General features: G+C 71.3%; 54 protein-coding genes (2 of these 54 running past the window's edge). 24 read left to right on the top strand and 30 right to left on the bottom strand.

The window, feature by feature from the left end:
* The 4 genes from ectB to FHX80_RS03485 form a co-directional block, all read left to right on the top strand.
* A protein-coding gene (ectB, locus tag FHX80_RS03470) for a diaminobutyrate--2-oxoglutarate transaminase (protein ID WP_145767048.1) crosses the window boundary here: on the top strand, window positions 1-59 show its final stretch. 1198 nt of this gene lie to the left of the window's left edge; 59 of the gene's 1257 nt are visible here — the last part of the coding sequence; its start codon lies beyond the left edge, outside the window; it ends in the stop codon at window positions 57-59.
* Window positions 60-124: 65 nt separating this feature from the next.
* Entirely contained in the window at window positions 125-553 is a 429-nt protein-coding gene (locus tag FHX80_RS03475; RefSeq protein WP_145762758.1) for an ectoine synthase, read from the top strand.
* Window positions 554-559: 6 nt separating this feature from the next.
* Window positions 560-1453 carry an ectoine hydroxylase gene (thpD, locus tag FHX80_RS03480; RefSeq protein WP_145762759.1) on the top strand — a complete coding sequence of 298 codons (894 nt, stop codon included), beginning with the start codon at window positions 560-562 and terminating at the stop codon, window positions 1451-1453.
* A 103-nt stretch (window positions 1454-1556) separates the two neighbouring features.
* Entirely contained in the window at window positions 1557-2594 is a 1038-nt protein-coding gene (locus FHX80_RS03485) for a VOC family protein (RefSeq protein WP_145762760.1), read from the top strand.
* Window positions 2595-2630: 36 nt separating this feature from the next.
* On the opposite strand, the gene FHX80_RS03490 is transcribed toward FHX80_RS03485, so the two are convergent.
* Window positions 2631-4676: a beta-galactosidase gene (locus FHX80_RS03490; protein ID WP_145762761.1), complete on the bottom strand. Its 2046-nt coding sequence runs from the start codon at window positions 4674-4676 to the stop codon at window positions 2631-2633.
* Between the two features lie 181 nt (window positions 4677-4857).
* Between FHX80_RS03490 and FHX80_RS03495 the strand changes: the two genes are divergently transcribed.
* Genes FHX80_RS03495 through FHX80_RS03510 form a run of 4 tightly spaced genes read left to right on the top strand, consistent with a single transcriptional unit; the run spans window position 4858 to window position 9039 of the window.
* Window positions 4858-6177: an extracellular solute-binding protein gene (locus tag FHX80_RS03495; protein ID WP_145762762.1), complete on the top strand. Its 1320-nt coding sequence runs from the start codon at window positions 4858-4860 to the stop codon at window positions 6175-6177.
* Complete coding sequence (locus FHX80_RS03500) at window positions 6174-7100, top strand: carbohydrate ABC transporter permease (protein ID WP_145762763.1); 927 nt, start codon at window positions 6174-6176, stop codon at window positions 7098-7100. Before FHX80_RS03495 ends, FHX80_RS03500 begins: the two co-directional genes overlap by 4 nt.
* Window positions 7097-7963 (top strand): carbohydrate ABC transporter permease, encoded by an 867-nt coding sequence (locus FHX80_RS03505; protein ID WP_208764572.1) that lies wholly within the window; start codon window positions 7097-7099, stop codon window positions 7961-7963. The genes FHX80_RS03500 and FHX80_RS03505 overlap by 4 nt, the downstream gene beginning before the upstream one ends.
* Before the next feature lie 41 nt (window positions 7964-8004).
* Complete coding sequence (locus FHX80_RS03510; RefSeq protein ID WP_145762764.1) at window positions 8005-9039, top strand: LacI family DNA-binding transcriptional regulator; 1035 nt, start codon at window positions 8005-8007, stop codon at window positions 9037-9039.
* 126 nt (window positions 9040-9165) lie between these two features.
* Here FHX80_RS03510 and FHX80_RS03515 read toward each other — a convergent pair whose 3' ends face one another.
* The 9 genes from FHX80_RS03515 to FHX80_RS03555 form a co-directional block, all read right to left on the bottom strand.
* Window positions 9166-10227: an aminotransferase class V-fold PLP-dependent enzyme gene (locus tag FHX80_RS03515; protein WP_145762765.1), complete on the bottom strand. Its 1062-nt coding sequence runs from the start codon at window positions 10225-10227 to the stop codon at window positions 9166-9168.
* Between the two features lie 115 nt (window positions 10228-10342).
* Entirely contained in the window at window positions 10343-11062 is a 720-nt protein-coding gene (locus FHX80_RS03520; RefSeq protein WP_145762766.1) for a DsbA family oxidoreductase, read from the bottom strand.
* A gap of 205 nt (window positions 11063-11267) precedes the next feature.
* Window positions 11268-11987, bottom strand: coding sequence for a hypothetical protein (locus FHX80_RS03525; RefSeq protein WP_145762767.1), 720 nt, complete (start codon window positions 11985-11987; stop codon window positions 11268-11270).
* 72 nt (window positions 11988-12059) lie between these two features.
* A complete protein-coding gene (locus FHX80_RS03530; protein ID WP_145762768.1) occupies window positions 12060-14609 on the bottom strand; it encodes a Tox-REase-5 domain-containing protein in 2550 nt (849 codons plus the stop codon).
* A 145-nt stretch (window positions 14610-14754) separates the two neighbouring features.
* Window positions 14755-15246, bottom strand: a complete 492-nt coding sequence (locus FHX80_RS03535) for a GNAT family N-acetyltransferase (protein WP_145762769.1) — start codon at window positions 15244-15246, stop codon at window positions 14755-14757.
* Between the two features lie 135 nt (window positions 15247-15381).
* Window positions 15382-16347, bottom strand: a complete 966-nt coding sequence (locus tag FHX80_RS03540) for a pectate lyase family protein (protein WP_145762770.1) — start codon at window positions 16345-16347, stop codon at window positions 15382-15384.
* Between the two features lie 354 nt (window positions 16348-16701).
* Entirely contained in the window at window positions 16702-16992 is a 291-nt protein-coding gene (locus tag FHX80_RS03545) for a hypothetical protein (protein ID WP_145762771.1), read from the bottom strand.
* A 305-nt stretch (window positions 16993-17297) separates the two neighbouring features.
* A complete protein-coding gene (locus FHX80_RS03550) occupies window positions 17298-17909 on the bottom strand; it encodes a DUF1349 domain-containing protein (protein ID WP_145762772.1) in 612 nt (203 codons plus the stop codon).
* Window positions 17906-19426, bottom strand: coding sequence for an aldehyde dehydrogenase (NADP(+)) (locus FHX80_RS03555; protein WP_145762773.1), 1521 nt, complete (start codon window positions 19424-19426; stop codon window positions 17906-17908). Before FHX80_RS03555 ends, FHX80_RS03550 begins: the two co-directional genes overlap by 4 nt.
* Window positions 19427-19580: 154 nt before the next feature.
* Here FHX80_RS03555 and FHX80_RS03560 point away from each other — a divergent pair, with 154 nt between their 5' ends.
* The 7 genes from FHX80_RS03560 (at window position 19581) to FHX80_RS03590 (ending at window position 26487) form a co-directional block, all read left to right on the top strand.
* The gene (locus tag FHX80_RS03560) at window positions 19581-20351 is read left to right on the top strand and encodes an IclR family transcriptional regulator (protein ID WP_145762774.1); all 771 of its coding nucleotides are present in this window, start codon (window positions 19581-19583) and stop codon (window positions 20349-20351) included.
* Between the two features lie 136 nt (window positions 20352-20487).
* Entirely contained in the window at window positions 20488-21939 is a 1452-nt protein-coding gene (locus FHX80_RS03565; RefSeq protein WP_145762775.1) for a peptidoglycan D,D-transpeptidase FtsI family protein, read from the top strand.
* Between the two features lie 241 nt (window positions 21940-22180).
* The gene (locus tag FHX80_RS03570) at window positions 22181-22759 is read left to right on the top strand and encodes a SigE family RNA polymerase sigma factor (protein WP_145762776.1); all 579 of its coding nucleotides are present in this window, start codon (window positions 22181-22183) and stop codon (window positions 22757-22759) included.
* Entirely contained in the window at window positions 22759-23499 is a 741-nt protein-coding gene (locus FHX80_RS03575; protein ID WP_167523354.1) for a hypothetical protein, read from the top strand. The genes FHX80_RS03570 and FHX80_RS03575 overlap by 1 nt, the downstream gene beginning before the upstream one ends.
* A gap of 156 nt (window positions 23500-23655) precedes the next feature.
* Window positions 23656-23865: a ferredoxin gene (locus tag FHX80_RS03580; RefSeq protein ID WP_145762778.1), complete on the top strand. Its 210-nt coding sequence runs from the start codon at window positions 23656-23658 to the stop codon at window positions 23863-23865.
* A complete protein-coding gene (locus FHX80_RS03585) occupies window positions 23855-25258 on the top strand; it encodes an NAD(P)/FAD-dependent oxidoreductase (protein ID WP_145767050.1) in 1404 nt (467 codons plus the stop codon). The genes FHX80_RS03580 and FHX80_RS03585 overlap by 11 nt, the downstream gene beginning before the upstream one ends.
* Window positions 25255-26487 (top strand): cytochrome P450, encoded by a 1233-nt coding sequence (locus tag FHX80_RS03590; protein ID WP_145762779.1) that lies wholly within the window; start codon window positions 25255-25257, stop codon window positions 26485-26487. The genes FHX80_RS03585 and FHX80_RS03590 overlap by 4 nt, the downstream gene beginning before the upstream one ends.
* Before the next feature lie 56 nt (window positions 26488-26543).
* Here FHX80_RS03590 and FHX80_RS03595 read toward each other — a convergent pair whose 3' ends face one another.
* From FHX80_RS03595 to FHX80_RS03635, 9 genes are all read right to left on the bottom strand, one after another.
* The gene (locus tag FHX80_RS03595; protein WP_145762780.1) at window positions 26544-27899 is read right to left on the bottom strand and encodes a pectate lyase family protein; all 1356 of its coding nucleotides are present in this window, start codon (window positions 27897-27899) and stop codon (window positions 26544-26546) included.
* Window positions 27900-28016: 117 nt separating this feature from the next.
* Window positions 28017-29351, bottom strand: a complete 1335-nt coding sequence (locus FHX80_RS03600) for an ABC transporter substrate-binding protein (protein WP_145762781.1) — start codon at window positions 29349-29351, stop codon at window positions 28017-28019.
* Between the two features lie 162 nt (window positions 29352-29513).
* Entirely contained in the window at window positions 29514-30341 is an 828-nt protein-coding gene (locus FHX80_RS03605) for a DUF6807 domain-containing protein (protein WP_145762782.1), read from the bottom strand.
* Window positions 30338-31510 carry a Gfo/Idh/MocA family protein gene (locus tag FHX80_RS03610; protein WP_425281672.1) on the bottom strand — a complete coding sequence of 391 codons (1173 nt, stop codon included), beginning with the start codon at window positions 31508-31510 and terminating at the stop codon, window positions 30338-30340. The genes FHX80_RS03605 and FHX80_RS03610 overlap by 4 nt, the downstream gene beginning before the upstream one ends.
* Window positions 31511-31524: 14 nt before the next feature.
* Window positions 31525-32445 (bottom strand): carbohydrate ABC transporter permease, encoded by a 921-nt coding sequence (locus FHX80_RS03615; RefSeq protein ID WP_145762784.1) that lies wholly within the window; start codon window positions 32443-32445, stop codon window positions 31525-31527.
* Window positions 32442-33371 (bottom strand): carbohydrate ABC transporter permease, encoded by a 930-nt coding sequence (locus FHX80_RS03620; RefSeq protein WP_145762785.1) that lies wholly within the window; start codon window positions 33369-33371, stop codon window positions 32442-32444. The genes FHX80_RS03615 and FHX80_RS03620 overlap by 4 nt, the downstream gene beginning before the upstream one ends.
* A 232-nt stretch (window positions 33372-33603) precedes the next feature.
* Window positions 33604-35340: an L-arabinonate dehydratase gene (gene araD / locus FHX80_RS03625; RefSeq protein ID WP_145762786.1), complete on the bottom strand. Its 1737-nt coding sequence runs from the start codon at window positions 35338-35340 to the stop codon at window positions 33604-33606.
* Complete coding sequence (locus FHX80_RS03630; protein ID WP_145762787.1) at window positions 35337-36239, bottom strand: dihydrodipicolinate synthase family protein; 903 nt, start codon at window positions 36237-36239, stop codon at window positions 35337-35339. Before FHX80_RS03630 ends, araD begins: the two co-directional genes overlap by 4 nt.
* Window positions 36240-36271: 32 nt before the next feature.
* Window positions 36272-36928, bottom strand: a complete 657-nt coding sequence (locus FHX80_RS03635) for a GntR family transcriptional regulator (RefSeq protein WP_145762788.1) — start codon at window positions 36926-36928, stop codon at window positions 36272-36274.
* 262 nt (window positions 36929-37190) lie between these two features.
* Here FHX80_RS03635 and FHX80_RS03640 point away from each other — a divergent pair, with 262 nt between their 5' ends.
* Window positions 37191-38426 (top strand): MFS transporter, encoded by a 1236-nt coding sequence (locus FHX80_RS03640; protein ID WP_145762789.1) that lies wholly within the window; start codon window positions 37191-37193, stop codon window positions 38424-38426.
* On the opposite strand, the gene FHX80_RS03645 is transcribed toward FHX80_RS03640, so the two are convergent.
* Window positions 38409-39587 (bottom strand): hypothetical protein, encoded by a 1179-nt coding sequence (locus FHX80_RS03645; protein ID WP_145762790.1) that lies wholly within the window; start codon window positions 39585-39587, stop codon window positions 38409-38411. The genes FHX80_RS03640 and FHX80_RS03645 overlap by 18 nt on opposite strands.
* The gene (locus tag FHX80_RS03650; protein WP_145762791.1) at window positions 39584-40549 is read right to left on the bottom strand and encodes a 5-dehydro-4-deoxyglucarate dehydratase; all 966 of its coding nucleotides are present in this window, start codon (window positions 40547-40549) and stop codon (window positions 39584-39586) included. The genes FHX80_RS03645 and FHX80_RS03650 overlap by 4 nt, the downstream gene beginning before the upstream one ends.
* Window positions 40550-40880: 331 nt before the next feature.
* On the opposite strand from FHX80_RS03650, the gene FHX80_RS03655 reads away from it, so the two are divergent.
* The 3 genes from FHX80_RS03655 (at window position 40881) to FHX80_RS03665 (ending at window position 43263) form a co-directional block, all read left to right on the top strand.
* Window positions 40881-41690: an NAD-dependent epimerase/dehydratase family protein gene (locus FHX80_RS03655; RefSeq protein ID WP_145762792.1), complete on the top strand. Its 810-nt coding sequence runs from the start codon at window positions 40881-40883 to the stop codon at window positions 41688-41690.
* Window positions 41691-41743: 53 nt separating this feature from the next.
* On the top strand, window positions 41744-41962 hold the full coding sequence (locus tag FHX80_RS03660) for a hypothetical protein (protein ID WP_145762793.1): 219 nt from the start codon (window positions 41744-41746) through the stop codon (window positions 41960-41962).
* Between the two features lie 101 nt (window positions 41963-42063).
* Window positions 42064-43263, top strand: a complete 1200-nt coding sequence (locus FHX80_RS03665) for a TerD family protein (RefSeq protein WP_208764573.1) — start codon at window positions 42064-42066, stop codon at window positions 43261-43263.
* Window positions 43264-43405: 142 nt separating this feature from the next.
* Here FHX80_RS03665 and FHX80_RS35420 read toward each other — a convergent pair whose 3' ends face one another.
* The 4 genes from FHX80_RS35420 to FHX80_RS03680 form a co-directional block, all read right to left on the bottom strand.
* Window positions 43406-43636 (bottom strand): hypothetical protein, encoded by a 231-nt coding sequence (locus FHX80_RS35420; RefSeq protein ID WP_037711258.1) that lies wholly within the window; start codon window positions 43634-43636, stop codon window positions 43406-43408.
* A 352-nt stretch (window positions 43637-43988) separates the two neighbouring features.
* Window positions 43989-45476, bottom strand: coding sequence for an alkaline phosphatase PhoX (locus tag FHX80_RS03670; protein ID WP_145762794.1), 1488 nt, complete (start codon window positions 45474-45476; stop codon window positions 43989-43991).
* Between the two features lie 266 nt (window positions 45477-45742).
* Complete coding sequence (locus FHX80_RS03675) at window positions 45743-47257, bottom strand: hypothetical protein (protein ID WP_145762795.1); 1515 nt, start codon at window positions 47255-47257, stop codon at window positions 45743-45745.
* 177 nt (window positions 47258-47434) lie between these two features.
* Window positions 47435-48151: an antibiotic biosynthesis monooxygenase gene (locus FHX80_RS03680; RefSeq protein ID WP_145762796.1), complete on the bottom strand. Its 717-nt coding sequence runs from the start codon at window positions 48149-48151 to the stop codon at window positions 47435-47437.
* A gap of 147 nt (window positions 48152-48298) precedes the next feature.
* Between FHX80_RS03680 and FHX80_RS03685 the strand changes: the two genes are divergently transcribed.
* Entirely contained in the window at window positions 48299-49417 is a 1119-nt protein-coding gene (locus FHX80_RS03685; protein WP_145762797.1) for a lipid II:glycine glycyltransferase FemX, read from the top strand.
* Between the two features lie 58 nt (window positions 49418-49475).
* Here the strand turns inward: FHX80_RS03685 and FHX80_RS03690 are convergent, their stop codons facing one another.
* A complete protein-coding gene (locus FHX80_RS03690) occupies window positions 49476-49985 on the bottom strand; it encodes a DUF4232 domain-containing protein (RefSeq protein WP_341874004.1) in 510 nt (169 codons plus the stop codon).
* Window positions 49986-50286: 301 nt separating this feature from the next.
* On the opposite strand from FHX80_RS03690, the gene dapA reads away from it, so the two are divergent.
* Entirely contained in the window at window positions 50287-51180 is an 894-nt protein-coding gene (gene dapA / locus FHX80_RS03695; RefSeq protein WP_145762798.1) for a 4-hydroxy-tetrahydrodipicolinate synthase, read from the top strand.
* Between the two features lie 11 nt (window positions 51181-51191).
* On the opposite strand, the gene dapD is transcribed toward dapA, so the two are convergent.
* A complete protein-coding gene (gene dapD / locus FHX80_RS03700; RefSeq protein ID WP_145762799.1) occupies window positions 51192-52181 on the bottom strand; it encodes a 2,3,4,5-tetrahydropyridine-2,6-dicarboxylate N-succinyltransferase in 990 nt (329 codons plus the stop codon).
* A gap of 252 nt (window positions 52182-52433) precedes the next feature.
* On the opposite strand from dapD, the gene FHX80_RS03705 reads away from it, so the two are divergent.
* Window positions 52434-53312, top strand: coding sequence for a winged helix-turn-helix transcriptional regulator (locus FHX80_RS03705; RefSeq protein WP_145762800.1), 879 nt, complete (start codon window positions 52434-52436; stop codon window positions 53310-53312).
* A 39-nt stretch (window positions 53313-53351) separates the two neighbouring features.
* Window positions 53352-53729, top strand: a complete 378-nt coding sequence (locus FHX80_RS03710; RefSeq protein WP_145762801.1) for a hypothetical protein — start codon at window positions 53352-53354, stop codon at window positions 53727-53729.
* 267 nt (window positions 53730-53996) lie between these two features.
* Here the strand turns inward: FHX80_RS03710 and FHX80_RS03715 are convergent, their stop codons facing one another.
* From FHX80_RS03715 to FHX80_RS03725, 3 genes are all read right to left on the bottom strand, one after another.
* The gene (locus FHX80_RS03715; RefSeq protein ID WP_145762802.1) at window positions 53997-54539 is read right to left on the bottom strand and encodes a hypothetical protein; all 543 of its coding nucleotides are present in this window, start codon (window positions 54537-54539) and stop codon (window positions 53997-53999) included.
* 349 nt (window positions 54540-54888) lie between these two features.
* Entirely contained in the window at window positions 54889-55425 is a 537-nt protein-coding gene (locus FHX80_RS03720) for a TetR/AcrR family transcriptional regulator (RefSeq protein ID WP_145762803.1), read from the bottom strand.
* Window positions 55425-55745 (bottom strand): DMT family transporter, encoded by a 321-nt coding sequence (locus FHX80_RS03725; protein ID WP_244318124.1) that lies wholly within the window; start codon window positions 55743-55745, stop codon window positions 55425-55427. Before FHX80_RS03725 ends, FHX80_RS03720 begins: the two co-directional genes overlap by 1 nt.
* Window positions 55746-55969: 224 nt before the next feature.
* Here FHX80_RS03725 and FHX80_RS03730 point away from each other — a divergent pair, with 224 nt between their 5' ends.
* A protein-coding gene (locus tag FHX80_RS03730; RefSeq protein ID WP_145762805.1) for a DUF7847 domain-containing protein crosses the window boundary here: on the top strand, window positions 55970-56307 show its 5' end (the start). 685 nt of this gene lie beyond the right edge of the window; only the first 338 of its 1023 coding nucleotides appear in the window; the start codon lies at window positions 55970-55972; the stop codon falls past the right edge of the window.

The following is a 56307-nucleotide window of genomic DNA, read 5'->3' on the forward strand; positions in this document are numbered from 1 at the left end:
CCGAGGAGCTGGACGAGGGCCTGCGCACGATGGCCCGTGCCGTCCGCGAGACCGCCTGACCCGGGGCCGCCCCGGGCGGGCCCGATGAGATACACCGCTGCAGAGAGAAAGGCACCGACCCACCGTGATTGTCCGATCGTTCAGTGACATCGAGAACACCGACCGGCATGTGAAGTCCGCCTCCGGCACCTGGGAGAGCAAGCGCATCGTGCTTGCCAAGGAGAAGGTGGGCTTCTCGCTCCACGAGACCGTTCTGTACGCGGGCACGGAGACGTCGATGTGGTACGCCAACCACATCGAGGCCGTGCTCTGCACGGAGGGCGAGGCCGAACTCACCAACGACGAGACCGGTGAGAAGCACTGGATCGCCCCCGGCACGATGTACCTGTTGAACGGGCACGAGCACCACACGCTGCGCCCCAAGACGGACTTCCGGTGCGTGTGCGTCTTCAACCCTCCTGTCACCGGACGGGAGGACCACGACGAGAACGGTGTCTACCCTCCCCCAGAGCTGGACGCCTGGGGGGACCCCCTCCTGACCGAGGAGGGCTGAACCATCATGACCGCTGATGTACGTGCCGACCTGTACCCATCGCGGGGCGCCGCCGAGATGACCACTCCCCGCCAGGACCCGGTCATCTGGTCCGCGCCCGGCGCACCGGGTCCGATCGCCGCGAAGGAGCTCCAGGGCTTCGAGCGCGACGGCTTCCTCACCGTCGACCAGCTGATCGGGCCGGACGAGGTGGCCGGGTACCACGCCGAGCTGGAGCGGCTGATCGCCGACCCGGTGGTACGCGCCGACGAGCGCTCGATCATCGAGCCGAAGTCGCAGAAGGTGCGGTCGGTGTTCGAGGTCCACCGGATCAGCGAGGTCTTCGCCCGGCTGGTCAGCGATGAGCGCGTGGTGGGCCGGGCCCGTCAGATCCTCGGTTCGGACGTGTACGTCCACCAGTCCCGGATCAACGTCAAGCCGGGCTTCGGTGCCTCGGGGTTCTACTGGCACTCGGACTTCGAGACCTGGCACGCCGAGGACGGTCTGCCGAACATGCGGGCGGTGTCCGTCTCGATCGCGCTGACCGAGAACCACGACACCAACGGCGGGCTGATGATCATGCCCGGCTCGCACAAGTCGTTCCTCGGGTGCTCGGGCGAGACGCCGAAGGACAACTACAAGAAGTCGCTTCAGATGCAGGATGCGGGCACCCCGTCCGACGAGGCGCTGACGAGGATGGCCGGCCGGCACGGCATCAAGCTGTTCACCGGCAGGGCCGGTTCGGCGACCTGGTTCGACTGCAACTGCATGCACGGCTCGGGGGACAACATCACCCCGTACCCGCGCAGCAATGTCTTCATCGTGTTCAACAGCGTGGAGAACAAGGCCGAGGAGCCCTTCGCGGCCCCGGTCCGCCGCCCGGAGTTCATCGGGGCGCGGGACTTCACGCCGGTGAGGTAGGGCCGGACCACGGTGTGGCGCGGGGGCGGGGGCCAAGTGCCGTCCCCGCCCCCGCGTCATAACCCGGTGGACCCCGCGACGGTCACCGGCGACAGTGAGGCCCATGACTTCACACGTACACCACATCACCATCGACTGCGGCGATGCCTACCAACTCGCCACGTTCTGGGCCGAGGTGCTGGGCGCCTCCCTCTCCGACGACGATTCCCCCGGTGACCCCGAGGCCCTCGTCGAGGCCCCCGGTGCCGCGCTGCTGTTCATCTCCGTGCCCGAGCCGAAGAGCACCAAGAACCGCATCCACCTGGACATCCAGCCGCAGGACCGCACCCGGGACGAGGAGGTCGAGCGACTGCTCGCCCTCGGCGCCACGCTTGTCGGAGATCACCGCCGGCCCAACGGGCGCGGCTGGGCGACCCTGGCCGACCCCGAGGGCAACGAGTTCTGCGTGGAGTGCAGTGCGCGCGAGCGGGCGACGCTGACCGGGACCAGGCTGCCGGTCACCGCGGACGACGTGACGTCGGCGGTACGGCTCGCGGTCGCCGCGCTCAAGGAGGCCCCGGCGGACCGCTGGCACACCCCGGCGGGGACGCTCACCTGGGACTGCTGGGAGACCGTGGAGCACCTGAGCGACGACCTCTTCGCCTACGCGGCCCAACTGGGTCCGCAGTCACCGCCATTGGACAGCGATGTGCCGTTCCACTGGGCCCCGCGGCGCGAGGGCGGCCCGTTCAACGCGATCTTCGCCGACCCGGCGGCCGGTGCGGCCGGCCTGTTGCGGACCCTGGAGGCGAGCGGGGCGCTGCTCGCGGCGATGGTCAGGACGACCTCGCCGGACATCCGCTCGTACCACAGCTACGGGATCTCCGACGCGGAGGGATTCGCCGCGATGGGCATCGTGGAGACCCTGGTGCACACCCATGACCTCGCCGAGGGCCTGGGCCTCGGCTGGACGCCGTCCGCGGAGCTGTGCGACCGGGTGCTGGCGCGGCTCTTCCCCGACGCCCCGGACGACGAGGACCGGTGGGCCGTACTGCTCTGGTCCACCGGTCGCGCCGAACTGCCGGGCCGTGCGCGGGTGACGTCGTGGAAGTGGCACGGGGCCCCGCTGGACGGGGCCGCGCCGAGCCCGTCCGGCAGTTGAGGACGGAGCGGCAACCGGCCGGCCGCCCCACCCACCTCACCCGTCGAGCCGCACCACCCGCACCGCCCCCGCCGGTACCGCGAGATGCCCCGCTGCGCCCTCTCCGGTGAGGAGCTCCGTACCGGTGGCGGCCAGCGGAACCTTCGCGTCGGCCCCCGTGTGGTTGATCGCGAAGAGGTACGTGCCGCCGTCACCGGTGCGCCGCACGACCTCGACGTCGTGCGGCAGTCCGGTGCGCGGCGCGACGCGGGCGTCGTCGCAGGCCCGGTCGAGCACGGCGTCCAGATCAGGGCCGGTCAGCCGGGTGGAGACGTACCAGGCCGTGCCCCCGCCCAGACGGTGGCGGGTGACGGCGGGCCGGCCGGCCGGGATGCCGTCGGCGTAGGACCAGACGGTCTCGGCGCCGCGCGGGATCACCACGTCCGACCAGACGTCACCGCTCAGCTCGGGCCCCTCGGGCGCGCCCTCGGGGGTGATCAGGCGGACCTTACCGCCCTCGGCGAGCGGGGAGAACTCCTCGATCGTCAGGCCGAGTACGTCGCGCAGGGCGCCCGGGTACGGCCCGGGGTGCACGGCGTCGTGGGTGTCGACGATGCCGGAGAAGTACGAGACGACGAGTGTGCCGCCGCCCTCCACGTAGCGGCGCAGATTGCGGCCGGACTCCTCGGTGGCGAGGTAGAGGGCCGGGACGACGACCAGCGGGTACCCGGACAGATCGGTGTCGGGGTGGGCGAAGTCGACGGTGAGGTGGCGGTCGAAGAGCGAGGCGTAGAACGCGTCGGCGCGCTCGCGTGCGTCGTGGTCCTGACTCGGACGCCACTCCAGGGACTGGGCCCACCAGGACTGCCAGTCCCAGACCATGGCGACGTCGGCGACGGTCCGGGTGGCGCGGATCTCGTTCAGCAGGCCGAGATCGGCCCCGAGCCGGGAGACCTCGCGCCAGATCCGGGAGTCCGTGCCGGCGTGCGGGAGCATCGCCGAGTGGAACTTCTCGGCGCCCCGCCGGGACTGCCGCCACTGGAAGAACATCGCGCCGTCGGAGCCGCGGGCGACATGGGCGAGGCTGTTGCGGGCCATCTCGCCGGGGTGCTTGGCGGGGTTGCGGGGCTGCCAGTTGACGCCGCCGGTGGAGTGCTCCAGCAGCAGCCAGGGCGCGCCGCCCGCCACCGAGCGGGTCAGGTCGGCGGCCATCGCGAGATTGACATGGGTGCGGCGGCCGTCGGTGATCAGGTAGTGGTCGTTGGTGACGAGGTCGACCTCCCGCCCCCAGGCCCAGTAGTCCACCGAGCCGCACTGGCTGAGTGCGGTCATGAAGTTGGTGGTGACGGGGGCGCCGGGGGCCAGCCGGTGCAGGATGTCGCGTTCGGCGCAGAAGTTCTCGCGCATGGTGGCGTCGGCGAAGCGGGCGTAGTCGAGCTGCTGGGCGGGGTTGCCGACGGTCGGGGTGGTGCGCGGCGGGTCGATCTCGTCGAGGCCGCGGTAGCGCTGGCCCCAGAAGGCGGTGCCCCAGGCCTCGTTGACGGCGTCGACGCCCCCGTGGCGGTCGGCGAGCCAGCGGCGGAAGTGGGCGGCGCAGCTGTCGCAGTAGCAGGCGCTGACGGGGACGCCGTACTCGTTGTGGACGTGCCACATGGCGAGGGCCGGGTGGTTCCCGTACCGGCGGGCGAGCTGTTCGGTGATGCCGGCCGCGGCCGAGCGGTAGTCGGGGTTGCTGTGGCAGATCGCGCCGCGTGAGCCGAAGGCGTAGCGGACGCCCTCCCGGCTGACCGGCAGGGCTTCGGGGTGGGCGCGGTAGAACCAGGCGGGCGGGGCGACGGTGGGGGTACCGAGGTCGGCGCGGATGCCGTTGACGTGCAGCAGGTCCAGGAGCCGGTCGAGCCAGCCGAAGTCGTACGTACCGGGTTCGGGCTCCAGCAGTGCCCAGGAGAAGATCCCGACGCTGACCATGGTCACGCCGGCCTCCCGCATGAGGCGTACGTCCTCGTGCCAGACCTCCTCGGGCCACTGCTCGGGGTTGTAGTCGCCGCCGAAGGCCAGCTGGTGCAGACCCTGCGGGGCAGTCGCGCGAGGGGTGTGCGGCATGGGTGTCTCCTGGGCTCTTGGTACAACTTCTGGGAACGTGCACACACACTCTCGGTGGCGCAGAGCCAACATAACCGCACAGCAACAACCATTGACAAGTGTCGGTTTCGTTTCTCTACTGTGAACGCTCACAGCGCATATGTCGGCGCTGCACCCTCGCTTCTCGTCAGGGGAGAAATCCATGAAGTACCGCATCGTCGCGGCGTCCGCGGCCGCCTCGCTCGCCGCCGCCCTGCTCACGGGCTGCGGCTCGTCGGACGACGGCAGCAGCGGGGACGGCCCGGCCGCCTCCGGCCCCGCATCGCTCACGTACTGGGCCTGGGCCCCCGGCCTCGACAAGGTCGCCGACATCTGGAACAAGGGCGAGGGCAAGAAGGCCGGCATCACGGTCACCGTGAAGAAGCAGGCCTCGGGCGACGACCTGGTCACCAAGATCATCACCGCGGCGAAGGCGCACACGGCCCCCGACCTGGTGCAGGCCGAGTACCAGGCGCTCCCCACCCTGGTCTCCAACGACGTGCTCGCCGACATCTCCAAGGAGGCGGGCGACGCCAAGGGCAAGTTCGCCGACGGGGTCTGGCAGCAGACGACGCTGGGCTCGGACGCCCTGTACGCGCTGCCACAGGACTCCGGCCCGCTGATGTTCTACTACCGCCAGGACCTGTTCAAGAAGTACGGCCTGTCCGTACCCACCACCTGGGACGAGTTCGCCGAGACCGCCCGCGCGCTGAAGAAGAAGGCCCCCGGCAAGGACCTCACCACCTTCTCGTCCAACGACTCCGGTCTCTTCGCGGGCCTCGCCCAGCAGGCGGGCGCGCAGTGGTGGACCACCGGCGGCGACAAGTGGAAGGTCGCGATCGACGACCCGGCCACGCGGAAGGTCGCGGACTTCTGGGGCGGCCTGGTCAAGGAGGGCGCCATCGACAACCAGCCGATGTACACCCCGGCCTGGAACAAGGCGCTCAACACCGGCAAGCAGATCGCCTGGGTCAGCGCGGTCTGGGCGCCCGGCGTTTTCACCACGGCGGCCCCCGACACCGCGGGCAAGTGGGCCATGGCCCCACTCCCCCAGTGGACGGCGGGCCAGAACGTCACCGGCAGCTGGGGCGGCTCCTCCACCGCCGTCACCAACGACTCCAAGCACAAGGAAGCCGCCGCGACCTTCGTGAAGTGGCTGAACACCGACGCCACGGCGCTCGCCGCGCTGGTGAAGGAGAGCGGCATCTACCCCGCCGCCACGGCCGCGCAGACCGGCGGCGCCCTCGCCCAGCCCCCGGTGTACTTCCCCAACCAGCCGGACTTCTACGCCGAGGCGGCCAAGATAGCCAAGGGCACCGCCCCCGCCGCCTGGGGTCCGAACGTGAACGTCGCGTACACCGCCTTCAAGGACAGCTTCGCCGCGGCGGCCAAGAGCAGGGCGGACTTCGGCCCGGCCCTGACCGCCATGCAGGACGCCACCGTCGCGGACCTGAAGAAGCAGGGCTTCGGAGTCTCCGAGTGACACGCGCCACGCGCAGGAAGGCGTACGGGGTCAAGAGCGCCCCGTACGTCTTCCTGGTCCCCGCCACCGCGCTCTTCCTGCTCTTCTTCGCCCTGCCCATCGGATACGCGCTCTACCTCAGCTTCCGCCGGACCGAGGTCAGCGGCCTCGGCCTGGGCAAGGGCGCCCGCACGGAGATCTGGGCCGGTCTGGCCAACTACACCGAAGCGCTCTCCGACTCCGAACTGCTCCACGGCGCACTGCGCATCCTCGGCTACGGCGCGATCGTCGTCCCGGTGATGCTCGGACTGGCCCTGCTGTTCGCCCTGCTCCTGGACACCGAACGGCTCCGGCTGCGCGGCTTCACCCGGCTGGCGATCTTCCTCCCGTACGCCATCCCGGGGGTGGTCGCCGCACTGATGTGGGGCTTCCTCTACCTGCCGGACGTCAGCCCGTTCTACTTCCTGCTGGACAAGGCAGGTCTGCCGCAGCCCGGCCTGCTCGACGGCGGACCGCTCTACCTCGCCCTGGCCAACATCGCGGTCTGGGGCGGCACCGGCTTCAACATGATCGTGATCTACACCTCGTTGCGGGCGATCCCCGCCGAGATCTTCGAGGCGGCCCGGCTGGACGGCTGCTCGCAGTGGCAGATCGCGCTCCGCATCAAGATCCCGATGGTGGCGCCCTCGCTGGTGCTGACGTTCTTCTTCTCGATCATCGCGACACTCCAGGTGTTCAACGAACCGACGACGCTGAAGCCGCTCACCAACTCCCTCTCCAGCACCTGGAGTCCGCTGATGAAGGTCTATCAGGACGCCTTCGTCAACAACGACATCTATGCGGCCGCCGCCCAGGCGGTCATCATCGCCGTCGCCACCCTGACCCTGTCCTTCGGCTTCCTCAAGGCGGCCAACTCCCGTACGAAGCAGGGGGACCATCAGTGACCACGCAGCTCGTCCGGCCGCTGCCCACGGCCCCCCGCCGGTTCGCCCTCGTGCCCACGGCGGCCCTGCTGCTCGGCGCCCTGTACTGCCTGCTGCCCGTCGCCTGGGTGCTGGTCGCCTCGACCAAGTCCGGCAGCGAACTGTTCTCCACCTTCACCTTCCTGCCCGGCACCGGGTTCGCGGACAACGTCTCCGAGCTCTCCGCGTACCGGGACGGGGTGTACTGGAAGTGGATGGTCAACTCGGCCTTCTACGCCGGAGCCGGCGCCCTGCTGTCCACGGCCGTGTCCGCGATATCGGGGTACGCCCTGGCCGTGTACCGGTTCCGCGGCAAGGAGAGCATCTTCAACATCCTGCTGGCCGGGGTGCTGATGCCGCCGGTGATCCTCGCCGTACCGCAGTACCTGCTGCTGGCGAAGGCCGACTTGACCGACTCGTATCTCTCGGTCCTGCTGCCGGTGATCCTCTCTCCGTACGGGGTGTACCTCGCCCGGATCTATGCGGCGGCCGCCGTGCCGGGCGATGTGATCGAGGCCGGGCGGATGGACGGCGGCAGCGAGTGGCGCATCTTCCGGACCATCGCACTGCCGATGATGCTGCCCGGCCTGGTGACCGTCTTCCTCTTCCAGTTCGTCGCGATCTGGAACAACTTCCTGCTGCCGTACATCATGCTCGGCGACGACGAGAAGTTCCCGGTCACGCTGGGGCTCTACACCCTTCTCCAGCAGGGCTCCACCACTCCGGCCCTCTATACCCTGGTGATCACGGGGGCGCTCCTGGCGATCGTCCCGCTGATCGCCCTGTTCCTGGTCATTCAGCGTTTCTGGAGCCTCGACCTGCTCTCCGGCGCCGTAAAGTCCTGACGGGCCCCGCCAGGACACCACTTGATGAAAGATCACGCACCATGAGCCGCACAGAACAGACCGGTACGGGACGCCGCCGGCCACCGACGATCCACGATGTGGCGCGGGAGGCCGGAGTCTCGCGCGGCACGGTCTCGCGGGTGCTCAACGGCGGCCACAACGTCAGCCCGGCCGCACTCGACGCGGTCAACTCCGCCATCCGCAAGACCGGTTACACCGTGAACCGGCACGCCAGGTCGCTGATCACGGGCCGCTCCGACTCGGTGGCGTTCCTGCTCACCGAGCCCCAGGAGCGGTTCTTCGAGGACCCGAACTTCAATGTGCTGCTGCGCGGCTGCACCAGCGCGCTCGCCGCGCACGACATCCCGCTGCTGCTGATGATCGCCGGTACGGAGGCGGAGCGCCGCCGGAACATGCGGTACATCGCCGGCCATGTGGACGGGGTCCTGCTGGTCTCCAGCCACTCCGGCGACCCGGTCGCCGCCCAGCTGCACGAGGCAGGGGTCCCCCTGGTCGCCTGCGGAAAGCCGCTCGGGCAGGGCTCGAAGGTCAGTTACGTGGCGGCCGACGACCGGGACGGCGCCCGGGACATGGTGCGCTTCCTGTACGAGTCGGGGCGCCGCCGGATCGGTACGGTCAGCGGCCCGCTGGACACCCCGGGCGGCGTGGAGCGGCTGGCCGGCTACCGCGAGATGCTCGCCGACTGCGGGCTGCCCGCAGACGACGCGCTGATCGTGCCGGGCGACTACAGCCGGGCGGGCGGCGAGGCGGCCGCCGCGCTGCTGCTGGAGCGGGTCCCGGACCTGGACGCGGTGTTCGTCGCCTCGGACCTGATGGCGCAGGGGGTGCTCGCCGCGCTGGAGAAGGCGGGGCGCAGCGTGCCGCACGATGTCGCGGTGGGCGGCTTCGACGACTCCCCCGCCGCGCTCGCCTCCCGTCCCGCGCTGACGACGATCCGTCAGCCGTGGGACCGGATCAGCGCCGAGATGGTACGGGTGCTGCTGGCCCAGATCGGCGGGGACGACCCGGCCGCGGTGATACTCCCCACCGAACTGGTCCGCCGCGACTCGGCGTGAGACCCGGGGCTCCGGCCGCGGCGCCCGGGGAACGCCGCCCGGTCCGCGGCGGGGAAGGGGCCGCCGACCGCACGCGCCGACGGCGCGGCCGGGGCCACGGGGTCACGGGGTCACGGGGTCACGGGGTCAGCCCGACAGCACGTCCAGCGCACGGTCCACGTCGGCCTCGGTGTTGTACAGGTGGAAGGCCGCCCGCAGGTTGCCGGCCCGGTTGGAGACCATCACCCCGGCCCGTACCAACTCCGCCGCCCTGTCCCCGAGTCCGGGCACCGCGACCACGGCCGTCTCCCCCGGCACCGCCTCGCGCCCCAGCCCGGCCAGACCGGCCCGGAAGCGGGCGGCGAGCCCGGTGGCGTGGCCGTGGACGGCGTCGATGCCGATCTCGTTCAGCAGCGCGAGGGAGCGCTCGGCGCCGTGGTACGAGAGGAACGCGGGCGGCTCGTCGTAGCGGCGGGCGTCGGGCGCGAGCTTGGCGACCGGCCCGTAGGTGCTGCCCCACCGGTCCTCGGCCGTGACCCACCCGGCGAAGACCGGAGCCAGGGACTGCTGCGCCTCCTCGGTGACGGTGAGGAACGACGCGCCGCGCGGGCAGAGCAGGAATTTGTAGCCGCCCGCGACGGTGTAGTCGTACGCCCCGGCATCGAGCGGCAGCCAGCCCGCGGACTGGGTGGCGTCCAGGAGCGTACGGGCCCCGTGGGCGGCCGCGGCGGCCCGGACCGCGTCCAGATCCGCGATCCGGCCGTCGGCCGACTGCACGGCGGAGAAGGCGACGAGCGCGGTCCCCGGGCGCACCGAGTCGGCCAGCTCCGCCAGCGGGACATACCGCATCCGGAGGTCACCGCGGACCGCGAACGGGGTGACGACCGAGCTGAACTCCCCCTCGGGCACCAGCACTTCGGCCCCAGCCGGGAGCGAGCAGGCGATCAGACCGACGTGGACGGAGACCGAGCTGCCGACCGCGACCCGGTCGGCCCCGACACCGGCGAGCCGCGCGAAACCGTCCCTGGCACCGTCCAGCGCCTCGAAATCGCCCGCACCGTCCCGGCGGCCCGTGGCGTTCTGCTCGGCGAGGACTTTCACCGCGTCGACGGTTCGGCGGGGCAGCAGCCCGCAGGTGGATGTGTTGAGGTAGGCGGTCTCCGGCGCGAACTCGGCGTCGACCGCACGGCTGAGCGAAGAGATCATCATGCGCCCAGCCTGAAGCCCCCTTAACTCATAGTCAATCACCAGTAGTTAAGGGGTACCTCCAAGCAATGCTTATGTTTACGGTCGGTCGGCGGTCAGCACTGCCGCCCGCCCGCTGTCAGCCGTTGCCGCCGGCCTGCGGAACCTCGCACGCGCCGTCGGCGTCGCACGCCGCGGCGTCCCCGCCGATCGCGGTCAGCGGGCGGTCCTGCCACGCCTGCTCCAGCGCCTGGGCGAAGACCTCGGCGGGCTGGCCGCCGGAGATCCCGTACCGCCGGTCCAGTACGAAGAACGGCACCCCGTTGGCTCCCAGCTCGGACGCCTCCCGCTCATCGGCCCGCACCTCGGCCGCGTACGCCTGCGGGTCGGCGAGCAACGCGCGCGCCTCGTCGGCGTCCAGACCGGCCTCGACGGCCAGCTCGACCAGCACGTCACCGTCGAAGACGGACCGCTCCTCGGCGAAGTTCGCCCGGTAGGCGAGGTCCAGCAGCTCGTCCTGACGGCCGCGGGCCCTGGCCAGGTGCAGCAGCCGGTGGATGTCGAAGGTGCTGCCGTGGTCCCGCCCCTCGGTGCGGTAGCCGAGCCCTTCGGCGTGCGCGTTGGCCGCGACGTTCGCCTCCATGGACCGCGCTTCCTCCGGGGTACGCCCGTACTTCTGCGCCAGCATGTCGATGACCTGCACGGTGTCGCCCTTGGCCCGCCCCGGGTCGAGCTCGAAGGAACGGTGCACCACCTCGACCTCGTCGCGGTGGGCGAACCCTGCCAGGCCCTTCTCGAAACGGGCCTTGCCGATGTAGCACCAAGGGCAGGCGATGTCGCTCCAGATCTCGACGCGCATGACTCTTCTTCTCTCCAGGCTCTCGGACGGCTGCTCACGCAGCACGGAGGGACCCTCCGCTCCCCTGGAAACGCTTGTCCGGGCCCTGCTCATTCCCCGCGCCGCGCCCCCGGCCGAGGAGCCGTCCGGATAGGACGGTCCGGCTACGGACGGTCCGCTCTCAGGACGGTCCGGATGCAACGGTGGTCGTTACAAGATGGTCCGGTTACAAGGTGGTCCGGTTCATCGGACGGGGAAGCGGTTCCAGTGCGCCGGCGTCGCGCAGGCGCACATAGGCGTCCACGACGGCCTCGATGTCCTGGGGCGGTGCGATGTCGAGGAGCAGGCCCTCTCCGCCCAGTTCCTCGCGGACCGCGCCCACCCCGTCCGGGACCAGCGCCGCACGCCCCGGAGAGAAATAGCCGAGCCGGCCGACGCACAGCTGGGAGAGCGTGTAGTCGTAGCCGGCGTCGTCCTCCAGGGCGTCGAGCAGGTCGTCGTCGGTCACATCGCCGATGTCCGGCTGCCAGATGTCCGCGATCAGTGCGAGGAGTGCGGCTTCGGGGACCTCGGCGCCGTCCGGGGAGACGACCGTCAGCACGACCGCCTGGGTCACGTACTCCGATTCGCCGCCGCCCCGCCCGGCGATGCCGATCTCCCAGCCCGGCTCGCCCGTGCTCGCCAGGCTCAGACCGGCCCCGTCCGACGTCTGCGGGGAGTCGTGATCGGCCTGCAGCGCGGCGCCCAGTTCCGCCCCGTCGGGCCGCAGTCGCGTGGGACGGCCGTAACCGTGGTGCTGGGTCCAGGTCCACGGCTGCCCCGCCGGGGCGGAACCGGCCGCCGGAAGCAGCGCGGGAAGCGCGTCCAGCATCGCCTTCCAGCGTCCCGCGAGCTCCGGGACCGACTCCTTCCGGGGTCCCCAGAAGCCCCGCACCACACGTCGCATGTCCTGCCTCCACCGTTGTGAGCCGCCGTAGGTCCCCACCCGCAACCGCACGTGCGGATCGGCGCGCCCAGGCTAGTCGAAGGCCTCGGGCTTCCTGGTGCTCTTGGCCGGGTTCTGCTTGCTGTAGACGACCTTGATCGGGAGCCCCTCTTCCCGGAAGGCCTTCCTGGCCGCCTTGGCGACGTCCGGGTCGGAGAAGTGCCATTCGACCGCACGCCCGCCGGAGGCGTTGACCTGCTCCGTCGCCTCCTTGACGAACTTCTCCCGGCCGGAGCCGGTGAGGGTTCCGCTGTCCCCCTGCTTCAGGTAGCTCTTGTAGCCGTTCTTGGCCTCCAGGAAGGTCTGCCGGCCGGAGTCCCAGCCGTCGTACTCCACCGGCGGCTTGCCCTCCTTGGGGTTGGCGACGATGTACTCCTTGCCGCGCTTGGTGCCGGTGATCTGTTCCTGGTACCGCAGCCAGGACTCGTTCTTCCAGTTGGGCTTGGGGTTGCGGTCTCGGCTCCCCCAGTACCCGTCGCCGGCGTCGGCGGAGCCGAGATCCCGGTCCTTCAGGTTCTTGGCCCAGTCCGGGGAGTTGTAGTTGCGCGGGTCGGAGGTGTCGTTTCGCTTGGCGTCCGGCCACGGCTTCTTCTTCTCCAGCGCCTTGGCGGCGCGGTCCTTCTCCTCGGCGCGCTTCTTGTCCGTCCAGGCGGCGCGTTCCTGGTCACGGGCCTCCTTGGCCTTGGCCTCGGCCTCCTTGTCACAACCGCTGTCGGCAAGGACCACGCGGCCCGGCGGGCCCGTGGCGAGCACGCCGGTCCCGGACCCGGCGACACCGGAGCCGCCGTAGCGTGTCAGGGGTCCGAAGGCGATGGTGCAGCCGGTCTTGCGGGCCGCGTCCTCGGCCTTGTCCGCCGCGTCGTCGGCCTCCTTCGCCGCCTTGCGGGCGCCGTCGACGTCACCGGCCTCGGCCGCCTTACGGGCCCTGCGTGACGCCTTGCCCGCGTCGTCGGCGGCCTCGGCCACATCGGCGGCGATGTGCCCGAACTTGCCGAGTCTGCTGGTCTTGCCGACGACCTTCGCGACGTCGTACCCGGGGATGAAGAGGGACCCGACGTTCCACGCGACGTCCGTGACGGCCCGGGTCTTCTGCCCGTTGTTCCACCGCTCGCGTACGTCGTCGCCGACGAACATGTCGTCGCCGACCTTCACCACGGTGTTCAACGACGCCTTGCCGTAGTCCAACACCGAGCCGAAGTAGTCGCCCTTGCTCCACTTGCTCCCGGCGTCCTTGGAGTCGTCCATCCACTGGCCGCCGAGCTGCTTGCCGTAGTCGGCGATGCCGGACCACGTCGAGGGCTTGAAGAGGTCGACGACCCCGGTCACATCGCCCCAGATGCCGTCCACGGCGACGCCCTTGACGACCTGGGTGACGCCGTCCCAGGCGCAGCCGAAGAAGCCGCCGCAGTCCTCCTTCTTGTCCCCGCCGCCGGAGTCCCCCGCGTCGTCCTCGCCGGGTGCGGGGATGTCGTCGTACTCGGCCTCGGGCTCTGCGGCGGTCTCGGAGTAGGTGTCCGTGCCGGGCCCGTCGGGACCGGCCGTACCGCCGGAGTCGCCGCCGCCTGAGTCGCCGCCGCCGGAGCCGGAGGAGCCCGCCCCGCCCGTGGTATCGCCGCCGGAGGAGCTGCCGTTGGTGGTGGCTCCTCCGGTCGTACCGCTCGCGCCACCGCTGCTGCCGTTCGCACCGCCGGCCCCGGTCCCTCCGCCCGCACCGGCGCCGCCGCCGGCAGGGCCGCCGCTTCCGGTGGAGCCACCGGTTCCACTCGCCCCGCCCGTGCCGGTGGAGTCACCGTTACCGCTGGACGTACCGCCCCCGTCCGCGCCGCCGACGACCGTGGCGCCACCGTCGGCACCGCCGACATTCGCACCGCCCGAATCGGCACCGCCCGTATCCGCACCGCCGGCCGAGCCACCCGCGTTCACCGAGTCGCTGCCGGTACCCGTCGCCGGGCAGGACGTGCCCGTGAGCGAGCAGATCGCGGCCTGGATGCGGTCCGTGATCCTGCCGCCCACACCGCTCAGCACCAGGGCCGCGACGACGGCCACGACGACCGTGACCAGGCCCAAGTACTCCAGGGCCGTCTGACCCCGGTCGCGGCGCCACGTGATCATGTGGGCGAAGGAGAACTCCGGCTTCTTCTCGCGCTCCCGCTCCGGCAGACGGAACCACGCACGGCTCTCCGCCCGGGTCAGGAACACCAGAATGACCACCGGCAGGAACACCTGCGTGAAGCCGTGCACCGATCCGCCGACGGCATTGGCCAGGCCGCCGAGGACCAACCACACCTGTACGGCGACGAGTCCGCCCCACACACGCCTGCCGCCGGTCCACGCGCGCCGCGACAACAGCCAGCCCACGACACCGGGAACCGCCCCGTACAGCAGGACCCCGAGGACGACACCGTCCACCGCGTCGGCGGCGAGCGCGGAACCCAACAGGCCGACGGCGCCCAGCAGCGTCGCACCGAAGAGGACGTGCAGCAGCAGACGGGCCGCACCCATGGCGCGCGGCAATGCCCGCCGCCCGGCTCCGGGCGCCGGTCCGGCGCCTCCGTACGCGGATATGCCACCGATCGCCGACATGCTCAGCTCCCCCGACTGCACCGCCCGCGGGCGGGATGACGACTCCTCAGGCTACGGATCCGGAGCCCCGCCGTCATGGGCCCCAGGACCCTGTCCCGGACCCAACGACGCTGGTTCCGAGCTCAGTTGCGCCCGGAAGCCCGGATCATCGCGGCGGGTGCGGGGCGACCGGAACCGCCAGGCGCAGCACCAGGTGGGTGCCCGCGCGGGGGTGGGCCGGATCGGGGGCCCAGCCGTGGGACACGTAGAACGACTGGGCGCGGGTGTTGTGGATGAACACCTCCAGGCAGGCGTCCGCCACCCCGTCCCGCTGCCAGGCCGCCACACACGCGGCGTGCAGCTCGGTCCCGATGCCCTCGCGCCAGCGGGCCGGGGCCACATGGAGCTGGCTGAGGTGCATGACGCCGTCGCGTACGGCGTGGGCCGCGATCCCGGCGAGGACGCCGTCCCGCTCGGCGCAGAGCACGGTGGCGCCGTCCCGGTCGATGGCCCGCTCCCAGCCGGCCCGGCTGCGGGCGGCCTCCTCGGGGCCCGCGTACTCCTCCTCCGGCAGGTGGCCCCGGTAGTAGGTGGCACGCGCCTCGGTGTGCAGGCGGACTATCGCGTCGAGATCGGCGGGCATCGCAGTTCGGATCATGGTGAAGGAGACGCTCCGGGTCGCCCGGGGGTTGCGGCCGTGTCCACCCTCGGGTGGGTCCAACGCGGCGTCGTACGGCCCGAGGTGGCCGACCGTGCCCCCGGTGGGGCGGGGGCACGGTCGGCCGGTGATCGGCTAGATCTTTCCGGCGCCCGCTCCGCCGGTCACCGAGGAGACGACGGACGAGGCCGGTTCGGCGGTGTACGAGTACGGCGCCTGAGTGAACTTGCCGACCTGCGAGATCTCGGTGGCCGCGCCGCCGAGGTCGTTGCCGCGCTGCACGACGTACCCGTCGATGTCGCTGTCACGGATGGTGGTGATGGCGACCCCGGTGCTGCGGAAGACGTTGTTCTCCACCAGCATCTGCGCGCCCATCCGGGAGTGCACGGCCGTCGAGGCGCCCACGACGTAGTTGTCGTAGAAGTGTCCGGTGCCGAAACGGAGGCTGGGGATACGGGAGTTGACGTTGTTGAAGTAGTTGTGGTGGTAGGTCACGCGGAGGTGGCCGGTGTCCTCGCTCGCGTTGTTGTCGCTGTGGCCGACCAGGCTGCCCTTGTAGTGGTCCTTGAAGGTGTTCCAGGAGACGGTGACCTGGTCGGAGGCGTGGGTGATGTCGAGCAGGCCGTCGTAGTAGTCCTTGTCGTGATCGCGGTCGGCGGAGAAGGTGTTGTGGTCGATCCACACCTTGGTGGACTTCTGGACGGTGATCCCGTCGGCGGGGGCGACCGGCTTGCTGATGTTGAGGTTGCGGATCACGATGTTCGTCGAGTTCTTCAGCCGCAGCCCGCCACCGGTGAACCCGGAGGACGAACCGACGCCGAGCACCGTGGTGTTGGAGCCGACGTCGACCTGGCCGCTGAGCGAGATGATCCCGCTGACCTTGACCGTCTTGGCGGCGGTGCCGGTGACGGCCGTCTTGAACGCGGCGAGGCTGGTGACGGTCACGGCGGAGGAACTGCCGCCGCCGGTCGTGCCGGACCCGTAGCCCACCGGGGAGGATTCGGCGGCCCCGGCGGAGCCCGGAAGCATGGCGACGGCGACGACGGCGACTGTTCCGGCGGCCAGGGCCGTGAGACTGCGGGTGCGGAGGTGGGTGCGCATGATGTCCCTTCGGTACGACGACGTGCGGGGAGGGTGCTGTGCCGAGCGGCTCGTACGCGGCGCGGGCGCCCGTATGCGAGCCGCTGTCCCCCTGTTGTCGTCACCGGGGATCGGGGGGTTGCCGGGTCGGGGACTTAATTTCTGTGCTGCGCAAGGGAGTTGATGCTGCCGCCCGGCCGGCTACCGGAACGCGACGGGACCGCCCGGAACGCCTCCCCGGCCGCCTCCCATGCCGCGCCGGAGCGCTCGGCGGCCCGTCCCGCGGTGGGAGGCGGCAGGGTGCGGATGCGCCGGCAGGTCGGCGCCGCGCGGTTCGTCGGTCCGCACGCTCACGACGCGCGCCGTCCGTGACGGTCAGTCCTCCCAGGCAACAACCCCCCGCAGCAGGTGGTGGTCGGACATGCCCGGAGGGCATGCCGCGGCGTCGCCCCGCACCGTGGTGAACCAGCAGTAGCTCAGGAAGATGCAGTCGGTCTTTCCCCGCCCGTCCGCACGCGGGGAGCACACCGGCTCGGCGGTCTCCTCACCACTGCGGCACCGGTCCCCCGACTGCGGGCACTGCGGGCCGGTGAACTGGGAGGTGTCGTTCTCGTCGGCTTCCTGGAAGATCCCGGTGCCGCCGCCGTGGTCGTACAGCGGGTCCATCCGGCCGTCCTTGGGAAAGAGGGAGAGGAACAGGACAAGGGAAGTCTGCCGGCTGAACGCATGCGTGGTTCCCTTCGCCGGGACCCGTCGAGAGCCCGGTCGCGTGGCAGCCAGAATCATGCCGCGAACGTGACAGTCACGAGGGGTTTGTCCCGGCCTTCCGCACGGGCCGGCTCACGAAGGAGGCCTTGAGGGGATCACCCGTCATGCCGCGTGGCGCCGGGCCCTGAGGACAGCACCACGCGGCAGGAACGAGCGCACCCCGGTCAGGAACTCACCGGGGTACGCGGGTGACGGGGCTGCGGTCAGCTGCCGTCCCGGAGGTCGGCGAGGCCCGTCGGACGGAACGCGATCCGGTCGAAGGCGGCCTCGCAGCCCTCCCCCGTGGGTGACTGGACCAGGAAGCCGATGGACGCGGCCGCCGCCTGCTCCGGGGCGCCCAGGGCGAAGACGCGGACGAAGGTCCACTTCTCGCCGTCGGCGGAGGCGTGGTAGGCGAAGGCGTTGCCGGTGCGGCTCAGCCGCAGCCAGTGGCTGTCGCCGTCCACGACGAAGGAGTTGACGTCGTCGGAGTGGCCCCGGGTGACGACGGTGCAGACGGTGGGGCGTTCCGGGGAGAGTTCCAGGCAGATCTTGGCCCACTCGCGGTCGCCGACGTGGAGGTAGAGGACCCCCGCGTCGAAGGCGGCGGCGAAGCCGACCCGCACCCGGGCGATCAGCTGGAAGTCGCCCTCCGGGGCGGCGCCCAGCAGCCGGGGTGCGTCGCTCTCGGAGTCCAGGGCGGCGCCGCCCGGCGGGACGAAGCGGTCCTGCCGGGCGCCCGCGCGGGCGGTCAGGATGCCGTCCTCGTAGCTCCACCCGGTCGCGGGGCCGAACGGTTCGAGGTCGAAGGGGAGTTCGGGAAGTCGCAGTGTCATGCTCGTCGTCCGTCCACGCGCCGCGGCAGGCCCTGCGGGTTGTCCTCGCGGAGCTCCGGAGGGAGCAGGGCCTCGGGGGTTGTCTGGTAGCTGACCGGGCGCAGCCAGCGCTCGATCGCGGTGGCTCCGACCGAGGTGGAGGTGGAGGTGGTGGCCGGGTAGGGGCCGCCGTGGTGCTGGGCGGGGGCGACGGCGACGCCGGTCGGCCAGCCGTTGACCAGGACGCGTCCGGCCAGCGGGGTAAGTGCGGCCAGGACGGTGGCGGCGCTGCCGTCCTCCTCCTCGGTGGCGATCTGGAGGGTGGCGGTGAGGTTGCCGGGGAGCCGGGCGAGGACCGCGGTGATCTCGTCCTCGGAGGTATAGCGGGCCACGACGGTGACCGGGCCGAAGCACTCCTCCAGGAGCGCGTCGTGCGGGCCCTCGGTGGTGAGGAGGTGCGCCGGTACGGTCAGGAAGCCGGCCGCGACGGTGTGTTCGCCGCCCGCGCCGGGGGTGACCGGGGCGTCCACGTCCGGGAGTTCGGCCCGTTCGCGCACTCCGGCGAGGAAGGCGTCGCGCATCCGGTGGTCGAGCAGGACGCCGGCCTCGGTGTCGCTGACCGCCTCGGTGAGCGCCTTCAGCAGCCGGTCGCCGGTCTCGCCCGCGGGGGCCAGGACGAATCCGGGCTTCGTGCAGAACTGGCCCTCGCCCATGGTCATCGAGCCCGCGAGCCCGGCACCGATCTGCTCGCCGCGCTCGGCGGCGGCCGCCTCGGTGACGACGACGGGGTTGAGGGAGCCGAGCTCGCCGTGGAACGGGATGGGGACGGGCCGGGCCGCCGCCGCGTCGAAGAGGGCGCGTCCGCCGCGCACCGAGCCGGTGAAGCCGGCGGCGCTGACGAGTGGGTGGCGGACCAGTTCGACGCCGGCGTCGAAGCCGTGCACGAGGATCAGGACGTCCTCGGGGAGTCCGACCTGTGCGGCGGCCCTGCGCAGTACCGAGGCGCAGAGTTCGGAGGTCGCCGGGTGGTCGGGGTGTGCCTTGACGACGACCGGGCAGCCGGCCGCGAGGGCGCTGGCGGTGTCGCCGCCGGGGACGGAGAACGCGAGCGGGAAGTTGCTGGCCGCGTAGACGGCGACGACGCCGAGCGGGATCTTGTAGCGGCGCAGGTCGGGCCACGGCGGGGTGCGGGTGGCGTCCTCGTGGTCGATGTGGATGTCGAGGTACGCGCCCTCGTCGACGACCTCCGCGAAGGCCCTCAACTGGGCTGTGGTGCGCGCGAGTTCACCGGTGAGCCGGGCCGGGCCGAGTGCCGTCTCGGCGTCGGCGGCCTCGATGACGTGCTCGCCCGCCTCGGTGAGCAGATCGGCCGCGGTGCGCAGGAACGCGGCGCGCACGGTGCGATCGGCGAGCGAGGCGCGTACGGCGTGGGCGGCCCGGACCGCCTGGTCGACCTCCTCCGCTGTAGCCTCCACCGCAACCTGCTCACGCGGGTTCCCGGTGCGGGGGTCGACGCTCCAGACTGGTGCTGCTGCCACCGTGTTTCCTTCCGCTCCACTGCCACACATCAGAAGTTGTTCGGTATTCTGAACAGAGTTCCTGATCGTGAATATGAAGCGACTCTATTTCCGGGCGATCGGTGTTGGCAAGAAGTCGCAGGTTTCGTAAGTGGGCTGGAAGGGGCGTAGGGCGATGTCGGTTGCCGAGTCTGGTGGGGCACAGGTCAAGTCCGCGGTACGGACGGTGGAGCTGCTGGAGTACTTCGCCGGGCGGCCGGGCATGCACTCGCTCGCCGCGGTGCAGGAAGCTGTCGGATACCCCAAGTCGAGCCTCTACATGCTGTTGCGCACCCTGGTCGAGCTGGGCTGGGTGGAGACGGACGCGACCGGGACGCGGTACGGGATCGGTGTGCGGGCGCTGCTGGTCGGCACCTCGTACATCGACGGCGACGAGGTGGTCGCGGCCGCCCGCCCCACCCTGGACCGGCTCTCCGACGACACCACGGAGACCATCCACCTGGCCCGCCTCGACGGGACCAACGTGGTGTACCTCGCCACCCGTCAGTCCCAGCACTACCTGCGCCCCTTCACCCGCGTCGGCCGCAGGCTGCCCGCGCACTCCACCTCGCTCGGCAAGGCGCTGCTGGCCACCCACAGCGACGAGCAGGTGCGCAAGATGCTGCCCGAGACGCTGCCCGCGCTGACCGAGCACACCCTGACCGACCGGGAGGAGCTCATCGAGGAGCTGCACCTGATCCGCGAGCAGGGATACGCGGTGGACCGCGAGGAGAACACCCTGGGGCTGCGCTGCTTCGGTGTCGCGATCCCGTACCGCACCCCGGCCCGTGACGCCATCAGCTGCTCGGTGCCGGTCGCCCGGCTCACGCCCGCGCACGAGCAGATGGTCAAGGACGCGCTGTTCGACGCCCGCGACCGGCTGACGCTCGCGACCCGGAGGCTCTGAGCGCGGCACGTCCCGCCCGGCGAGGACTCGTGCGGCGCCGGGCCGGGCCCGGGGGAACGGCGGCGACGATGAGGAACGGGTGAGAAGCGGCACAACCGGGAACGGTGCGCCGCACCCCGCACGTCCCTTGTACGGGATGAACAAAACGATCAGGCGCGCCTCGGTCTTCTTGCTGCTGCTGGTCCTCGCCCTGCTGGGGCGGGCGACCTGGGTGCAGGCGTACCAGGCAAAGGCGCTCGCGGACGACGACCACAACCGGCGGAACACCATCGCGCAGTACGCGCGGCCGCTCGGCGACATCATCGTGGCCGGCTCACCGGTCACCGGATCGAAGAGGACGGAGGGCAGTGATCTCGCGTACAAGCGCAGCTACAAGCAGGGCGACCTCTACGCGGCCGTCACCGGCTACGGCTCACAGGCCTACGGCTCCACCCAGCTCGAAGGTATCTACAGCCAGGTGCTGGACGGCACCGACAACCGGCTGAAGAACCCCCTGGACGTGGTGACCGGCAAGAAGACCGCGCCGGGCAGTGTGGTGACCACGATCGACCCGGACGTGCAGAAGGCGGCGTACGACGCGCTCGGCGACGACAAGGGCGCTGCCGTCGCGATCGATCCGAAGAGCGGGCAGATCCTGGGGATGGTCTCCTCGCCGTCCTACGATCCGTCGGACATCAGCGGGACGGCGGACGGCGACACCTGGAAGAAGCTGCTCGCCGACCCGGACAAGCCGCTGGTCAACCGCGCGCTGCGGCAGCCGCTGGCGCCCGGTTCGACGTTCAAGCTGGTGGTGGCGTCCGCCGCGCTGGAGGACGGGCTGTACCGCTCGGTCGACGAGGCCACCAAGAGCCCGATGCCGTACACGCTGCCCGGCACCCGTACCCCTCTGCGGAACGAGAGCGCCTCCGCCCCCTGCGAGAACGCGACGCTGCGCGTGGCGCTCCAGTACTCGTGCAACAACGTCTTCGGCAAGGTCGCCGCCGATCTCGGCCAGGACAAGGTCCGGGCGATGGCGGAGAAGTTCGGCTTCAACACGGAGAAGCTCGATGTGCCGGTCAGGGCCGCCAAGAGCCTCTATCCATCCGGGATGGACGACGCGCAGACGGCGCTGACGGGCATCGGCCAGTTCGAGGTCACCGCGACACCGCTCCAGATGGCGATGGTCTCGGCGGCCCTCGCCAACGGCGGTGAGCTGGCCGCACCGCACATGGTCGCCAAGGTGACGGACTCGACGGGCGGCACGCTGGAGGACTTCGCGGACGGTGACATGAAGCGCGTCGTCTCCTCGTCCACCGCCGAGCAGCTGCGCAGTGCGATGGTGACCGTCGTGGAGCAGGGCACCGGCACCAACGCCCGGATCGGCGGGGCCGAGGTGGGCGGCAAGACGGGGACCGCGGAGAACGGTGTGGGCAACAGCAACACCCCGTACGCCTGGTTCACCTCGTACGCGAAGGACAGGTCCAGCGGCCAGGAGGTCGCGGTCGCCGTCATCGTGGAGGACTCGGGTTCGGCCGCGTCGGAGGTCAGCGGCAACGGGCTCGCGGCCCCGATCGCCCAGAAGATGATGAAGGCCGCGCTCCAGCGGTGACCGGAGGGACGTGACGCCCCCGGCACCCCGTTCCGCGGGATGCCGGGGGCGTCACTGTGTCCCGGGCCCTTCAGGTTTTCGCCGTGTTACGTCTTACTTGGTTACGCACCCGTGTCGAAGCGCTTCCGGGGTGTGTTGGTACGCTCTCGCCCCGCCCGCGCACCGTGGGTGGCGTCCGGGAGTCACACACGGCCGGGGACCGGCACACGCACCGGCATTCGAGCGCAGGGATGAGGTAGCTGTGGGCACATCCATCGACGCCGACGATGCCGCTGCCGCCGAGTTCCATGAGTTCTTCGAGGCTCATTACGCCGAACTCGCACGGTTCGCCCATCTGTTGACCGGTGAGATCGATGCCGCCGACGATCTGGCCGCCGATGCCCTGCTGGCGCTCTGGCACCGCTGGGACCGGGTCAGGAACGCCGACCATCCGGTGGCGTACGCGCGCGGGGTGGTCGCCAACCTGGCCAGGACCCGGATCCGCAGCGCGGTGCGCGAGCGCCGCAGGATCGCCCTGTTCTGGGCGCCTCGCGGTGGCGGGGACGGGTACGCGGTCGAAGATCCGGACGTGTCGGCGGTGGTCGACGTCCAGGGGGCGCTGCGCAGGCTGCCGTTCCGCAAGCGCGCCTGTGTGGTGCTGCGGCACGCCTTCGACCTCTCGGAGCGGGACACCTCGCTGGTGCTGGGGATCTCGGTGGGTACGGTGAAGAGCCAGACCTCGCGCGCCGTCGCGGAACTGCAACGGCTGCTCGGTCCCGATACGCCCGCCGCACATGTGCACGTGGCCGTTGCGACGCAGCGCACCGGAGGAAGTCAGTGATGGACAAGGAGCTGCTCCGGCGGCTGCGGGTCGCCGCCGAGGCACACCGCCCGGACCGGGAACGGATACTGGCCCGGGTCGAGCGCGGGATGGCCGAGGGCGGCCCCGCGGCCCGGGTCGTGCGCCCGCCTCGCACCGCGACACCGTGGCTGCGGGTCGCGGGGGCCACGGCGGCGGTCTGCGGGGTACTGGCGGCCGGCGCCTTCGCCGTCACCTCCGCCGGCGGGGGCGGGCCGCGGGGGGACCGGGTGGCGGCCCCGCCGACCTCCTCCGGCACGACGTCCGCCACCGGTACGACGGGTGCCACCGGGGCGCCGGCCGTGCCCGGCGGTGCGCCGCGCACCGAGGACGGCCCGCTGTGGACGGACGGCGCCGTCGATCCGCACAGCAACGCGTACTGGGCGCAGAGCAATGTGACGCTGCGGACGACCGAACCGCTCTCCTCGCTCACCGTCGAGCTGCGGATCGCACTCACCGGCGGGGTGACCAGCACCGGTTCCTGGCGCTCGCTGCCCGAGCGGGACTTCACCGTGTCGGTGTCCGAGGACGGCGGCTTCCTCGTCTACCGGTGGGCCCTGAAGCCGGGGCGCACGGTCCCGGCCGGCACGCACACGTTCGCCGGGCAGTACGACCACGCGGAGGGCGAACGCGACGCGTCGGGCGACTACCTGACCGCGCACGCGGTCCGTGCCTCCGGCCAACGGGCCACGGTGGGCGACCGGTTCGGCCCGGCCCGCTGACCCTGCCGCGGCGGACCGCCGCGGTCGGGATCCGGGCCTTCCGGAGGCTTCCCCGTTACCCGGACGGGGGTCCCCCAGTCCTCCCCTGGCCCATCCCGGGCAGCGTCCGCGTGCCGGAGACGGTAGGACGGAGACGACACGAGGATGTGGACCGGGATGCAGATCATTGTCGACCTCAACCGCTGCCAGGCGTATGCGCAGTGTGTGTTCCTGGCGCCGGAGGTCTTCGAACTCCATGGCGAGGAGGCGCTGATGTATCTGTCGGCCGTCCCCCCGGAACAGCAGGAACATGTGCGGCGGGCAGTGGCGGCCTGCCCCGTTCAGGCCATCCTCCCCGGTGAGCTCGCGAGTATCGATGACCGGTGAGCCGCGCGGCGGGCGGATCGTCGTCGTCGGGGCGTCGCTGGCCGGGCTGCGGGCGGCCGAGGCCCTACGGGCGAAGGGGTTCGCCGGTGAGCTGACCATCGTCGGGGACGAACCACGGCCCCCGTACGACAGGCCGCCGCTGTCCAAGCAGGTGCTTCTCGGCCGGGTTCGGGCACAGGACGTCGGCCTGCCGCGCCGCAGGGCGGTGGCCGCGCGGTGGCGGCTCGGGGTGTCGGCCACCGGCCTCGACCCTTCCGTGAAACGCGTGCTGCTCGCCGATGGCGATCGGCTGCGCTACGACCGGTTGCTGATCGCCACCGGGACCCGGGCACGTCCCTGGCCGCACCCGGAGCAGGCCGCACTGGACGGGGTCCTCACGCTGCGCACCGTCGACGACGCCGGCCGGCTGGCCGATCGCCTGGACGCCGGACCCCGCCGGGTCCTGGTGATCGGCGCCGGATTCACCGGGTCGGAGATCGCCTCGGCCTGCCGGGAACGTGGCCTCGACGTCACGGTCGTCGAACGGGGGCCCGCACCGCTGGTCGGTGCGCTCGGGGGGAAGCTGGGCGCACTCGCCGCCGACGCGCAGCGCGCACACGGGGTCGACCTGCGCTGCGGGGTGACCGTCAGCGAGCTCCGTGGCACCGACGGCCGTCTCACGGGCGCGGAGCTGTCCGACGGCGGCCGGATCGACGCCGATGTCGCCGTTGTCGCGCTGGGCGCCGTCCGCAACACGGAGTGGCTGACCGGTTCGGGGCTCGCGGCCGGTTCCCGGGGCGTGGCCTGTGACGCGGGCTGCCGTGCCTTCGACATGTACGGGATCGTGACCGACGACGTCTTCGTCGCGGGTGACGTGGCCCGCTTCCCGCATCCTCTCTTCGAGTACCAGATGCTCTCCCTCGAACACTGGGGCAACGCGGTCGCCCAGGCCGAGGTGGCCGCCCACAACATGGTCAGCGCGGGGCCGGACAGACGTCCGCACCTGACCGTTCCGGCGTTCTGGTCGAGCCAGTTCGGCCTGAACATCAAGTCCGTGGGTGTGCCGACCTTCTCCGACCAGGTGATGATCGCGCAGGGCTCGCCGCAGGAGGGCCGGCTGGTCGCGGTCTACGGCTACCGGGGACGCGTCACGGCGGCGGTCAGTGTGAACCGCGCGAAATGGCTGGAGCACTACCGGCACCTGATCGAGTCGGGCGCGCCCTTCCCGCCCGGTCCCGGAGCGGCCGACGGCCCGCCGGCCCCCGTGCCCGTCCCCTCCGACGTCCCGGACCCCGCAGCGCTCTCGCACGGTCCCACCGTTGCCCTCACCGGCCATCTGCCCGACCGGCGCCTGGCCGTCGTCCACCGGGGCGGCCCGGCGGACCAGCACTCTCATGACCAGGAGCAGCCATGAGCTCGGACACGCTCTTCGACCGGATCACCGCCTACGAGAACCGGGCCGACCCCTACCCCCTCTACGCCGAACTGCGCGAGAGCAAGGTCGCACGGCAGCACGACGGCAGCTATCTCGTGGGCACGTACGACGAGATCACCGCCCTGCTCCATGACCCGCGGGTCAGCTCCGACCCCCGCAACCTCACGGACCCGGATGAATCGGTGTTCCGCGACGACAGCCTGCCGCCGGCCTTCATCGCGGTCGACGACCCGGAACACGACCGGCTCCGCCGCCTCGCGATGCGCCCCTTCGGCCCGCCCCACACACCCGGCCGCATCGACGCCCTGCGCGACGACATCACCGCCATCGCCCGTGAACTCATCACCGGACTCCTCGGCAAGGACCGCATCGATCTCGTCGAGGATTTCGCCTACCCGCTCCCCGTCACCGTCATCTGCCGCCTCCTCGGTGTGCCCCACGACGACATTCCCCGCATGCACGCCTGGACCACCACCATCATCACCAGCCTCGACCTCACACCCGGTCAGGACCGGCACGAAAAGCGGCAGACCGCCCTCGAAGCCCGCAGGCAGATGGCCGGCTACTTCGGGGAACTCGCCCGGAACCGACGCGGTCGTCCCAGCGACGACATGCTCTCCGCACTGGTCAACGACTCCGGCTCCGACGGCCCCCTCACCGAGACGGAGGTGATGACCACAGCGGTACTACTCCTCATCGCCGGGCACGAGACGACCGTCAACCTCATCACCAACGGCATGCTCACTCTCCTGCGCCACCCCGAAGAGCTCGCACGGCTGCGCCGCGAGCCCGAACTGATGCCGGCGGCGGTGGAGGAACTCCTGCGCTACGAGCCCCCCGTCCAGCTGCTGCCGCGGCGTACCCCGCTCGCCGACATCGAGATCGCGGGCACCACCATCCCCAAGGGCGCGACCCTGATCCTCGTCCTCGCCTCCGGGAACCGTGATCCGCTGCGCTTCAGCGACCCCGACCGCTTCGATCCGACCCGCCGGGACAACCAGCATCTCGGTTTCGGCAGCGGAGTCCACAACTGCTACGGCGCACCGCTCGCCCGCGTCGAGACACAGATCGCGCTGACCGAACTCCTCAGCAGCCTCGGTCCTCTCCAGCTGGACGCGGGCCCGCCTCCGTACCGCCGCAGCCCGGTCCTCCGCGGCCCCCGCCACCTGCTGGTCACGCAGGGGCCGGGGACCTCGTCCGCCCCCTGACCCCCTCGCTCCCCTGTCCGGACAGGGGAGCGACGCCCGCGGGGGCACCGTACGGATCAGCGCGGGCGGCCCGCCCCGGCTCCCCGGTCGACGATGCCCGGGACGGCGCGCGGGTTGTCGATCCGGGTGCGCAGGACCGGGGTCCAGCCGGCGCCCCGGGTGAGCTGCTCCCCGGGGACGCCCGCGTTGTGGACGGCGATGAGGTCGGTCCTGCGGCCGTTGACGTAGTTGTCCTCGGCGGTGATCGGGGAGTCCTTCCACTTCTTGATGACGGTGGCCGGGTCGGCCTGCGCGGCCAGGGTGAAGGCGTTGTGCTCGGCGACGATCCGGGACTCCATGCCCACGCCGTAGCTGTAGCCGTAGGCGCTGCCCGCGGTCGCGACGAAGTGGTTGTTGTACGAGTCGACGGCGCCGAAGCGGACCCTCGGCGCGCGCTCGTTGAGGTCCTGGAAGAGGTTGTGGTGCAGGGTGACGCGGAGCTTGCCGCGGTCGACGGCGGCGGTGGCCGCGCTGTCGCTGTTGCCGATGAGCATGGTCTTGTCGTGGTTCTTGAGGATGTTCCAGGAGACGGTGACGAGGTCGGCGCCGCGCACGATGTCGAACAGCCCGTCGTGCTGCTGGAACAACTGGCCGTAGTAGTGCGGCTGGTCGGAGTCGTGGCGGTCGCCGTCGCTGAAGGTGTTGTGGTCGACCCAGACGTGGCTGGAGCCGGTGACGACGAGGTTGTCGTACTCGGAGTTCCAGGCACCCTTCTCGGTGTCGGTGGGGTCCCACTGCGGGAAGCAGTCGTAGGTGTCCTCGAAGGAGATGTTGCGGACGATGACGTTCGAGACGTTCCGCACCTGAAGGCTGGCGCCGATCACGGTGGCATCGTCGCCGACGCCGACGATGGTGGTGTTGGAGGGGACGTTTACCTCGACGGCGGCCTTCTGGAGCGCGGCGGAGGCGAGTCGGGCCTTCTCCAGGGGTCCGCTGGGTACTTCCGTGGTGCCCCAGGTCGCCGGGTCGTAGGCGGCGAGGTACTTGTCGAGGGTGTAGCCGTCGGTCCAGTAGGCCTCGCAGTCGATCGGGTCGCCGGCCGCGTCGGCGTTGCCGTGAATGGTGCCGTCGATCCGGACGATCTTGGGCGCGTCGCCCGCGTCGGCGAAGGCGGCGATGAGTTCGGCCCGGTCGGAGACGGTGTAGATGTGGTCGCGGGTCGCGTTGGCGCCACCGGTGGTGGAGCCCTCGGCGGCGGCCCAGCCGTCGCCCCTGGCGAGTGCGGCACGCTCGATGCCGCTGTGCCGGGGGGCGGGGTGGCCGGGGCCCCGGTGGTGTCCGGTGGCCTGGGCGGGCACCGACACGGCGAGGGCCAGTGAGGCGCAGCCCATCACCAGAGCAATGGCACGAGCATGACACATACGTGCGGGCATGGCGGATCCTTCGGGGGTGAGTCGGTGGGTGACGGATTCGTGCGGTGGAGCTGTGAAGCGGTCAGGCCGGCGGCCGGGTGATCCACTCGGTCACCGGGGTGCCGGCCCGACCACCGGTCAGCCGTTGCCGATCCTCTTCCACTCCGCCTGGGCCTTGTTCAGCTCGTCGGCGATCTTGTCCAGGAAGGCCTTGGTCGTGACCTTGCCGAGCAGCAGCTTCTGGAACTCCGGCTCGTTGTCCGCCTTGCTGATGTTGTTCCAGTCGGGCAGGTAGTACGGCAGCTGCACGATCTTGGTGGAACCGTCGGTGAGGGCCTTCGCGGCGAGCTCGGTCGGCGCGGTCTCACTGATCCACGGATCCTTGGCGGCCTCGGTGTTGGCCGGGATGGCGCCCGCGGACTCGTTCCACTTGCTGTTCGACGCGTGCGAGGCGGCGAACTCGATGAACTTCCAGGCGGCCGTCTTGTTCTTGCTCGACCGGAACAGACCGAGACCGTCGACCGGGTTGGAGACCTGGACCCGGGTGCCCCCGTCGCCGACCGGGTTGGGGATCCCGGCGAACTTCTCCTTGCCCAGTGCCTTCAGGTGGTCCTGGTAGGAGCCGAGGTTGTGACTGAGCATCCCGATGGTGCCGGTGTCCCACTGGGCGACCATCTTGGTGAAGTCGTTGTTGAGGTCGGCCGCGGGCGTCGCCTTCTTGTAGAGCGCGACGTACTTCTCCAGCGCGGCGACGTTCTTCGGGTCGTTGAGGGTCGTTTTGTCGCCGTTCCAGAACTCCGTGATGCCGGACTGGCCGTACGCCGCGTCCATGGCCTGGGCGATGGAGCCCGCGCCGCCGCGGATGGTGTAGCCGAACTTGTTCTTCTTGCTGTCGGTGAGCCTGTCGGCCGCCTTGTAGAAGTCGGCCCAGGTGGTGGGTGCGTCGAGGCCCGCGGCCTTGAACAGGTCAGTGCGGTACCAGATCGCGCCGTTGTTCGCGGAGGTCGGCACCGTGTACATGTCGTCGCCCCGGCCGCCCGCGTCCTTGACGCTCTCGACCATGCCCTCGACGAGCCTGCCCTTCAGCGCGGAGTCCTTGATCCGGTCGGTGAGCGGCTCGAGGGCCTCCTGCGCGACCATGTTGGCGAGGTAGGCCGTGCCCACGCCGCCCACGTCCGGCAGTCCGCCGCCCGCGATGGCCGTGTCGTACTTGGACTGCACGTCGGTGATCGGGATCGGCACGTACTTGACCTTGATGCCCGGGTTCTTCTTCTCGAAGTCCTTGATGATCTCGGTCCAGATGGCGGTGCGTGGACCGCCGTTGTTGTCCCAGAAGGTGATGTCGCCCTTGCCGCTGCCCTCGGTGCCGCTCTGGGTGCCGTCGTCACCGCAGGCGGTGGCGGTCAGGGCGAGTACCGCCGCGACGGACACGGCCGCCGCGGCACGCCCCCGCTGCGTCTTCGAGATATTCATGGTCGGCTCTTCTCTCTCGGTTCTCTCGGTTCGTACGCATGAGTGGGGGGTTCGGTGGTCTCCGGCGCCGGTCCAGCTGTCGTCCCGCGGACCGGCCCCGGGGGTACGCGGGTCAGTCGGTGGTGCGCGGTCCGGTGGAGCGGGCCGTGTCCTGCGCAGCGCTCACGCGGTCACCGCCCGGCGCACGTAGGCGGCCGCCGCCGCCCGGTCGAGGCCGCCGTCGGCGATGACGGTGACGACCCGGCGTACGACGGTGGCACCGGCCGGGACGGGAAGCCGGTGGGCGGCGGCGAGGGACGAGCCGACGCCGGGGTACTCGGTGGTCCGCACGAACCACGGGTCCTGCCGGGTCTCCTCGGTCGCCCCCGCGAACACCAGGGTCCAGCCGTCGCCGCCCATCGCGACCCAGTCGGCGGCGCGCCCGTGCACTGCCTCCTCGCCGTCCCCGAAGCCGCTGAACACGGTGGGCGCCGAGGGCTCCTTGGGGGCGCGCCAGAAGAAGCCGCCGTATCCGGCGCCCGGCCTGCCGTTGGTGGCGGGGCTGCCGATCGACAGGTCCGAGCTGCCGCGGTTGGTGAGCGAGAAGGAGAAGTCCAGCGCCCACGCGGTGGCGGAGAGTTCGGCGACGGCGACGGTGCGGTGCTCCCGCAGCAGCTCGGTGTCGCCGGCCTCCCAGCTGAGCTCCTCGACGAACCCGTCCGGGTCGCGGAGCTTCCAGCCGAGGTGGCGCTGGACCCCGTGGTTGTCGAGCGCGGTGGGGCCCTGGTCGCGGACGAAGGTGCGGCCGCCCCAGAAGTTGTGCCCCGCCACGTCGGGCACGGCGACGGAGGTGCCCAGGTGGTGGAGGTGGTCGGCCGGGTGCTCCTCGGTGACCGGGGTGCCGCCGAGGGTGGTGACCGGGTGCAGATAGGGGCGGCCGCCAGGGGCGGGGAGGTAGGTGTAGCGGCCGACCGGGCGGCCGGCGCAGCTCAGGAGTGCGGTGGTCGTCACGATGAACTCACCTCTGTGGGGAGCGCCCAGGGGACGCCGAGTTCGGAGAAGAGCCTGAGGGTTTCGGCGCCCGCCGCGACGGCCGCGTCGATGCCGCGCACCACCCGGCGGGTGCCGCCGGTGGTCGCGGGTGCGGTGTGCCAGGCGCCGGACGGCAGGGCGAGCGGTTCGGGGGCGTTCCGTACGGCTTCGACGACCCGCATGAACGCACCGGTGCGGTGCGGCGGTACCAGCAGCGCCGTGCCGTGCGTCAGGTGGTCGACGAGGTTCTCCAGGAGGTCGGTGCGTCCGTGCAGGGTCTCCTGGGGGCCGTGTCCGGCGCGCTGGACGAGGACCCGGTCCTGCTTGTACCAGAAGGTGATCCGGCCGCGGTCGCCGTGGACGATCACATAGGGTTCCCCGGCCTGTTCGGCGCAGAGCGTGACGGCGACGGTGACCGGCAGCCCGGACGTGGTGGTGATGCGTACGCAGGAGGTGTCGTCCGCCTCGATGTCGTGGGCGCGGAAGAGCTCGGTCTCGACTCCGGCGATGTCCTGTGCCGCTCCGCTGCCGGCGAGTTCGAGGGCGGTGGCGACGGCGTGCGCGAGCGGGTTGGTCAGCGCCCCGTCGACCACGTCGGTGTCGCCGATCCGCCGCCGTCCGGCCCAGGGCGCCCGCCGGTAGTAGATGTCGTCGCGGACCCAGGCGCCCGCGGCCCCGTAGCCCCGGACGGTGCCGATGGCGCCGGTGCGGACGAGTTCGCGGATGGCGGGCACGGCGTGCGAGCCGAGGGACTGGAAGCCCACCTGGCAGGCGATGCCGGCGTTCCGTACCCCGGTCAGGATCCGCTCGAAATCGGACCGGGTCGCGGCGGGCGGTTTCTCCAGCAGGAGGTGGACGCCGCGTCCGGCGGCGGTGAGCGCCAGTTCGGTATGGGTCTGGATGGGGGTGCAGATGACGGCGGCGCGGGCCCCGGTGGAGTCCAGGAGTGCCCCGAAGTCGACTGACTGCTGGGGGAGTTCACCGGCGAAGGCGGCGAGTTCGCTTGCGTCGAGCGGGTTGAGTTCGCAGACTCCGGCGAGCCGGACGAGGCCCTGGTCCTGGAGGCGGCGGATGTTGTCGAGGTGTCGGCGCCCGTGGCCGCGGGCGCCCGCGAGGACGATCGGCAGCGGGGTGGTGTGCGTGTTCATGAGGCCCATGCGTGTCAGCCCTTCACGGCGCCGGCGCTGAAGCCGGTGATCAGCCATTTCTGGATGAAGGCGAAGACGATCACCACGGGGACCGCGGCGATCACACCGCCCGCGGCGAGCGCCCCCAGATCGACGCTGTCCGCGCCGATCAGGGTGTTCAGGCCCACCGGGATCGTCTGCTTGTCCTGCTCGCTGAGGAACATCAGGGCGAACAGGAAGTGGTTCCAGCTGTGCACGAAGGCGAACGAGCCGACGGCGATCAGCCCCGGGCGCAGCAGCGGCAGCACCACCGCGCAGAAGGCACGCAGGCGCGAGCAGCCGTCCACCCAGGCGGCCTCCTCCAGCGAGACGGGCACGTTCTTGATGAATCCGCTGATCAGGATGATCGACAGCGGCAGCTGGAAGACCGTCTCGGCGATGACCACGCTCCCCAGGGAGTTGATCATCCGGAGGTTCTTGAAGATCTCGAAGAGCGGTACGAGCATCAGCGCGCCCGGGATGAACTGCGAGCAGAGCAGCGCCAGCATGAAGGCGTTCTTGATCTTGAAGTTGAACCGGGCGAGGGCGTAGCCGCCGGCCAGTGCGACGAGCGTGGTGCTGATCAGGGTGCAGACCCCGACGATCATGCTGTTCTGGAAGAAGACGGCGAAGCTGCGCTCGTTCCAGACTTTGGAGAAGTGCTCCCCGGTCATCGGCCACGGCACCAGCGAGGTGGACCCGGCGGGGCGCACGGCGAAGAGGAGCATCCAGTAGAACGGGATGAGGGTGAAGACCAGGTAGATGCCGAGCGGTACGTAGATCTGCCAGCGCGGCACCTCGTCGAAGGCGCGCTCGCGGCCCGGTTCGCGGCGCCGGCGCGCGGCGGGCGGGCGGGTGTGCGGCGCGGGCGGGTGTGCGGAGTCGGTGCCGTTCTTCTCGGCCAGTGCGGCAGTCACTTGTGGTCGCCTCCGAACTTGCTCAGGCGCAGATAGACGATCGAGCAGAGGAGGAGGATCACGAAGGCGACGGTGGTGAGCGCGGAGGCGTATCCGAAGTCGTGGCCGTCGATGCCGGTGTTGGCGACGTAGAGCGGCAGGGTGGTGGTCTCGCCCGCCGGTCCGCCTCCGGTGAGGGTGTAGAGCAGGTCGACGTTGTTGAACTCCCAGACGCCGCGCAGCAGGGTGGCGAGGACGATCGCGTCCCGCAGGTGCGGCAGCGTGATGTGGAAGAACTGGCGCAGCCGCCCGGCGCCGTCGACGGACGCCGCCTCGTACAGCTCCTTGGAGACGGACTGCAGGTCGGCGAGGATGAGGATGGCGAAGAAGGGGACCCCGCGCCAGAGTTCGGCGACGGTCGCGGCCCAGAAGACGGTTCCGGTGTCGGAGAGCACGGAGGTGCCGTAGTCGCCGATCCCGGCGTCCGCGAGGTAACGGCTGAAGCCGGTCGAGGAGTTGTAGAGCAGGATCCAGATGGTGCTGGTCAGCACGCCGGACACGGCCCACGGCGAGAAGACCATGGCGCGGGAGATGCCGCGGCCGATGAAGGTCTGGTTGACGATCAGGGCGAGGGCGAGTCCGAGGGTGAGCTGGAGCGCGACCTGGGTGACCACCCACTGGGCGCTGAAGCCCAGCGTGGTCCAGAACTGGTCGTCCTCGGTGAAGATCCGGGTGAAGTTGTCGAGGCCCGCGAAGCCGTTCCGCCACGGCTTGGTGACGTTGTAGTTCTGCAGGCTGTAGTAGAAGACGCCGGCCACCGGGTAGGCGATGAAGCCCAGCATCAGCAGCCCCGCGGGGGCGATCAGCAGATACGGGAGCCGGCGTGGGTTCGCGGAGCGGCGCCTGGGCACCTTGGGCGGTGTGGCCACAGCGGCGGCTTGGGCCATGACACGTCTCCGTTCTCTCAGGTACTGGGGGTGCGGGATGCTGCGGGGTGGCACTCGGTGGCGCTGTGGCACTCGCTGGTGCGGGGTCGTGCTCGGTGGTGCCGGGTCGTGCTCGGTGGTGCGGGGTGGTGCTCGGTGGTGCGGGGTGGTGCGATGCGTGTAGTGCGCAAGCGCTTGCCGCATGGCGTTCGACCTGCCGAACAACGCGGTGCGCGGAATTCCGGTGGGCCGTTCAGCCGGCGTACGGGTCGGGCACTTCTCCCGGCCGGGCCAGGAAGGCGAAGTCGCAGCCGGTGTCGGCCTGGGTGATCTGGTCCTGGTAGAGCGCCCCGTATCCGCGCTCGTACCGGTTGGCGGGCGGCGTCCACTCGGCCCTGCGCCGCGACAGCTCCTCCTCCGGTACGTCGAGATGGAGCAGGCGCGCCTCGACGTCCAGGGTGATCAGGTCACCGGTGCGGACGAGGGCGAGGGGGCCGCCGACATGGGACTCGGGTGCGATGTGGAGCACGCAGGCCCCGTAACTGGTGCCGCTCATCCGGGCGTCGGAGAGCCGCACCATGTCCCGTACACCCTGCTTCAGCAGGTAGTCGGGGATCGGGAGCATGCCGTACTCGGGCATGCCGGGGCCGCCCTTGGGGCCGGCGTTGCGGAGCACCAGCACATGGTCCGGGGTGAGGGCCGCGGCCGGGTCGTTGATGGTGCGCTGCATCTCCTGGTAGTCGTCGAAGACGACCGCGGGACCCGTGTGGCGCAGCAGGTGCGGTTCGGCGGCGATGTGCTTGATGACCGCTCCGTCCGGGCAGAGGTTGCCGCGCAGCACCGCCACGCCACCCTCGTCGGCGAGGGGGTTGTCGCGTTCCCGGATGACGTCGCTGTTGTGCACCAGCGCGCCGTCGAGCTGTTCGCGCAGGGTGTCGTGCGCGACGGTGGGCCGGTCCAGGTGCAGTACGTCGGTGAGCCGGGCCAGGAATCCGGGCAGCCCGCCGGCGAAGTGGAAGTCCTCCATGAGGTACTTCCCGCCGGGGCGGAGATTGGCCAGCACCGGGACGGTGCGGGCGATGCGGTCGAAGTCGTCGAGGGTGAGCTTGATCCCGGAGCGGCCCGCCATCGCGATGAGGTGGATGACGGCGTTGGTGGAGCCGCCGAGCGCGAGGACCGTGGCGACGGCGTCCTCGTACGCCTGCGCCGTGAGGATGTCCGACAACTTCCTTTGTCGCCAGACCAGTTCGACGATCGCCAGTCCCGACTGTGCGGCCATCCGGTCGTGGCCGGAGTCGACGGCCGGGATGGAGGAGGCGCCGGGGACGGTGACGCCGAGTGCCTCGGCCGCGGCCGTCAGCGTGGAGGCGGTGCCCATCGTCATGCAGTGGCCGGGAGAGCGGGCGAGCCCGCTCTCCAGTTCGGCCATCTCGCAGTCGCCGATGAGTCCGGCCCGCTTGTCGTCCCAGTACTTCCACATGTCGGTGCCGGAGCCGAGGACTTCGTTGCGCCAGTGCCCCGGCAGCATCGGCCCGGCCGGCACGAAGACGGCCGGCAGGTCGACGGAGGCGGCGCCCATCAGCAGTGCGGGCGTCGACTTGTCGCAGCCGCCCAGCAGCACCGCGCCGTCGACGGGGTAGGAGCGCAGCAGCTCCTCCGTCTCCATCGCCAGCATGTTGCGGTAGAGCATCGGGGTCGGCTTCTGGAACGTCTCCGAGAGCGTGGAGACGGGGAATTCGAGCGGGAAGCCGCCCGCCTGCCAGACGCCCCGCTTGACCGCCTGTGCGCGGTCGCGCAGATGGACGTGGCAGGGGTTGATGTCGGACCAGGTGTTGAGGATCGCGATGACCGGCTTGCCGAGGTGCTCCTCGGGGAGGTAGCCGAGCTGGCGGGTGCGGGCGCGGTGGCTGAAGGAGCGCAGTCCGTCCGTGCCGTACCACTGGTGGCTGCGCAGCTCCTGGGAGGTGATGCGGCCGGCCTCGGGGGTCATATGGACCACCCCGCGACCTGGTCGGCGACCTCGGCGCGCCGCGGCTCGGGCAGCACCCGGCTGGGCGGGCGCACATCGCGGCCGCACAGGCCGAGCGAGGCCAGGGCCTCCTTGACGACTGTCACGTTGTCGGCGGACTGCCGGTCGGCGCGCAGCTCCTCGAATCGGCGGATCCGCTCCCAGACCTTCATCGCGGCCGGGTGGTCGCCGGCCCGCAGCGCCTCCAGCATGGCCAGTGAGACACCGGGGGCGACGTTGACGAGGCCGGAGGTGAATCCGGTGGCGCCGGCGGAGAAGTACGAGGGGGCGTACAGCTCGGCGAGGCCGGCGATCCAGACGAACCGGTCAAGACCCGCGTCCCGGGCGAAGGCGGCGAAGCGGGCGGCGTCCGGGACGGCGTACTTGACGCCGATGACGTTGGGGCAGCTGTCGGCGAGCGCGGCCAGGCACTCCCCGTCCAGGTGCGGGTTGCGGATGTAGGGCACGACGCCGAGTCCGGGAACGGCCCCGGCGATGGCCCGGTGGTAGTCGATCCAGCCGTCCTGCGAGACGTAAGGGTGGACGGGCTGGTGGACCATCACCATCTCGGCCCCGGCGTCCCGGGCGTGCTCGGCCGCGGCGACGGCGGTCGGCACGTCGTGCCCGACCCCGGCCAGGATCGCGGCGCGGCCGCCCGCCTCGTCGATGGTCAGCTCGGTGACGGCGCGCCGCTCCTCGGGGGTGAGCGCGTAGAACTCACCGGTGTTGCCGTTCGGGGTGAGGATGCGTACGCCGCCGTCGAGCAGCCGTCGCAGCAGGGCGCGGTGCGCCGCCGTGTCGATGGTGCCGTCCGTGGCGAACGGCGTCACGGGGATCGCCACGACGTCTGCGAGGGCCGCCTTCAGCGGTGCGAGGTCCATACGGACAGGCCTTTCATCGATGTGCTGGTGGTTCACGCCGCGCCGCCCCCGTCTTCGTCGTCGGGGAACGCGCGGCGGACGAACGACGCGATGTGGTCGTGCAGGGCCCCGGCGGCCGCGTCCGCGTCGTCGGCGAGCGCGAGCCGCAGGATCTCGCGGTGCTCGGCCGCCTCCCGCTCCCAGGACGGGACGGCCGCCCAGGCGACGGTCGACACGAGGGCCGCCTGGTCGCGGACCTCGTCGAGCATCCGCGCCAGCAGCGGGTTGCCGCAGGACAGGTAGAGCGCCCGGTGGAAGTCCCGGTTGGCGAGCGACCTGTCCGCCTTGTCGCCGGCCGAGTCGGCCCGTTCCAGGGCCTCCTGGGCCTCGTCGAGCGAGGCCTTGCGGGTGATGGAGCGGCGCAGCGCCTCCGGTTCGAGCAGCAGCCGCACGTCGTACACCTCCCTGGCCATGGTCGCGTCGACCAGCCGCACGATCGCGCCCTTGTACTGGCTCATGACGACCAGTCCGGTACCGGCGAGGGTCTTGAGCGCCTCGCGGACGGGGGTCTTGGAGACCCCGAACTGTGCGGCGAGCTCGGTCTCGACGAGCGCCTGCCCTGGTCTCAGCTGCGCCGTGAGGATCGCGTGCTTGATCGCCTCCAGCACGTACTGGGTGCGGGACGGAATCGGGGTGGGCGCAAAGGTCATGGGTGAAGGGCTCTCACATCTCGCGTATCGCGTCTCATATATGACGTACGAAGTACGACGCGATGAAGCTAAGGCGCCGTGCGTGCCGCGTCAACGCTTCTGACAGAGGAATTTCACCGGGCTACGACATGTGCCGTACACGGATCGCGGCACCGGGCCGCCCCCGCCGGGTGGCGTACGGCGTCTTCCCGATGCCCCGCAACGGCCTTACCGGCCAGCCTGACCGCATAACGGAAGCGCAGGTCAGGGAGGTTCGGCGGGCATGACGACAGGGTCGGCAACGGGGCGGGTACTGCGGGACCGGACGGCGGGGCTGTTCCTGGCCGCGGTCGTCGTCTCCGGATTCGGCAGCTCGGCGATGTCGCCGGCGGCCGGGATCTGGGTCAAGTCGCTGACCGGCTCGGACAGTCTGGCGGCGCTCGCCCTGTTCACCGTCTGGCTGCCGGTGCTCTTCGGTCCGGCTCTCGGGGCGTTGACCGACCGGTTGCCCAGGCAGCCGCTGCTGGTCGGGGCGAACGTCGTGATGGCCCTGCTGCTGACCACGCTGACCGCGGTGGACTCGGCGGGGCGGATCTGGCTCCTGTTCGCGGTGCTCGTGCTGTACGGGACGAGTTCCGTGCTGATGGACGCGGCGGAGTCGGCGCTGGTCGCGCGGGCCGTGGACGCCCGGCTGCTGGGGGACTTCAACGGGCTGCGGATGACGGCGAACGAGGGCATGAAGCTGGTGGCCCCGCTCACCGGCGCGGCGCTCTGCGCGCGCTTCGGTGGCGCCTCGGTGGCCCTGCTGGACGCGGTCTCCTTCGCGCTGGCCGCCGGGCTCTACGGGCTGCTGCGGGTACGGGGGCCGGAGCCGGCGGCGGCCGGGGACCCGGAGGGCGGCCGGGGCGCCGGGATGCGTCAGGTGTGGGGGTCCGAGGTGCTGCGGCCGCTGGTGCTCGCCGGATCGGTCACGATGCTGTGCGCCGGGCTCAACGGGGCGACGCTGTACGCCGTCATCGACAAGACGCTCGGCCACTCCCCCGCGTACGCGGGTGTGCTCTCCGCGGCGCAGGGCATCGGGTCGGTCGCCATCGGGCTGCTGGCCGGGCCGCTGCTGCGGCGGCTGCCGGAACGGGTGTTCACGGCGGCGGGCATCGCCGTGTTCGCGGTGGCGGTGGGCCTGCGGGCGGTGCCGTACGACGCGGTGGCACTGGTGGCGTGCGGGCTGATCGGGGCCGGGCTGCCGTGCGTGCTGATCGCCGCGATGACGGCGGTACAGCGGGAGACCCCGGACGCGCTGCTGGGCCGCACGGCCGCGACCGCCAACACGCTGATGATGGCGCCCAACGCGGTGGCGCTGGCGCTCGGCGCGGGGCTGGTCGCGCTGGTGGACGTGCGGGTGCTGCTGCCGCTGGTGGGCGCGGTGGCGCTGGCGGCCGCGGTGGTCCTGGTGACGGGCCGGCGAGGGGCGCCGACGCGCTCCCCCGCCGGCCCGCGCCCCTCATCGGCCGAGGCGTGAGAGCGCTTCGGCGACGGCTTCCAGGTCCGGGCCGGAGGCCAGCCCGGCGTGGTACAGGCGCAGTTGGTTCGCGCCCAGCGAGGCCGCGTGCTCGGCGTCGCGCTCCAGGGTGTCGGGGCTGCCGCCCATCCCCCGCACCACGGTGAGGTTGGCCGCGAGCACACCGGAGCGGCCGGTGAACGGGCCGAGCACGGCCTCGCGCGCCGCGTCGGCGCCGGTACAGGGCAGCACGACGCCGTCCGCCACGGACAGGATGTGCTCCGGGTCGACGCCCACGTTCGCACCGGAGCGGTACGGCGCGGGGTCGGCGTGCAGCAGCACCTGGAAGTCCGGTGCGGCGGCCGCCCGCACGGCGGCGACCACCGACTCCTGGAGCCCGCGGGCCACCTCGGCGCGCCACTGGAGGGTGGCGGCGGCGAGGCCGGCACCGAGCAGCTTCCCGACGCCGGACCAGCCGGCCTCCGGGGAGCCGGGACCGGACCAGGCCGGCTCCAGCGCGCGGCGTACCGCCCGGCTCAGCTCGTCGGCGTCCAGGCCCTGCGCGGCGTACCCGGTCCGGCAGTCGGGGCAGAAGCAGAGCGACATCAGGTACTGCGCCGCGTCACCGAGGCCGACGCCCGCGATCTTGTCGTGGGCGTGCAGATGCGCGAAGCCGTACCAGCCGCAGGACTCCAGCTCGGTGCCGTGCGTGCCGTCGCGCACCGCCGCCTCCGCCGCCAGGTCCACCAGGTGGGCGCGGACCGCGGGCTGTGCGATGCAGGGGGCCCACGGGTAGCGGTCGCCGTAGGCGTTGACCACGGAGGTGTCCGGGTGCTCGGCGCCCAGCCGGGAGTTGTGCGCGAGGACCACCCAGCTGTGCACCTGGAGACCCGCACCGGCCAGGGCCTGCGCGGCCTCCGCGTAGGGGTCGTCCGAGGCCACCCAGGACTGCGGGTGGGGACGCAGCCGCCGCCCCGCCCACCGTGCCGGGTCCGGCGGGTAGAGCACCGCGGCGTGCTCGGCCGTGACGATGCGGTGGCCGGGGTGACGCGGGGTCAGCGCCCGGGTGGAGTGGTAGGCGGAGGCGAGCGTCACCTGCTGGACGCCGAGGTCCGCGACGCGGGCTGCCGCGTCCGGGTCCCCGACGACGTCCCAGGGGTACAGGAAGGCGGAGGTCCTCACCCGCGCTCCCCGGTGTCGTCGCCGCTCCGCTCCAGCAGCGCGCGGCCGCTCGCGATGATCTCGGTCAGCTCCTTGATGTGCGCGGCCGGCGGCTCGGTGAGCGGGCTGCGCACCTCGCCGACGTCCAGGCCCTGGAGCCGGACGGCCGCCTTGACCAGGGAGACCGCGTAGCCGCGGCCCTTGGCGCGCAGTTCGACGAGCGGCCGGTAGAAGTGGTCCAGGAGCCCGTTGACGAGGTCGTCGTCGCCGGATTCGAGGGCCCGGTAGAAGGCCAGGGCGATATCGGGTGCGAAGGCGAAGACGGCGGAGGAGTAGAGCGCGACGCCGATGCCCCGGTAGGCGAGGCCGGTGAGCTCGGCGGTGGGCAGCCCGTTGAAGTACAGGAAGTCCCGGCCGGGCAGGGCGGTGCGGACGGCGCTGACGATGCGCTGCATCAGGTCGAGGTCGCCGTAGCCGTCCTTGAGGCCGATGATGCCCGGCGTCCGGGCCAGGGCGACCACGGTCCGGGGGGTGAAGACGGCGTTGTCGCGCTGGTAGACAATCGTCTCCAGGCCGGTGGCGGCCGCGAGTGCCGTGTAGTGGGCCAGCAGCCCCTCCTGGTCGGCCACGACCAGGTACGGAGGCATGGCGAGGAGCCCGTCCGCGCCCGCCTCCTCGGCGAGCTTCGCGAACTGGACCGCGAGGGCGGTGCCGTATCCGGCGCCCGCCACGACGGGCACCTGACCGGCGGTCTCCTCGACGGCCGCGGCGACGACGAGGCGGAACTCATCGGGCGTCAGGGCATGGAACTCACCCGTGCCGCAGCAGGCGAACACGGCCGCCGCACCGGCATCGACGCCCTTGCGCACATGCGCGCGGAAGACATCGAGGTCGACGGAGCCGTCGGGTCCGTAGGCGGTGACGGGGAAGAAGAGCGGCCCGGCGACAGCGGTGAGTCGGGCGGCAAGTGGGGCTGAGGTCACGGGCGCTCCCTGAGCAGGTTCAGGCGTGCACAATTCTGATTGGCGTCCATATTCATGAACGCACTCACGCTAAGCCAGCCGCTCGGCGCAGGTCAAGACGAGGACCCGCAACCGGTTGGATCGCCGCGATCCGGCCGAGACGGAGTTCGGCACTCCGCGCGATCGACGCACAAGACGCGCGCGGCACTTGACGCGATGGCGCATCACTTCTTAGCTTGTCCATGCATGTGAATGCCATCCATGGATTTGACGGGTTGCGCGTACGTTCCGCACGTACGACGCGACCGCGTCGCGCGTGCCCCCCGCGCGCAAGTACCGAGGAGATCCGCGTATGCCCGCTCCCCGCACCGTCCTGCTCACCGGCGCCGCCGGCGGCCTCGGCACGCTGATGCGCGGACTGCTGCCCGCCCACGGCTACGAGCTCCGCCTCTTCGACCTGGTCCCCGTCGAGGGCGAACCGGACGCGATCACCGCCGACCTCGGGGACAAGGAGGCGCTGCGCGAGGCCGTGCGGGGCGTCGACGCGATCATCCACCTCGCGGGGATCTCGCTGGAAGCCTCGTTCGACAAGATTCTCCGGGCGAACATCGAGGGCACCCACAACCTCTACGAGGCAGCGCTCGCGGAGGGCGTGCGCCGGATCGTCTTCGCCTCCTCCAACCACGCCGTCGGATTCACCCCCCGCCCGCTCCCCGGCGACCCGTTGATCCCGGTCGAGACCCCGCACCGCCCGGACAGCTTCTACGGCCTCTCCAAGTCCTTCGGCGAGGATCTCGCCCAGCTCTACTGGGACCGGCACGGCCTGGAGACGGTCTCCGTGCGCATCGGCTCCTGCTTCCCCGAGCCCACATCCGTACGGATGCTCTCGGTCTGGATGAGCCCCGCGGACGGCGCCCGGCTCTTCGACGCCGCGCTCAGCGCCGAGAACGTGGGGCACACCGTCATCCACGGCTCGTCGGACAACACCCGGCTGTGGTGGGACCTGACCTCGGCGCGCTCGCTCGGCTACGAGCCGAAGGACGACTCGGAGCCGTACGCGGCGAAGCTCATCGCCGAGCAGGGCGAACTCGACCCGGACAACCCGGACCACGCCCACCTCGGCGGCCACTTCTGCACCAACCCGCCGATCTGGCCGCACTGAGCACGGCGAAATCCCCGCGCTCGCACCGTGCCGCGTCGGGCAGGATGCCGGGCATGGCCAGACCTTCCGGATTCCGGTACGAGCGGCACGGCGACGACAGCGTCACCATCACCCACCACGGCCGCCCCGCGGGCACCCTGCGCGGCGGCCGGGCGGAGAAGTTCCTGGCGGAGGTGGGGGCGGGTGACGTCCAGCTGGTCATGGCCCGCTGGACCGGGGCGTACAAGCACGGCAACGAGCGCGCCGCCCGCAACCACCCCAGAAACCGTTGAAATGAGCCGACATAACCGCTCAGATCCGCCACTGCCGCCGTACGGGCGAAGCTGCCCAAAGGTAAGGGAACGGCAAAGCCGGGTCATTCGTTACCCCGTGCATGACCGCTATGACACCCGGCTCGAACATCCCTCTCTCCGCCCCCCGCGTGGCGGTGGACGTCGCCGCTCCGGTGCGGCTCGACGTATCGGGCCTGCTGCTCACCGTCGACGGCAAGGTGCGCTCCGACGACGATTTCATCTTCTACAACCAGCCCACGGGCCCCGGTGTGACCTACCGCTCCGGCGGCGGCACCGCACCTGACGCGATCGTGGTGGACACCGCCGCGGTGCCGACCGGCATCGAGAAGATCGTCGTCACGGCGAGCCCGGACGGAGCGGGCCAGACCTTCCAGGGCGTCGAGCCCACCGCCACCCTGCGCAACGCGGACGACGGCAGTGTGCTCGCCACCTTCACCCCGCCCCGGCTCGGTACCGAGACCGCGCTCGTGGTCATGGAGATCTATCTGCGGGGCGGCGCCTGGAAGGCCCGCGCGGTGGGCCAGGGCTATGCCGACGGGCTGGCCGGCATCGCCACCGACTTCGGCGTCTCGGTCGAGAAGCCCGCCGCCGCTCCCGCCCCGGTGGCACCCCCGGTGCCCGCCGCCGCCCCGCGGATCTCCGCCGCCGCGCCGGCCACCCCGCCGGCCCCGCCCGCCGCGGCTCCGGTGCCCCCGGCTACCGGCCGGATCAACCTGGACAAGGGCCGGGTCAGCCTGCGGAAGAACCAGACGGTGTCGCTGGTCAAGGGCGGCCGGCCGCTGCTCTCCCAGGTCAAGATGGGCCTCGGCTGGGAGCCCGCGTTCCGGGGCAAGGACATCGACCTGGACGCGTCGGTGATCGCCTACGGCCCGAACCGCAACCATCTGGACAGCTGCTACTTCGGCAAGCTCTCCATCCTGAACGGCGCCATCAAGCACTCGGGCGACAACCTCACGGGCGAGGGCGTCGGGGACGACGAGGTGATCGTCGTCGATCTGGGCCGGATTCCGGCGGAGGCGACCGGTCTGGTCTTCACGGTCAACTCATTCACCGGCCAGAAGTTCACCGAGGTGGCCAAGGCCTACTGCCGGCTGATCGACGCGGCCACCGGCGACGAGCTGGTCCGCTTCGACCTGACGAGCGCCGAACCGCAGACCGGCGTGATCATGGCCAAGCTGATCAAGCAGTTCTCCGGCGAGTGGGAGATGACCGCGGTCGGCGACTTCGTGAAGTCACGCACCGTCCGGGGCATGGTCAAGCCCGCCGCCCAGTCACTCTAGCCACAGGCGCGCCGGCCTCAGCTGGAGCGGCCACAGGCCCAACGGCTTCAGGGGCACCCGGCTGGTTGCGGGTGCCCCTGAAGGCCGTCTGCGAGAGGGATACGACGGATACGGCGGACGCGGCGCGTGCTCGTCGCTTCTCTCAGAGCTTGGTCAGCTTGGAGTACGGGCTCAGGATCCTCCCCTGTCGCCCCGAGAAGTCGATGAGCACTGCGTCGTTGTCGCCCTCGACAGCAAGGACTCGGCCGAGTCCGAACTGGTCGTGCGACACCCTGTCGCCCACATCGAACAATTCGACCGGTGGGGCCGCCTGGGCCGGGCGGTTGAAGGGACTGGAAGGCAGGTGACGCCGGGATCCGGCTGACTGTTTCATTACCTTGAGTATGCGCCCTGGGAACGCCCGACGCCATGCCCGACCGCTCCTGGGGCCCCACTGATGCCGGATTCGTAATCAGCGATTCCGCCGCCGGCCGGCCTCCCGGCCCGCTTCCGGCAAGGGCACCGCCCCGAAGCACGGCGTCCGGAAGACCTCGAAGGTGTGGCGGTTATCGCTTTTCGAAGAGGCGTGCCCGCTGCGGTGCACCGGCCCCGTACGAGGACCCGCACCGGACCCCGCCCCCTCGGAGTCCGGCTTCGCGGGCCCCGCACGGGCCGCCGCCGCGGACCCATGCCCCCCTTCCGGATGGCACCGGCACAAAGGGGCGGCCCGGATCCGCGCGTAGGGGCTACTGCTCGCGTCGGGAGTGACGCTTCCACGGGCCGGTGATGGCCAGCATGATCCCCGGCGTCTGGATGTTGGCGTAGAGCGTCTTCCCGTCGGGCGAGAACGTGACTCCGGTGAACTCGCTGTACTCCGGCTTCTGCGCGGTTCCGGCGTTCAGCTCATTGCGCGCGATGGGGTAGGTGCGGCCGCTCTCGGTGGCCCCGAACAGGTGCTGGACGCCCTCGCCGTCCTCGGCGATCACCAGGCCGCCGTACGGCGAGACGGTGATGTTGTCCGGGCCGTCGAAGGCGCCGTCCTCGGAGGGGGCGGCGTTGATGCCGAGAAGCACCTTCAGCGTCAGTGTGCGGCGCTTCGGGTCGTAGAACCAGACCTGGCCGTCGTGCTGGACGGGGCTCTCGGCACGGGCGAACGAGGAGACGATGTAGGCGCCGCCGTCGCCCCACCACATGCCTTCGAGCTTGCGGGCCCGGGTGACTTCCTGGTCGCCGAACTGCTTGCGCACCGAGACGGTCCTGGCGTCACGGTCGGGGACGTCGACCCAGTCCACGCCGTAGACCGTGCCGATCTTCGTGGCGCGCGAGAGGTCGTCGACGAACTTGCCGCTCCGGTCGAAGCACTTGGTGGCCTGAAGGACACCGGCGTCCGCTGCGAGCGTGCGCAGCTTGCCGCGGCCGTGCTTGAAGCCGTGCGGCGGGACCCAGCGGTAGAGCAGTCCGTTGGGGCCGGACGCGTCCTCGGTGAGGTAGGCGTGGCCCTGCTTGGGGTCGATGACGACGGCCTCGTGCGCGTACCGGCCGAACGCCTTGATGGGTCGCGGGTCGCGGTTGGCGCGCCTGTCGGACGGGTCGACCTCGAAGACGTAGCCGTGGTCCTTGAGCAGACCGTTCTTGCCGGCCCTGTCCTCGGTCTCCTCGCAGGTGAGCCAGGTGCCCCACGGGGTGGCGCCACCGGCGCAGTTGGTGGAGGTGCCGGCGATGCCGACCCATTCGGCGGTGCGGCCGTCGCGGCGGGTCTCCACGACGGTGCAGCCGCCGGCCGCGACCGCGTCGTAGACGAGGCCGTCGGTGAGCGGGACCGGGTGCTCCCAGTCGGGGCGGGTGCCGGCCAGCTCGTGGTTGTTCACCAGCAGGGTGACGCCGCGAGCGCCCTCGAAGGCGGCCGTGCCGTCATGGTTGGAGGGGGTGAACTCGCCGCTCTCCAGCTTGGTGACACCGCTGTGGGTGATGATCTTGTACGAGAATCCGGCGGGCAGCGCGACTATGCCCTTCGGGTCGGGGAGCAGCGCCCCGTAGCCGGGCTCGTGGCTGTGTCCGTGACCGTCGTGGCCGTTGCCGTGGTCGTCGTGGCCGTGGTCGTCGTGGCCGTGCTTCGAGTCCCCGGCGGCGAGGGCGCCGGGCGCGGTGGCCAGCGCGGCGACGGTTCCGGTGAGGGCGATGCCGGCACCGGTGAGGGCGGACTGTCTGGTGAATTCCCTGCGCGTGAAGGCCATCACGTACTCCTGGTGCAGCTGGGGCGGTTGTTGGCGGGATCACCGTCCCGCGCCGTCGCCAACACCGGTTGAACTGAGGACGACTTCCAGGGAATGCGTTCCGTGAACTTCCCCGGTGGCGGGGCAGCCCGGCCCCGCCACCCCACCGCCACCGTCACTCCACCGCCACCGGTCCCAGCTGCCCGAGCCGCCTCGGCCACCCAAGCCGCCCCAGCTGCGCAAGCCCGCCCCAACTGCGCAAGCCCGTCCCAGCTGCCCAAGCCGCCTCAGCTGTCCGAGCCGCTCCGGGACCGGGCCTTGAAGGCGGCCTTGCGGGCGTCCTTCGCGAGCTTCTTGTCCCCGTGCAGCCGGCCCATCGCCTCAAGGACGTCCGCCGTCGCCGGGTGGTTCACCCGCCACACCTCGTCGAAGAAACCGCTGTGCTGGCCGGACAGCCCCTCGACCAGGCCCTGGAGCTCGTCCAGATCGCCGTCCGCCTCCAGCTGCGCCGCGATCGTGTCGACGGCGAGCCAGAAGATCATCGACTCCGGCGGCGCGGGCACGTCGGCGGCGCCCAGCTCCGCGAGCCAGACCCGGGCGAGACCGCCCAGCTCCGCGTCGTCGAGCACGGCGCGCACGGCGGGCTCGGCCTCCGCACCGACCAGGGCGAGCGCCTGCTGGCAGTGCAGCCGGCGCAGCGGCGCCTGCGGGTCCTCGCCGCGCGCGGCGTCCAGGAGCTCACCGGCCGCCCCGCCGACGCCGCGCCGGGCGAGCCACAGCCCGACCTCACTGCGGGCCGCCTCCTCGGGGTAGTACGCGATGCCGCCGAGGAGCACATCGGCGCCCTTGTCCGCGAGGTCCCCGATCGCCGGGGCGTCCACTCCCGCGTCCAGCATCCTGGCCCGGATGCCGTAGAGGCCGAGCGGGGTCAGCTTCACCATTCCGTACCGGGTGACGTCCTCGTCGTCGGCGGGCGGGGTGGCGTTCTCGCCCTCCTCGGCCAGCAGCGCCTCGTCCACCGGCTGGTACTCGACGATGCCGATGGGCTCCAGGACCCGGAACTGGTCGTCGAGGCGCATCATCGCCTCCGACACCTGCTCCAGGATGTCGTCGGTGGGCTCACCCATGTCGTCGGGCACGATCATCGACGCGGCGAGGGCGGGCAACGGTACGGGCGCGTCGCCCACGTCGCCGTCGCTGACGGTGAGCAGGTAGAGGTTGCCGAGCACCCCGTCGAGGAATTCGGCCTCGGCCTCCGGGTCCCAGTCCAGGGCGTCGAAATCGATCGAACCGTCCTCGCCGACGAGATCGGCGAAGTCGTCGAAGAAGGGGGCGGTGGCATCGGCGTGGGCGGCCTCCAGGCCGTCGAGCCAGATCGCCAGGACGTCCTGCGGTGATCCACCGGTCAGCAGCGCCAGGTTCTCGCCCGCGGTGACGGTGCCCTCCGGCTCCTCGCCGAAGCCGTCCTCCGGCTCTTCACCGGTGACGTCCCGCGTCCCCGGCTCCGCCTCCTCGTCCACCGACGGGTCCTCGACCTCGACGAGCCCGGTGTCGACCGCGAGCCGCCAGGCCTCGCTGGCCTCCGCCGCACCGTCCTCGTCCGCGGTGAGGCCGAGGTGCTCGGCCGCCGCGGGCAGCTGCGCGTCGACGAGTTCGCCGCCGGCGCCCACCCTGGTGCCGGGCCCGGCCCAGCGGGCGAGCCGGACGGCACGGGCGAGCAGCGGCGCGGCAAGCGCGTCCCGTGCCAGCTCGGCCTCGGTGTGCAGCCGTACCGGCGGCAGGGTGGGGCGCTCTGCGGACATCAGGGGGTCTCCTCGGAATGTACGGGGCGTACGTGTCGCCGGGGCCGTGGCTCCGGGCGCGTACGGGGACAGGCGGCCCAAGCGTAGACGCATTTCCGCCCACGCCGCCCGGTACCCGGGCGGGACGGCCGTCGTCCGCCCGCGAAGCCCCGGCAACGGTCCGACGCGCATGCGCGATTACCGCCCCTGAACCCCCGGTCGCAGACTGAGCGCGGGGGTGTAGCGGTGCACACCGCCGCCGGTCGTTCCGGGATGGTTCTGTACCCGCTCCCACTGCGGTGTCCACGACCCGACCCCGTTCCCGTGACCGGCGAGCGCGTCGGCATGGGCCTGTGCGCTCACCCATTGCGCGTAATTGAGTACCCGGGTTCCGTCGGTGCTCACGTGGAAGTGCCCGCCGATGCCGCCCGGCGCGGGTGCCGGGTCCGTCCCGAGTGCCTCGAACACGGCGTCCACCCAGTCACGTTGACGGGCCCTGTCCGCCCCCTCGAACTCGACATCGACGATCACGACGCACCCCGGCTCCCGCGCGTCCGGCCCGCCGAGCGACGCGGAGCGGTAGAGCTCGTACGTATGCGGCCCGAGCCGCTCGATCCCCGGCACGGCCGCGTCGACACCGTCGTTGCGCGCGTCCCGGCCGCCGCGGGCGTACGCCCGGTAGCTCTCCTGGTCCTTCCACCGCGCGTAGGGGAAGAACGTCTTCCCGTCCTCCGCCTCGTGGACGGTGTACGAGAGCGGGCCCGGCTGCGGCCACTCCCGGCCGGCCCACGCGTCCGGGATGGCCCCGACGGTCCGCCGCTGCCGCTCCGGCGTGCCGACGTCCCAGGTGCCGGTCTTGACGATCCCCGCGTCCGCTCGGGTGAAATCGGGCCGGGACACGAATTCCACGCTCATGGCTGCTCCCCTCACCGGCGCCCCGCTTGCGGTGCGCCCGTGACAGCCACCCTGTTACGTCAAGCGCGCTTGAGGTCAACTACGGCCCGCCCTGTCGTCGTTAGGCTGACGAATCGGACAACGATCGGCCGACGAACGGAGTACCGCATGTCCCTGCGGGTCGAGGGCATCACGCGCGAACAGCACCTGGCGTTTGTCGCCGGCCGGGGTTCCGCGAGCCATATGCAGGTCCCGTCGTGGGGCGAGGTGAAGCCCGACTGGCGTGCGGAGAGCATCGGCTGGTTCGAGGCCGGGAAGGTCGTCGGCGCCGCACTGGTCCTGTACCGGCCGATCCCCCGGGTGAAGCGGTATCTGGCGTATCTGCCGGAGGGCCCGGTCATCCCCTGGCACGAGGGCGATCTGCGGCCCTGGCTGGATCCACTGGTGGCCCATGTCAAGGCGCGGGGCGCGTTCACGGTACGGATGGGCCCGCCGGTGATCGCCCGCCGCTGGGAGGCGCAGACCGTCAAGGACGCCATCCCCGATCCGGCCGCACGCCGGCTGCGGGACGTCGAGCCGGACGTGAGCGAGCCGGGGGCCGCAGAGCTGGTGGCCCAGCTGCGCCGGCTGGGCTGGCAGCAGGGCGAGGACGGCGGCACGGACGGCTTCAGCGCCGGACAGCCCCGGTACGTCTTCCAGGTGCCGTTCGCCGGGCGGTCGCTGGAGGAGATCCGCGGCGGGCTGAACCAGCAGTGGCGGCGCAACATCAAGAAGGCGGAGAAGGCGGGCGTCAAGGTGGTCGAGGGCGGCCACGACGATCTCCCGGCGTTCTACGAGCTGTACCGCGAGACGGCCGAGCGGGACCGCTTCATCCCCCGTCCGCTCGTCTACTTCCAGCGCATGTGGACGGCGCTGCGCGCGGAGGATCCCGAACGGATGCGGCTCTATCTCGCCCACCACGACGGGGAGGTCCTCTCCGCGGCGACGATGCTGACGGTCGGCACCCATGTCTGGTACTCGTACGGGGCCTCCACGAGCCGCAGGCGTGAGGTACAGCCCAACAACGCGATCCAGTGGCGGATGATGAGCGACGCGCACGAACGGGGCGCGGCCGTCTACGACCTGCGCGGCATCACCGACACCCTCGACGAGAGCAACCATCTGATCGGCCTGCTGCGTTTCAAGGCGGGCACCGGCGGCCGGGCCGCCGAGTACATCGGCGAGTGGGACTACCCGGTCAACAAGCTGCTGCACAAGGCCTTCGGCCTGTACATGTCCCGCCGCTGACGTCCCGCCGGGCGGGCGGACTGCCTGACTGGCGGGCTGCCTGACCGGCGGCCCCGCGTCACTCGGGCGACAAGGTACGCCAGCCCGTCATGTTGAACTCGTCGAGCAGCCGTACGTCGCTGCCCTCCAGCGGGAAGGTGCGTACCTCCAGGCCGGGCGCCGGGGCGATCTCCAGTGCGTCGCCCTCGATCAGGTCACCGCCGGTCGGGGTGGAGACCCAGACGAGGAGCGACCGCATGGTCTTCCCGGGGGCCAGCATGACCTCTTCGGGGCCCTTGTCGTTGTCGAAGTACGACGAGCCCGGGTTCACCTTCACCGGCAGCGCGTCGCCGTTCTCGTCGATGGCCTGAACCGAGGGGTAGCCGTGGACCCGGGTGGGCTTGCTGCCGCAGTTGGTCAGGGTGAGCCCGACGGCGCGGTGGCCGAGGGCGGCCTCCACGGGGCCCATGTCCACGACGAGGCCCGAGTCCGGGCAGCCGGTGGCGGAGGGTACGGGGGTCGGGGTGACGGGCGCCTTCGGGAGTTCGGCGGATCCGGACGCGATGTCCAGGGGGGACGGTGCGATCACGCGCCCACCCTCGGAGGCCGTGTGCGACGGGCTCGGGACCGCTTCTCCCTCCCCCGCCGGAACGAGGAAGCCCGCGCACCCGGACAGGGTGAGCGTTCCGGCCATGATCAGGGCCGCCGAGACCGGTCCGCGTGTCCCTGTCCCCATCAGTACCCGCACGCCCATGCTTACGCCCCCAGGCCGACCCGCCGCGATGTGCGGCCGATCATGCCAGAGCAAGGAGATTGTTGAGAGTTCCTTCACCTTCGGCCGGAGAAGAACTAAGTGGACCTTCACGGTTGTATGGGCGGACACTTCGGACATGACGCCTCTCGCTCCGCCCCGCCCACGCCCCTTCGGCCGCACCCTTTGCGCCATGATCACCCCGTTCACCGCCGACGGCGGCCTCGATCCGGACGCGGCCGCCGAGCACGCCGCCGCTCTGGTCTCGGGCGGCTGCGACGGCCTGGTGCTCAGCGGCACCACCGGGGAGTCCCCGACCACCTCGGACGCCGAGAAGGCCGCGCTGCTGCGCGCGGTGCGCGAAGCGGTCGGCGCGGAGGTGTCGGTGGTGGCGGGTGTCGGCACTGCCGACACCCGGCACACCGTGGAGCTGGCCCGGCAGGCGGAACGGGCGGGCGCCGACGGCCTGCTGGTCGTGGCCCCGTACTACAGCCGGCCGCCGCAGGCCGCCGTCGAGGCGCACCTCCTGCGGGTCGCCGACGCGACCGGCCTCCCGCTGATGCTGTACGACATCCCCGGCCGCACCGGCACCCGCATCGAACCGGAGACGGTGCTGCGACTGGCGGAGCACCCGCGCGTCGTGGCGGTGAAGGACTGTTCGCAGGACCTGATGGGCGCGACGAGGGTGATCGCCGCCACGTCGCTCGCGTACTACTCGGGCTGCGAGGAGCTGAATCTGCCGCTGTACGCGGTGGGCGGCGCGGGCTACGTCAGTACCGTCGCCAACGCGGCGCCCCGTCAACTGCGGGCCGTGCTGGACGCGTTCGACGCCGGGGACACCGCCGGGGCGGCGCGGCTGAACGGGCTCCTGGCGCCGCTCGTCGAGCTGATGATGGCGTCCGGGCTGCCCGGCACGGTGACGGCGAAGGCCCTGCTGGACGCGGGCCCGGTCCGGGAACCGCTGCAGCCCGCCGGGCGCGAGGCGGCCGACGGGCTGCGAAGGGCGTACGCGGAACTGCTGGACGCCTGTTAGACCGGGTGGTCTCAGTCGTTGCTGTGCAGGACGTCGTTGAGGCCGTCCCAGACCGCGTTGTTCGGGCGGGCCTCGACGGTCCCGGTCACCGAGTTGCGGCGGAAGAGGATGTTCGAGGCGCCGGAGAGCTCGCGCGCCTTGACGACCTGGCCGTCCGGCAGGGTGACCCGGGTACCCGCGGTGACGTAGAGACCGGCCTCGACGACGCATTCGTCGCCCAGCGCGATCCCGACACCGGCCTCCGCGCCGACCAGGCAGCGCTCACCGATCACGATGCGCTCCTTGCCGCCGCCGGAGAGGGTGCCCATGGTCGAGGCCCCGCCGCCGATGTCGGAGCCGTTGCCGACGACGACGCCCGCGGAGATCCGGCCCTCGACCATGGAGGTGCCCAGGGTGCCCGCGTTGAAGTTGACGAAGCCCTCGTGCATGACGGTGGTACCGGAGGCGAGGTGCGCGCCGAGCCGCACCCGGTCGGCGTCGGCGATCCGGACACCCTTCGGCGCGACGTAGTCCGTCATGCGCGGGAACTTGTCGACCGAGGTGACCTGGAGGTGCAGGCCCTCGGCGCGGGCGTTCAACCGCACCTTCTCCAGGTCGTCGACGGCGACCGGGCCGAGCGAGGTCCAGGCCACGTTGGTGAGGAGGCCGAAGACGCCGTCCAGGTTCTGTCCGTGCGGCTGGACGAGGCGGTGCGAGAGCAGGTGCAACCGCAGGTACGCGTCGTGCGCGTCGAGGGGCTTGTCGTCGAGCGAGGCGATGACCGTACGGACGGCGACGACCTCGACCCCGCGGCGGGCGTCCACCCCGATGGCCTTGGCGGCGCCCTCACCGAGCAGGTTGACGGCGCGGTCGGGGGTGAGCCGCTCGGTTCCGGCCGGGCCGGGCTCGGCGGTGAGCTCGGGTGCGGGGAACCAGGTGTCGAGAACGGAACCGTCGCCGGCGATGGTGGCGAGGCCGGCGGCGACGGCGCCGGTGGTACGGGTGGAAGTCGTGTCGGTCATGACCAGAACCTAACCGGCCGGGGGCCGCCCCGGCGAACCGGTCTCAGCGTCCGGGCGTCGCGGCCCGGCCGCCGGCGGGGCCTGGGTCCGACCGGCGAAGTCCAGCGAGCCGCACCCCCTGCGCGGCGCGCCCCGCAACTCCCCCTCCCTCGAACGCACACCCTCATAGTTCCCTTTGGGAACGGACTGTGGCAGCATGCCTTCCGCAGGTCAATCCAGTTGAATGGCCGTCCGACGTGACGGAGGAACTGCATGCCCCAGCGCACCAGCCTGGCCGACGCCGACTGCGCGATCGCCCAGGCGCTCGACGTGGTCGGCGACTGGTGGACCCTGCTGATCGTGCGGGACGCGGCGCGCGGGGTGCACCGATTCGACGCGCTCCAGCACGAACTGGGCGTGTCCCGAAAGGTCCTGACCGAGCGGCTGCGGCTGCTGGTCGACGCGGATGTGCTGTCCCGGGAGCCCTACCAGGAGCGGCCCGCCCGGTACGAGTACCGGCTGACCCCGCGCGGCCGCGCCCTGCTGCCGGTGCTGATCGCGCTCCAGGACTGGGGCGACGCCTGGGTGACGGGAGACGGAACGACGGTGGCGACCACGCAGGAGTCCTCGCACGAGGCCGCACGGGTGCACGCGCTGGTGGGCACCCGGGTGCCCGAGCTGAGCCTGCCGTTCCACACCGGTGGGCAGCACGACCCGGTCGCCGACACCCCGTACACCGTCCTGTACTTCTTCCCCGGCGCCTACGCCCGCCAGGAGTCCTATCCGCCGGGCTGGGCCGCGATCCCCGGCGCGCGGGGCTGCACCCTCGAATCGTGCACCTACCGCGACCAGTTGGCCGAGTTCACGGCGGCGGGTGCGACGGTGCACGGCGTCTCCACCCAACGCCCGGACGAGCAGCGGGCGTTCGCGGAGGCGGAGCGGCTGCGCTTCCCGCTCCTGTCGGACGCCGGGCTGGAGCTGACGGCGGCACTGCGGCTGCCGACGTTCCGGGCCGCGGGGATCAGCCGGCTGAAGCGGCTGACGCTGGTGGTGGACCGGGACCGCACGGTCCGCGAGGCGCTGTACCCGATCACCGACATCGAGCAGAGCGTGCGGGCGGCACTCGCGGCGGTCCGGGCCTCGGCGGGCTAGGGACTGCCTCTTGGATCCGTCCGTGAGATCGTCGTGCCCGTGATCGAGTCCTGGGTGATCAATGACGACAGCCCCGTCCCTGTGTCGTCCGGGGTGGTGCTGGAGGCTCTTCGGTCGAGGATCGACAGCGGACAGCTCGAGACGTGGCTGACCAGCTCGTCCGGACGGTCGGTGGCCTTCGTGACGAATACCGGGCGCGCGGTGGTGATGCTGCTCGAAGACGAGAGCGATCCCGGCGAGCATGCCGTGGACCCCGGGGCTCAGGGGTCGAGCGACGGGTTCGTCCTCTCCAACGGCCAGGACGACGAGTACCCGGATCAGGACACCGTCCCCATCGTTGCGGCGTTCAGGCTCGTGGAGCACATCGTTCGCACGGGATCCTGGCCTGCGGACGCGCGTTGGGTGGTCGATCGCTGAACGGGACTGTCGCCGTGCCCGGATGAGGATGGCGGCAAGGTGGAGTGTGCCCTGGCACCGGAACCAGCCGAACTCCTCGGGCAGGTCCCGCCAAGGCGAGCAGGTTAGGCACTTCCAAGCGAGGCCTTCGACGGACATCCGCCGGTCGTTGCCGGTGGGAGCGCGTCGAGCACCGTTCCACGCCCCGGACAAGGCGTGGCCCCGCCCCCGGGAAATCAAGCCGACCTGGGGGCGGGGCCACACATCTCTCTCGGCGGAACGGCTCCGTCAGTTGCCGATCCGCTCGAAGCGGAGGGAGGTGTAGCCGCGGATATCGGAGTAGATCTGACTGACGGTCGCCGCCCCCGTGGCGTCGATCCGCTGGGCCTGCAGCCGGATCTTCGTCGACTTCTTCACTCGGATCAGCTCACTGATCGGTGCGGTCTGGTTGCCACCCGTCTCCTTGTTGCCCGCGTTGACGTCGATGATCTGGTTGACGAGCCGCTCGCTCTCCGGCACGGCTGTGCCGGACGTGACGTTCCACAGCCGCGCGGTGATGAACGTGTTGATCGGGGGGACACCTGAGAGACGGCCGCGGACATCTGCGTTGAGCTCGTAGGTGCCTGGGCCGGGGAGCGTGACCTCCAGGGGAGTGCTGGTCCAGGCACCACCGGCAGGCAGGTCGACCTGGGCGTGCAGGTGTCCGACCCCTGCCGTCGGTCGTGTGGGGGCGGCAGTAGCGGCGTCCGGCTGCGCGGCTACCGCGGTCGTGGCGCCCACAAACAATGCAGCCACTGCGACGGCGGTGAGGCCGGTACGCATGGTCGGCATGGTTCCTCCTGGATCTAGGCAGATGCGATGTGTCTCTGCCACGGTAGGAATTCCCTGATGAGGGGGCAGCCGCTGAACGAGTGACACCAGCTTCCGCGGCAGCCATGAGTGAGCGGGCGCACGCCTGGCCGCCCACCACCACCGCGCCCGTCATTACCGGTGCGCCAAACACGCCTGACGAGGCGTCCGGCCGGGGCGCCCTGGACGGGTTACTGACAGCGCACGGCCGCGCGCTGCCGTCGGATCGCGTCATCCGGGGTCCGGCGTCACGGCCGCGTCGGCCGTCGCGCGCCGGCTCGGTGAGCTGTCCCGGCGGTGACGGACGCGGTCCGGCCCCGGGCGGGCGCGGTCAGCCGGCGATCCGGCCCAGCATCTCCCGTGCGTACGCCTCGTCGTAGACCCCGCCGGTGAGCAGGACCTGGAGACAGATCCCGTCCATCAGCGCGACCAGGGCCCGCGCGGTGGCCGGATCGGTGCGCGCCGCGAGGAGTCCGGCCGTGTCGTCGGTCCACTCGGCGGCGACCGGACGCAGCGCGGGCCTGCGCAGGGCGGCGAGGTAGAGCTCGTACTCCAGCTCCGCCCGGCCGCGGTCGGCGCCGAAGAACTCGCCCAGCAGCCGGGCGAGTTCGGCCGGGAGGTCGGCGGCCGGGTCGGTGAGGGCCCGGCTCTCCCGCATGAGCCCGGCGAAGTTCTCGTTCGACCGGCGCAGCGCGGCGATCAGCAGCTCGTCCAGCGAGGCGAAGTGGTACGTCGTCGAGCCGAGCGGCACATCGGCCTCGGCCGCGACGGAGCGGTGACTGAGCCCGGCGATCCCCTTGGCACCGACCACCCGGATCGCCGCGTCGATGATCCGGGCACGCCGCTCGGGGTCGTAACGCCGCACCATCAGTGCGCACCGCCCAGGTTGAGCACCACCACACCGGCGATGACCAGCGCGATGCCCGCCACCTTGACCAGGTTGCCGGACTCCCCCATGAACAGCATCCCTATGACGGCGACGGCGGCGGTCCCGATGCCGGCCCAGATCGCGTAGGCCGTGCCCATCGACATGGTCTTGAGGGTCTGGGCGAGCAGCGAGAAGGCGAGGAGATAGCCGACGACGGTGATCAGTGAGGGCCAGAGCCGGGTGAACCCCTCGCTGTACTTCATGGCGGTCGTCCCGGCCACCTCGGCCGCGATGGCCGCGGCCAGCAGTCCATATCCCATGTGTACGAGTGTACGCATCGACGGGTGCGGAACCGCCAGGGGTCACGCGGGCACGAGGGGCGCTACCGTGGTCCGTCCATGTACATGATCGACTGACCGACGGAGCAGCAGTGGCGCAGGACGCAGGGTGGGGCGGCGGGCAGTACGAGGGCGCGCCGTACGGGGGACCTCCCGGAGGGCCGCCCGGTTGGGGGCCCGGTTGGGGCGGCTGGGGCGGTGGCTGGATGCCGCCCAAACCGGGGGTGATACCCCTGGGGCCGCTGAGGCTCGGGGACATATTCAACGGTGCGTTCGCCACCGTGGGCCGATACGCCAAGCAGTTGTTCGCCATCGGCGCGGCCGTGTACGGCGGGGCGTTGGCCGTGGTCGCGGCGACGCTCGCGATCGCGTACTCGGCCACCGCGGGTCATCTGGACCGGATCTTCTCGCTCAGCGCCGACGACAAAGTCAGGACCGAGGACTGGGCACCGGTAGTGATCGCCCTCTGCTCGACCGCGCTGGTGTGCCTGATCATGGGCGTGCTGTCCACGGCCATGATGTACGCGGCCGTACCGGCGGTCCT

Source organism: Streptomyces brevispora, from assembly GCF_007829885.1.
Classification (GTDB): Bacteria; Actinomycetota; Actinomycetes; order Streptomycetales; family Streptomycetaceae; genus Streptomyces; species Streptomyces brevispora.

Excerpts from the sequence above, each read along its gene's own strand:
- thpD (WP_145762759.1), top strand. The coding sequence starts at position 560 with ATGACCGCTGATGTACGTGCCGACCTGTACCCATCGCGGGGCGCCGCC.
- FHX80_RS03485 (WP_145762760.1), top strand. The coding sequence starts at position 1,557 with ATGACTTCACACGTACACCACATCACCATCGACTGCGGCGATGCCTAC.
- FHX80_RS03490 (WP_145762761.1), bottom strand. The coding sequence starts at position 4,676 with ATGCCGCACACCCCTCGCGCGACTGCCCCGCAGGGTCTGCACCAGCTG.
- FHX80_RS03495 (WP_145762762.1), top strand. The coding sequence starts at position 4,858 with ATGAAGTACCGCATCGTCGCGGCGTCCGCGGCCGCCTCGCTCGCCGCC.
- FHX80_RS03510 (WP_145762764.1), top strand. The coding sequence starts at position 8,005 with ATGAGCCGCACAGAACAGACCGGTACGGGACGCCGCCGGCCACCGACG.
- FHX80_RS03515 (WP_145762765.1), bottom strand. The coding sequence starts at position 10,227 with ATGATGATCTCTTCGCTCAGCCGTGCGGTCGACGCCGAGTTCGCGCCG.
- FHX80_RS03520 (WP_145762766.1), bottom strand. The coding sequence starts at position 11,062 with ATGCGCGTCGAGATCTGGAGCGACATCGCCTGCCCTTGGTGCTACATC.
- FHX80_RS03525 (WP_145762767.1), bottom strand. The coding sequence starts at position 11,987 with ATGCGACGTGTGGTGCGGGGCTTCTGGGGACCCCGGAAGGAGTCGGTC.
- FHX80_RS03530 (WP_145762768.1), bottom strand. The coding sequence starts at position 14,609 with ATGTCGGCGATCGGTGGCATATCCGCGTACGGAGGCGCCGGACCGGCG.
- FHX80_RS03535 (WP_145762769.1), bottom strand. The coding sequence starts at position 15,246 with ATGATCCGAACTGCGATGCCCGCCGATCTCGACGCGATAGTCCGCCTG.
- FHX80_RS03540 (WP_145762770.1), bottom strand. The coding sequence starts at position 16,347 with ATGCGCACCCACCTCCGCACCCGCAGTCTCACGGCCCTGGCCGCCGGA.
- FHX80_RS03545 (WP_145762771.1), bottom strand. The coding sequence starts at position 16,992 with ATGGACCCGCTGTACGACCACGGCGGCGGCACCGGGATCTTCCAGGAA.
- FHX80_RS03550 (WP_145762772.1), bottom strand. The coding sequence starts at position 17,909 with ATGACACTGCGACTTCCCGAACTCCCCTTCGACCTCGAACCGTTCGGC.
- FHX80_RS03560 (WP_145762774.1), top strand. The coding sequence starts at position 19,581 with ATGTCGGTTGCCGAGTCTGGTGGGGCACAGGTCAAGTCCGCGGTACGG.
- FHX80_RS03565 (WP_145762775.1), top strand. The coding sequence starts at position 20,488 with ATGAACAAAACGATCAGGCGCGCCTCGGTCTTCTTGCTGCTGCTGGTC.
- FHX80_RS03575 (WP_167523354.1), top strand. The coding sequence starts at position 22,759 with ATGGACAAGGAGCTGCTCCGGCGGCTGCGGGTCGCCGCCGAGGCACAC.
- FHX80_RS03580 (WP_145762778.1), top strand. The coding sequence starts at position 23,656 with ATGCAGATCATTGTCGACCTCAACCGCTGCCAGGCGTATGCGCAGTGT.
- FHX80_RS03585 (WP_145767050.1), top strand. The coding sequence starts at position 23,855 with ATGACCGGTGAGCCGCGCGGCGGGCGGATCGTCGTCGTCGGGGCGTCG.
- FHX80_RS03590 (WP_145762779.1), top strand. The coding sequence starts at position 25,255 with ATGAGCTCGGACACGCTCTTCGACCGGATCACCGCCTACGAGAACCGG.
- FHX80_RS03595 (WP_145762780.1), bottom strand. The coding sequence starts at position 27,899 with ATGCCCGCACGTATGTGTCATGCTCGTGCCATTGCTCTGGTGATGGGC.
- FHX80_RS03600 (WP_145762781.1), bottom strand. The coding sequence starts at position 29,351 with ATGAATATCTCGAAGACGCAGCGGGGGCGTGCCGCGGCGGCCGTGTCC.
- FHX80_RS03610 (WP_425281672.1), bottom strand. The coding sequence starts at position 31,510 with ATGAACACGCACACCACCCCGCTGCCGATCGTCCTCGCGGGCGCCCGC.
- FHX80_RS03620 (WP_145762785.1), bottom strand. The coding sequence starts at position 33,371 with ATGGCCCAAGCCGCCGCTGTGGCCACACCGCCCAAGGTGCCCAGGCGC.
- araD (WP_145762786.1), bottom strand. The coding sequence starts at position 35,340 with ATGACCCCCGAGGCCGGCCGCATCACCTCCCAGGAGCTGCGCAGCCAC.
- FHX80_RS03630 (WP_145762787.1), bottom strand. The coding sequence starts at position 36,239 with ATGGACCTCGCACCGCTGAAGGCGGCCCTCGCAGACGTCGTGGCGATC.
- FHX80_RS03635 (WP_145762788.1), bottom strand. The coding sequence starts at position 36,928 with ATGACCTTTGCGCCCACCCCGATTCCGTCCCGCACCCAGTACGTGCTG.
- FHX80_RS03640 (WP_145762789.1), top strand. The coding sequence starts at position 37,191 with ATGACGACAGGGTCGGCAACGGGGCGGGTACTGCGGGACCGGACGGCG.
- FHX80_RS03655 (WP_145762792.1), top strand. The coding sequence starts at position 40,881 with ATGCCCGCTCCCCGCACCGTCCTGCTCACCGGCGCCGCCGGCGGCCTC.
- FHX80_RS03660 (WP_145762793.1), top strand. The coding sequence starts at position 41,744 with ATGGCCAGACCTTCCGGATTCCGGTACGAGCGGCACGGCGACGACAGC.
- FHX80_RS03665 (WP_208764573.1), top strand. The coding sequence starts at position 42,064 with ATGACCGCTATGACACCCGGCTCGAACATCCCTCTCTCCGCCCCCCGC.
- FHX80_RS35420 (WP_037711258.1), bottom strand. The coding sequence starts at position 43,636 with ATGAAACAGTCAGCCGGATCCCGGCGTCACCTGCCTTCCAGTCCCTTC.
- FHX80_RS03670 (WP_145762794.1), bottom strand. The coding sequence starts at position 45,476 with ATGGCCTTCACGCGCAGGGAATTCACCAGACAGTCCGCCCTCACCGGT.
- FHX80_RS03675 (WP_145762795.1), bottom strand. The coding sequence starts at position 47,257 with ATGTCCGCAGAGCGCCCCACCCTGCCGCCGGTACGGCTGCACACCGAG.
- FHX80_RS03680 (WP_145762796.1), bottom strand. The coding sequence starts at position 48,151 with ATGAGCGTGGAATTCGTGTCCCGGCCCGATTTCACCCGAGCGGACGCG.
- FHX80_RS03685 (WP_145762797.1), top strand. The coding sequence starts at position 48,299 with ATGTCCCTGCGGGTCGAGGGCATCACGCGCGAACAGCACCTGGCGTTT.
- dapA (WP_145762798.1), top strand. The coding sequence starts at position 50,287 with ATGACGCCTCTCGCTCCGCCCCGCCCACGCCCCTTCGGCCGCACCCTT.
- dapD (WP_145762799.1), bottom strand. The coding sequence starts at position 52,181 with ATGACCGACACGACTTCCACCCGTACCACCGGCGCCGTCGCCGCCGGC.
- FHX80_RS03705 (WP_145762800.1), top strand. The coding sequence starts at position 52,434 with ATGCCCCAGCGCACCAGCCTGGCCGACGCCGACTGCGCGATCGCCCAG.
- FHX80_RS03715 (WP_145762802.1), bottom strand. The coding sequence starts at position 54,539 with ATGCCGACCATGCGTACCGGCCTCACCGCCGTCGCAGTGGCTGCATTG.
- FHX80_RS03720 (WP_145762803.1), bottom strand. The coding sequence starts at position 55,425 with ATGGTGCGGCGTTACGACCCCGAGCGGCGTGCCCGGATCATCGACGCG.
- FHX80_RS03725 (WP_244318124.1), bottom strand. The coding sequence starts at position 55,745 with ATGGGATATGGACTGCTGGCCGCGGCCATCGCGGCCGAGGTGGCCGGG.